Raw genomic sequence first — 57,671 nt, forward strand, 5'->3', positions numbered from 1 at the left:
CCCAATGACCTCCGGAATCCAAACGGTTTTATTGGCCCATTGATTCCCGGAATCCATGGCCCAATATCACCGGAATCCCTGGCCCGTTGACCTCCGTTTTAGACACTGTAAACTTTTTAAAAGGTATGATTTGATGACTTACGAAGATAGATTCAATAAATACATGGAAGTCTCAAAAACCAAAAATCCAAGATTTAATAGGAAACAGCATCGGGATTTTGCAAAAGAGTGGGCCAAAAATGGACCTCTAACGAAAAAAGGGTATATAGAAAAGACCCAAAAAGAACATTATGAAGAATTTGACAAAAGGTTTGGAGTCTTGAGCTTAACAGCCAACCATTCAAATCTATCAATGTGGAATAAATACAGTGGTTCAGGCAAAGATTTTTGCGTTGGTTTCGACTCTGAGGTCTTTTTTAGCAAAGTAGGAGGAGGAGGGCCTGTATTTTATGTGGATGAATTACCAGTTATCTATCATAGTGATGACAGGAATACAGAACATATTAAGCAAGTCTTCCACAAAGAAAAAAAATGGGCATTTGAAGAAGAATATAGAACCCATAAGTTTTATCCTAACCCAGCTTCAATTAAGGATCGTCAAATAATACTGCCTCAAATTTGCTTCAAGGAAGTTGTTTTTGGCTGGGATATAGCCCAAAAATCGAAAGATGAAATAATGGAAGTATGTATCAAAAACAATTTGAATGTGGATTTTAAACATGCCACTTTAAATGGAAATGGAATAGTTATACAACAATTAAACATTTGATGAATTCAAATATTCCCCGACCATTCCTGTCACAACCCATACCCTTTTTCACTTATTTTAGTATCTTGCTTCTTGAACAGTTTTTTAGCTAACTGTTTAGTATATGTTTTACCATAGACTTAAAGAAGGTTTTTTCTTGTAAGCTATTTTCCAGCTATTTGTAGGTGATTTACACTTGTAATGGCTGGTTTTAAATTAAGAGATAAGTTATCAATGAAGGATAATAAAAAGAAGACTGTCCACGTCCATCGGACCATCATGTTTCAGGAATTGGAGAAGGTGATGGATTTTGGGATTGATTTAGATACGTACACCACCGCTATGGAGGCCAATGTTTTCGGCAAGAAGTCAGCAGATGGGATCAAACAAACGTCTAACTTTTTATCCAGGATCTATCTCTTTGACCCAAAGGTGGACAGTTTTAAAGTATTCAAATACTTTTGGAAAATAACTTCAGAAGATGAAAGACCTCTTATGGTTTTTCTATTTGCCTTTACACAAGACCACTTGCTGTTTGAAAGTGCTGAGGTAGTTGCACAAACTCCCCTTAAAGAGAAGGTAACTGTAGAGGCTTTTAAAGAGAATTTGGAGCGCTATTACCCAAATAAGTATTCTGCTGTAACTTCACATTCCATTGGTAAAAATCTCGCTAGTTCTTGGAAGCAAGCAGGCTTTATCGAAGGTAAAACCAAGAATATCCGAGTACAACCTGAGATATCTTATAAAGTAGCTGCCTTTGCCTTTTTCTTGGCTTTCTTAGAAGGGGATAGGGGAGAGTTTATTTTAAAAAATCCTACTGTCAAATCTCTTTGCCTAAGCGAAACCAAACTCAGAGATCTTGCCATTGAAGCAGCAAAACAAGAACTATTGCAGTACCAATACAGTGGAAGTGTTACATCGTTTGCTTTTCCACAATTGATATCCAAACTACAAATCTTCGACTAACCTATGATTGCAAAAGTAGATCAACTGATTCTGGAGTTTGACAAAGTAGTCAATGAACCCTGGAACTCCACCTTATCCGGACAGGAGAGAGTATGGTTTCTGGTATATGACCCTGCCGAACAGCGAAAAGTCAGCTTGAGGATAGGGGAGTTTGAAACAGCAACGCTCCGAGCTGGAAAAAAATGGCAGGCCATCTCTATGAAAAACTGTTTCCCTGAATGGATGAGCAAGCACGATTACCGGGATGAATACTTTGCCAATCCTGAATACATTGTAGATCAGCTGGAAGCGGAGTTTATACCATTCGCTATAAAATTCCTTAAAGAGAAATTAGTAGCGTTATCACAAGACAGTGATACCTTGGTGGCACTGTTGGATGTTTCTTCATTGTTTGGGTTTGCAAGGCTATCAGAAATCATCAAGCATTGTGATAGAGACTTTCAGGGAAGGTTGCTGATTTTCTTTCCAGGTGAATTTGAACAAAACCAGTACAGATTATTGGATGCCAGAGATGGATGGGATTACATGGCTAGACCCATTACGATATAAAATTAGTAGAGATGAAGAATAAAGACCTTTTTAAGTTAAACCCAACTGATACCAACATCAAAAACGATGGGGTTGCCAAGATCAAGACACTTTTAGAAACGGATGATCTGGCTATTGCAGAATACGAATTGAAGACCTTCGTCTGTGAAGGTGAGTATCACGATGGTTTAAAAAAGATTCTGGAAACCTATTTGTCAAATTTTGAAAAGAAGGATTCCAATATTCCTGCTTTTTGGGTGTCAGGCTTCTTTGGTTCGGGTAAGTCCCACTTGGTGAAGATGGCAGGCTACCTATGGGATGATTTTGAATTCCCAAATGGGGCTACAGCAAGGACTATTAAACCATTGCCTACCGAAATCAAAGATTTATTAACAGAGATCGACCGGAAACAGAAAATCTACGGTAGACTTTCGATTTCAGGAACATTGAGAGACTTTCCTTCCAGAGATATCAGTTACTCTTTTTTGCAGATCATGCTGAGTGCATTAGATCTTCCCCCTCAATACCATCACTTCAAATTTATTCATTGGACTATAGAGGAGGGTATTCATGATGAATTAAAGCAAAAAATAGAGTCACAAGGGAAAGTATTCAGAAAAGAAGTAGAAAATCTTTTTGTCTCCTCAGCATTGGCTAAAGCAATTTTGGAAATCAAACCTGATTTTGCAACCAATGAAGCACAGGTACGTGAAATTTTCAGAGCTCAATATCCACGGGTAGAATCCATTTCCCGAGAGAATTTTATCAGAACCATCAAAGAAGAAATCCTTCCGCTAAAATTCGGTGAAAAAATACCTTGTACCCTGATCGTGTTGGATGAGGTACAGCAATTTATTGGTACCGATGGAGATTTGGCCAATGCTGTTCAGTTTTTGGCGGAAGACTTATGTTCCAGGTTTGACAACAAATTTCTCTTTGTAGCTACCGGACAAAATGCCCTTCAGGATACACCTACCCTCCAAAAGTTGATGGCCAGATTTAGAGTGCCTATTCAGCTTTCAGATACCGATATCCAAAAAGTAATCCGTAAAACCATCCTGGAGAAAAAGCCGTCTGCTGTCACTGCTATCCAAAATAAACTGGAAGAAGCAATGGGGGAAGTGTCGAGAAATCTTTCAGGAACTGATTTTGCCTTTATCAATGAAGATAAAAATATGTTGGTGGCTGATTATCCTATTTTGCCATCTACTAGAAAATTTTGGAACAGGCTTCTTAAAGTAATTGATACTGCTGGCACACAGGGGATGCTTAGAAATCAGCTTCGGATCATCGATGAAAGTTTGAAGCATGTGGCAGATGATGCTGTTGGAAGAGTCGTTCCTTCGGATTTTATATTCAACCAAAACCAAACCCAGCTGATACAGTCAGGATTGCTGCTCTCAGACACCAACACGCTTATTCAGAGCAAGAAAGCAGAAGCGGGTGATGGTTTGTTGGAAAGTAGAATTCTGACAGGTGTATTCCTGATTGAGAAACTTACCAACGAAGCAAAGAATACCGGTCTCAAAGCAAACGACGCGCATATTGCAGAGCTTTTGCTAGATGATCTCAATACCAATTCAGAAAGCTTCCGGAATAAAATCAAGGAGTTGATTCAAAAGCTGGTTGAAGAAAAGGTCTTAATGCCTATCGATGATGAGTATAGACTTCAGACCAAAGTGGGTGCTAACTGGGATCAGGAGTTCCGTAAACATCATGTTAAAATCTCCAATTCTGGAGAAGATCAGATCCATAATCTCCGTAAAGAAAAAATACTAGCTTACTTCAAGGATAAAACCAAATCCATAGCTATTCTGCATGGGACTTCAAGAGTAGCTAGAGTTTTTGAACTTTGGGACAAGGATACGGCACCCAACAGGGATGAAAAACTCCACCTTTGGATCAAAGATGGTTGGTACACCAACGAAACCATGCTCATGGCAGAAATCCGGGCCTTGGGTAATGACACCCCACTAGCCTTTGCTTATGTAGCCAAACAAAGAGATCCAGAACTCCGAACCGCTATCATCAACTACATTGCAGCCAAAAATACCTTGGATTCTATGGGAATTACAAATTCTATCGAAGAACAACAGGTGATGCGCAGCATGGAAACTAGGAAACAAACCTACTTGAACAATATTCAAGAGCTTACTGAGAAAATATGTAAAGAAGTGGTGATACTCCTAGCGGGAGGCAATAAGGTGGACGGTGCGTTTGTGAGGGACAACATAGAAAGCGCCCTTCATGCAATTGCTGATAGACAGTTTCCTGAATTCAAAAATAAGGCAGACTTCGCTAACTGGCCTAAGGCATTGACCAAAGCCATTAATGGCAGTCCAGATGCATTGGATGCTATAGGTTATAGAGGTGAGGCGGTGAACCATCCTGTGGCATTGGGTATCCTTAACTTTATTGGTAATCAGAGCAAAACAGGTCGTGAAATCAGAAATCACTTTAGCATTGCTCCTTATGGCTGGACACAGGATGCGATTGATACCATGCTGATCTGTCTCAAGCGGAGTGAACATCTTTCCTCTACCGAGAGCGACCTGAAAACAGGTACCATCAATCAAGCAACCTTCAAAAAGGAGATCCACACCCTTTCTGCAGTTCAAAAAATCAGCATCAGAAAAATGCTGCAAGAAGCAGGGATCAATTGCCCTCCAAACCAGGATATTTTCCCATACTCCAATGATTTTTTGGATAGGTTGAAGAATCTGGCTCAGAATATCTCCGGGGAAGCTCCAAAACCAGAGCGAATCAATACAACTTTTCTTAAAGAGATCTCCAACAAAGAAGGCAATGAACGCCTTTTGGATATGCTCAATCATAAGGATGAACTGAGCGAAAAATACAAGGACTGGACTAAGAAAGAAGAGCTGCTTAGAGAAAGAGAACCTGATTGGGATGTGCTTTGTGAGCTGAAGAAATACTGTCCTAACAGTCCGGATTTTGGGATGATTGTATCGGAGATTGATGCCATTAGAGATAACCGCCTGATCTATCAGGAGCCTGATCCTATTCAACCATTACTGAACCAACTGAAGGAGAAGCTGGGCAACCTCCTCAATGAGGTGATAGAAAAATACCTCCATCAGCGAAATGAAAGAATGGAGTTGCTACAGGCCAATGAATACTTCAGTAAACTCAGTCCTGAACAGAAGCATGCCATTCTTGCAAGGAATCAGTTATTGACCTCCTACGAGACAAAAATCTATGATGCTTATAACCTGTCGCATCAGCTGCAAAAGATTTCTCTGGACAACTGGAAGACCAAAATCTCTGCCCTTCAGGGACAGTTTGATGCAGCGCTGAACGAGGCCATAGAACTGGCAGCACCGAAGGCAGCAAGTTTCTACCTACCCAAACGTACCATCAACAATCAGGCAGAGCTGGAACAATATATTTCAGACCTCAAGGCAAAACTTGAGACTCTTTTAGAAAATTCATCATCCATTATTTTGAAGTAATGTCCGTATTATCCTCTTCCCAACGAAGCACTTTAGAGAAAGCAGTCAGTCAGGCCAGGAAAAGTGCTGAAAAAGGTGCCAAAAATGCCCTGATGAGTTTGGCTGTGGATCAGGCAGAACCTTTTAGCCACATGAGTCCCGATCAGCGCAGTCTGAGAAACCGTCTCCGTCAGAAGGGACGGCTTTTGGGGGATGTTCTGGAACAGAATGGAGAGCAACGTATTCAGAAGCTTTCTTACGAACTCGCCTACGAGACCTGGCACAAGATGCTCTTTGCGAAGTTTTTAGAAGTCAACAACCTGCTGATGCACCCTGATGGTGTGGCCGTTACCCTGATGGACTGTGAGGAACTGGCAGCTGAAGAAGGTCATGCCAACAAATGGGAAACAGCCATGCACTATGCTTCACTGATGCTGCCGGCGATTTTTAGACCCTCCGACCCTGTGATCCAGGTGCAGTATGCCAGCAATGACCGCATAGAACTGGAAGAGATCATATCAGCTTTAGAAGACAACACCTTCCAAACAGACGATGCCTTGGGTTGGGTCTATCAGTATTGGCAAAGTGAGGAAAAAGATAGAATCAATAAATCCGGAGATAAAATCGATGGAGAAAAGCTCCCTGCGGTCACCCAACTCTTTACGGAACAGTATATGGTGGACTTTCTGATCGACAATACCTTGGGTGCTTGGTGGGTCAGCAGAAACCCTGGGGTAGAACCACCTGTCAAGTTCGAATACCTGAGGTATTTGGAAGATAGTACTCCCGCAGCAGGGAAGTTCGAAGGCTGGCCGGATAAGACAGCTGCAGTCACTTCTCTAGATCCCTGCATGGGTTCAGGGCATTTTGTGGTTTCTCTATTTCCGGTCTTCGCCAAGCTAAGGATGCATGAAGAAGGACTCGGTAAAGAAGAGGCTACAGATAGAGTAATTCGTGAAAACCTCCATGGCTTGGAGATTGACCCGCGCTGTACACAGATCGCAGCCTTTAACCTGGCCCTGACGGCCTGGAAATTCTGTGGTCACTACAAAGAGCTTCCCGAAATGAACTTGGCTTGTAGTGGTATCGCTCCTAAAGGGAAAGAAGAAGATTGGGTAAAACTGGTAGGAAAGGTAGATCGCTTTGAAGACAAATCCAGGATGGAAAATGGAATGCGTCAGCTTTACAAACATTTCCAATTGGCACCTGAATTAGGTTCCCTTTTGGACCCTACCACTATTCAAGCAGATGTGTATACTGCCAGTTTTGAGCAACTCCAACCTGTTTTAGATAAAGCTTTGTCAACCGAACTGGAAGGGGAACAATTTGAGAGAGGGGTATTGGCAGCTGGGATAGCAAAAGCGGGGCTATTACTTTCTAAAAAGTACTTTTTGCAAATTACAAATGTACCGTATTTGGGTCGAGGACGACAAAAAGAAAAGGGTGAACTGGCTAACTTTTGTTCTATAAACTTTCCATTATCTAAAGGAGAGCTTGCAAATGTATTTTTTGAAAGAATGTTGAAATCAAGCCGAGGAACAGCATGCACAGTAATGCCACAAAATTGGTTATTTCAAGCAACTTATAAAAAACATAGGGAAGATTTATTAAAAAAATGGAAATGGGACTTTATTGTTAAGTTTGGATCAGGTGCATTCAGTCAAATTTCAGGTGAAGTAGTAAAAGCTATTTTGGCATCAGTTTCGAAAATAAAACCATTAGAGGACGATACTTTTTTTGGTATAGATGCCTCAAAAATAACAGGTGTTGCCTTGAAAGATGATGCAATAAAAATAAACAGTTTAATAACATTAATCCAAAAGAACCAACTAAGAAATCCAGATTCAAAAATAATTCTTGAAAACTATTCTAATAACAAATCAGTTGGTTTACTTCAATTACATATCGATTCTTATCAAGGGATAAAAACAGGTGATGATAGTAAATTCAAATTTCTTTTTTGGGAAAACAGATCATTAGAAAATTGGATGTTATCATATGGCGGTCCATTTTCTTCAAGTAAAGATGGGTGCCATTATATGTTAAATTGGAATAATGAAGGTAAAGATTTTGCTAGATTTCAGGGTCAAAAAGCGTTTGATAAAATTGGTTTTTATTTAACTAATGTTGGGCGTTTACAAGGCTGTGAATTTTATTCCAAACCTTTTACAAGTGAAATAACGGTAATTATTCCCAAGGGGGATATCAAGTCCGAGGTTGTCTATTCTTATATTCTTTCTAAGGAGTATCGAAATGAATTAAGAAAAATTGATCAAAACTTGGCAATTTCAACAGCCTCTGTTGGAAAAGTTCCATTCGATCTTGAACATTGGCAAAATGTTTCTAAAGAACAATACCCGAGTGGCATTCCTCTTCCCTACTCAAATGATCCAACTCAATGGATTTTCCATGGACATCCTCAAAATTCTGAAAACCCTCTTCAAGCGGCTGTTTCAAGAACTATAGGTTACCGCTGGCCCGCAGAGTCGGATCCGGAAATGGAACTGGATCCTAAAGCAAGAGAACTGATTCATGAGATTCAGGCATTTGATCACTTCAGTGATGAGGATGGCATATTCTGTATTCCTTCTGTAAATGGAGAAGCTGCGGGGGCCGATCGGCTTCGCGAATATATCCAAGCAGTTTGGGGTGCACAGTATGATATTTCTACCATCACCCAGCTCTTGGAAAAAGAAGGAGCTTCTTCTGCAAATCTGGAAGCCTGGCTGCGTGATGAGTTTTTTACACAACACTGCAAGGTATTCAATAACAGACCTTTTATCTGGCATATCTGGGACGGAAGAAAGGATGGATTCTCAGCTTTGGTAAACTACCACAAGCTGACTAAAAACAACCTGTCCAAGTTGATCTATACCTATCTCGGTGATTGGATCCGCATGTGTGAAGCCAAAAAGAAAGCAGGTGAAAGTGGTGCCGATGGGTTATTGAGCGCTGCCCTGAAGCTGAAGGAATCCTTGGAATTGATCCTAGAAGGAGAAAAGCCCTATGACATCTTTGTACGCTGGAAGCCGCTCTCGGAACAGCCCATTGGTTGGGATCCGGACCTGAATGATGGGGTACGCCTGAATATCCGTCCCTTTATGGAGGCCAATATCCTCCGTAAGAAACCAAATATCAAATGGGGCAAAGACCGTGGCAAAAACCCTCCTGGAGCACCCTGGGGCGAGGAAAGAAACAATGATCTGCATTTGAGTTTGGAGGAAAAGAGGAGAGCGAGAGGCATCTAATGAAAAAATGATACAACATGAAGAATTCAGCACACTTTTTACAGGTATTCGAAGAATACAAGAGCTCGGAACTCTATCAAGATAGAGAAGCTCAAAAGGCTATTATTCCAGTTTTTAGGCAGATTCTGGCTGAAGCATTGACCATAGAGCCGTTTACCAATCAGGTTCTGACAGACCTGATTCAGATTTTCAAATACAACTGCTCTAACGATACTTTTGATAAAAAATTGGAAGCTTTAGTATTGGATGAAGCTAAACGAAAGTCTATCTGGGATGCAGCGATGGAACATTATGTTCCTGGGTATACGAATGCTGGTAAAACAGGAATTGTAGGATTGACTGATGAAGAGCTTCAAACAGTAAGAAATTTTCTGCTTGATGCTTTTAAGTTGAATACCGTTCAAGAAGCCAAAAAGCTAGTTTCCGAATATGAGGAAAAGAAAGTTCCAGAAGTAAAAAGAGGTGTTTACTCTCCTTGGTTATTTTATATCAACCCAACACTTTTTCCCATTTTCAACAACTCCTACTTAAACTTTATCAACTGGTATAATATACCAAATGAATATGAAGAAGTTATTGAACCATTGCATGAATTAAAATCATTGGTAAAGGAAGATGATTTCAGTCATATCGATCAAGTTGGCCACATATTCACGAAAGACGGTAGATTGTTTATGGCAAAAACGCTTGAGCTTGGTGGTCAAAGCATTTACAAGATTTCACATGGGGCTTTAATTTTCAATAAAGATTTTGAAAACGAAGCCATTATTGACATTGTAGATCAAAATAATTGGATCACCCTAAATAGGTATACTAAGAGGGGGCAAGGTGAAAAGTTTGTAAATGAGATTAAGGAGGGTGATTATGTTTATCTCTGCTATGGAGGTGACAAAATAAAGTGGATAGGTCAAGTTACATCAGGGATAAAAGATTTTAGCCCTGATGTAGCATCACTTTTTGGACCTGAAAAAGAAGATTGGATCTACAGAGAAGTCAAGCCTATCTATTTTCCCAAAGGTGAAACACTTTTGGGACTAAAGGATCAGAGAACCATGATCATGCCAAGTGGTAATTCTACTTTTTGGAAAATAAAGCCCTCTGAACTTGAATCAATCAATAAACTCTTGTTCCTACCCTATTTTAACCTTGAAGTGATTGACAATGATCCTAATGAGGAATTTGGAGATCAAGAGGAAGATGAAACAGTAGCTATGGAAAATAAATCAAATCACCCGCTTAATTTTATCTTGTATGGACCTCCGGGAACGGGAAAAACGTACAAGACCATTGATCGATCATTAGAAATTATTGATGGAGAAGTGCCATCCACTAGATTAGATGCCAAAGTGAGGTTTGCTTCCTTACAGAAACAAAAGAGAGTATTTTTTAATACTTTCCACCAAAATATGGCCTACGAAGACTTCATTGAAGGCATCAAACCCGTTCAAGCAGAAGATGAAGATTCCTTTTTGAAATATGAAATTCAAGACGGCTTGTTTATGCAGGCCTGCATTGAAGCGACATACAATTACCATGTGAAAAATAATAAATCAGACCATTTGGTTGAGCAATTATTGGATTTCAATGGATTGTATGACCTCTTGTTTGAAGAAGTTTCCAAGGGAACTGTTAAAGAAATCAAAACAGTCTCGAATAATGACCTTGAAATCAATATTACTTCACAGGGGAATTTTGTTTTAATCCATAAAGGAAGGGAAAGAGCCTACACTGTATCAAAAGACAGATTGTCAAGAATTTATGATGTATACCCAAATCCTTCTACTATGAACAATATTCACGAAAATATTCGTGATATTATAGGGGGGAGCAATTCAACTGCTTATTGGGCTGTATTGAATAAAATTGCAAGCTACAGGAATACCAACAAAAAGACTGAGATTCCGGTAATAGCTAAGGAACTTAGCTATGAAGATAAGAAGAAGGTTGTTCAAAGTATATGGTCGAAAAGAACCGTTCAAGTTGTGGCCAATGATAAGGCTGATCCTTTTGTATTCATTATAGATGAGATTAATCGAGGTAATGTTTCACAGATTTTTGGTGAATTGATCACCTTGATAGAACCTGACAAACGGATGGGTAAAGATGAAGTTCTCTATATTGATCTTCCTTACTCTAAGAATGCATTTGCTGTCCCACCCAATCTGTATATCATTGGCACCATGAATACCGCGGATAGAAGTGTGGAAGCATTGGATACAGCATTGAGAAGAAGATTTAGCTTTAATTCTATGCCTCCTTTACCGGAAGATCTAAAACCAACCTCGGATGGGATAGATTTACCAAAAATGTTGGAAAGGCTGAATGAAAGGTTAGCGGTATTGAAGGATAGTGACCACACCATAGGTCATGCCTGGTTTTGGAATGTTACAGATTTAGAAGGTCTAAAAACAGTCTATGCCAATAAGATTCTTCCGCTACTTCAGGAGTTCTTTTACAACGATTATGAAAAGTTAGGATTAGTCTTAGGGGATGCCTTTTTTGAGGGGAACACGCAAGTGGATTCCAGTATTTTCGCCAAATTTTTGGCTGGGAATGGAATTGCTGGGCAATATGAACAGGTTTGGCAATATCGATTGAAAGACCCAATGAAGCTAGAAGCCAAGGATTTCCAATCCATCTATTCTTAAAGCTGGCCAAGTATGAACTCCTGCAATAAACCCATACAGGTTTTTGAATATACTACCCTTCAGGTACAGGAGGATTCTTGTTTCCAAAGGAGACATTGGCAGCTATTGGGTTGGTACAACGAAACGCATGGAGGGAAGTATTTTGATCTGACTCCAAACGGTGTCAGATTCAAACAATTCGTCGGGGTGATTCAAGCGGGAGATTTGGTAATTGAGGTTCTCCCAAAGGTGGGAAAGCAAGCAGCACAGGGGCAGGAAGCGGTTTGGAGCAAAGTATTGTTGGATATGTTAGCAGAATGCCACTGGATGCAGGTAGAAGCAAATGAAAAGGCATTTCTAAAACATCGCTATAACAGCATCCTGGAAGCTTATCTGGAGGTTTATGTAATGGCCTGTGAGCAATTGCTCAGACAAGGTTTGATCAAACGATATAGATTGCAGGATGTGAACTGTAAAGCCTTGAAGGGCAAATTGCTCTTTGGCAAAAATATTCAATACAATCTCGTTCATCAGGAAAATTTCTATACCAGGCATCAGGTCTATGATCAAAACCACCTCCTCAATCAGATCCTGCTCAAGGCACTAAGGTTGGTTTCCACTCTTAGCAAAAGCCCTTTGCTAAGAGACAGGGTACAATCGCTGCTGTTAAACTTTCCTGAGTTAAACGACATTCATGTAAATGCTCAAACTTTTGAAAAACTACACTACAATAGAAAAACTGCTTCTTATCGTGATGCAATTGAAATAGCTGCCATGCTATTGCTGAACTACAGACCTGATATCAGCGGTGGAAGTAATCATGTACTGGCCATTCTTTTTGACATGAATCAGCTATGGGAAGAATACATTTTCAGAGCCCTCTTTAAGAAGAAAAAACAAGGTTGGTTTATACAGCCTCAAAATCAAAAACGATTTTGGTTTGCCGACAATAGCAGATCCTTTAAATTGGTTAGACCTGATATCTCAGTGACCATAGATAAGAAGGTTTACATGATTATAGATACGAAATGGAAATTGCCAGATTATAACAACCCTGCTGATAACGACCTGAAGCAGATGTTTGTGTATAATGAGTTTTGGGATAGTAAATCTGCAATTTTGCTGTATCCCTCGGCAGAGTTTTCCGAGAACATTTCATTCGATTCAGGCTATTTCAAAAATGGAGACAAAGAGCTACATCGTTGTGGGATGTTGAGGGTTTCGGTTCTGGCAGAAAATCAGAAGCTGGATCGTCAACTTGGGGAAAGATTAGTTACATTTATTGAAGACGAAATTGAAAGATGCGCGAAAGTATATTCGATAAAATCATAAAAGCACTCAGGCAAAGCACCTTGCATAACAGCAGCTTGATGGAAAGCCCAGAAGTTATTTTGTGGCCGGATCCGGAAAGCCAATGGAAGGAGGTTATTCCACTGCTACAGCATGAGTTACCGGAGTTATTGACTTATGGTCAATTTGATCCGGTACAGAAGTCAGGGCCTGCTATATGGATCAAATGCATGGTGGCTAGGCTTCTTCCGGAAGCGGATTGGGAACCACATGCGGTACCTATTATCTATTTGCCAGGTATTTCCAAAGCGGATTTAAGAAAAGTCGAAACAGCAGTTTTTGACCTACAGCCTTTGCTTGAATACCAGTATACCGGCAATCTTTTTCTACAGGAAAATGGAAAAGAGTGGACCGTATTGGCTTTTGTGGAAAATGTACAGCATGGACTGGGAATTAAAGTGCAGAAGGATAACAGTACTAAACAGGCGCTAAAAAAGGCACTTCCATCCATTTTTATGGAAAAGGAAATGTTTTTGAATAAAAGTCAAATTGATGCAGGTTTCTTGAATATCATGGTTTTTCCGGAAATCAATGAAAGCATTCTCCAATGGATGATCCATGGTGATAGGTTTTTGGAATCCATGGATAGCTCCAAAAGGAATGTGTTTATAGAGTTATGCAAGGGTCAGTTTGATTTTACGCTGGATATCAAAAACATCAAAGACATTGCATTAAAGTTGGGTAGCCAATCCGGAAATTGGAAAAATGTGTGGCAGCTATTTGCCAATAACCCAAAGAAATACGCTCCAATAGAGGAATATTTGAAACTGTCCATGCCGGTAGATTTGGGTGTAGGTATGTATGCACTACCAAGAGAAACCTGGCCTCAGTTAAATGAAGCCGAAGAAAATAAACTTGCAGATGCTTTGAATGCCCTCACAAAGCTGGATATTCCTAAAGCAATCAAGAAACTTCTTGAGTTAGAAAATCAGCACAAGGAAAGAAGATCATGGGTTTGGGCAGAATTGGATAAAGCACCTTTAGCTAAATCCCTCAGTTATCTGATGAAATTGGCTGAAAATAGTCAGTTTACATTTGGTAACTATTCTCTGGAAGATTTGAAGGATTACTATGCAAATGAAGGCTATGAGGTAGATCACTTCATGCGTAAATCACTACAGACTGTCAAGTCTACACGGGACAAAGAAATCATTTCAAAAGTGATCAGGATGTTTTACATGCCTTGGCTGGAATCTCTTACTGATCGTTTTCAAAAATTAACTGAACAAGATTCAAGTGTTTTTTCACATCAAACAACAGTTGAAGAAACGATGGATTTTATCCTTTTTGTAGATGCTTTCAGATACGAATTGGCTAAAGATTATATCCAACATCTTTCGAAGGAATCCCCATCCATCAAATTTTACATGAGCACTTCTTGGTCTGCTATCCCTTCTTTAACTCCAACGGCAAAAGTCCAGGTTTCTCCGATTGCTTCTATGGTAAGCGTAAACAGTGATTGCAGGGAGTTTAGACCTCAGTTAAAAAACACCAAAGATCTTACTACGGCGGCCTTTCGAGATGCATTGAAAGATAAGGGCTACGAATACGTTTCTAAACTCTCAGAGATAGAATCTGGAAAAAAATACTGGATGGAAATAGGGGATATAGACACCAAAGGGCACCAAGAACAATCGGGCTTAGTCAGAAGGGTAGAGGAACTCTTTGACCAAATCACCGAAACAGTTGAAGAGATTTTCTCCAAAGGTTATACCAAACTTAAGATCGTCACTGATCATGGATGGTTACTTTTACCAGGAGGTCTACCAAAAACCCAACTATATGCAGAGTTGACTGAGACAAGGTGGGGGAGGTGTGCTCTAATGAAAGAAGGAGCTGTGACACCGCTTTTACAGCTACCTTGGAGATGGAACCCCTCAGTTTTCATTGCCTACGCACCAGGAATAAGTTTCTTCAAAGCCAATGAAGAATATGCACATGGGGGTATATCCATTCATGAGTGTTTGGTACCTGAAATTGTTCTGGAAAGCCAATTCAAACCCAAACACAATGCTCAAATAAAACACATAAAATGGGTAAATTTGAAATGTAACGTAGAAACAGCGCATGCACCAGATGGCTATAAGCTTGATGTTCGCACGAAAGCTTCTGATGAAAACACATCCATTGTTGTTTCTCAGAATAATCTTGTGAGAGAAAATAAGGGAAGGGTTATGGTGAACGATGATTCGGAGGGAAAAGCAGCAACCATTGTCTTACTGGATAGCAACGGTGTCATCATGGACAAAAAACTCACTTCTGTTGGAGGATAACAACTTTTATTATGGTATTAGATAATATTGATCGGATAGCAGCATCAGCTTTTGAAGGATACATCGTCCGCAAGGACTTGTTGGAACAGTTTAGAAAAACCTATCCTGTGCCTACTTATGTCATTGAATTTTTATTGGGAAGATACTGTGCTACTACGGATGAGGAAGAAATTCAAGAAGGGTTAGAGATAGTTAAAAGGCAACTCTCAGACCGTACCGTCAGGCCAGGGGAAGAAGAATACTTCAAATCTAAAGCAAGGGAAAATGGTTCAATTAAACTAATCGACATCATTACAGCTAGGCTGGATACGGCTTCTGATAGTTATGTTGCCAATCTGCCTAGTTTGCAGCTGAATCGGGTGAGGATTTCTGAGGAACTGGTCAATGAAAACGACCGGATATTGACAGGAGGTTTTTACGCAGAAGTTGAGTTGGAATATGATGCTGCTATCGCTCAGGAAAATAGTGGTAGACCTTTTGGAATTAGGTCTTTGAGACCGATTCAATTATCTCAAAGGAACGTTTTGGATGTTCTTTATCAGGGTCGTGAACAGTTTACTTTAGCCGAGTGGAAAGACTTCCTTATCCGCAGTGTAGGAATGGAGCCATCCACTCTCAGCGAAAAAGCCAAAAATGTACTTTTTGTGCGAATGATTCCATATGTAGAGAGAAACTACAATATGGTTGAGTTGGGGCCAAGAGGTACAGGAAAGTCACATTTGTACCAACAGATTTCCCCTTACGCTCATTTAGTTTCCGGTGGTAAAGCTACTGTGGCCAAGATGTTTGTTAATATGGGAAGTGGTGAAAGAGGCTTGGTCTGCAAATATGATGTCGTATGTTTTGATGAGGTTTCGGGTATCTCCTTCGACCAGAAAGATGGCATCAACATTATGAAGGGCTATATGGAAAGCGGCGAGTTTAGCCGTGGCAAAGAACCTATCAGAGCAGACGGTGGTGTGGTGATGGTAGGAAACTTTGATGTGGATGTAGAGCATCAGCAGCGGGTTTCCCATCTATTTGGTCCCATGCCAAAAGAAATGCGGGATGATACCGCCTTTATGGACCGAATCCATGCTTTCGTTCCGGGTTGGGATTTCCCTAAATTGAATAAAACCTACTTTACTGAGCATTTTGGTTTGGTCAGCGATTTTCTATCTGAATGCTGGACCCGTATGAGAAATACCAGCCGATTAACGCAGATTCTTCCCAGAATTGACTACGGAGGGGCTTTGAGTGGAAGGGACACCACAGCGGTAAATAAGACGTTGAATGGTTTGCTGAAATTGATGCAGCCAAATCCTGATGCGCCAATTTCTGATGAATTGCTTGAGTGGGCTATTAAAATTGCTTTGGAATACAGAAGAAGGGTAAAAGAGCAACAGAAAAGAGTTGGTTCTGCAGAATTTAGGAATACGCATTTCAGTTACCGTATTGGAGATGAAGGAGTGGAAACCTTTGTCACTACTCCAGAAATCCATAGTGAAAACACCATCAGTGAAGACCCACTTCCTCCTGGACAAATATGGGCAATCAATGCCGGAGGTCAAGAAGAATCCATAGGTCTTTATAAGGTAGAAATCAACATGGGACCAGGATCAGGAGTTAAAATCCTCAATAGACCGGTGCCGCCACCATTTCAGGAAAGTGTGCGCTATGCTGAGCAAAACCTTTACAGCAAAAGTAAGACTTTGGTAGGGGATAGAGATCCAAGATCACACGACTTTTCCATTCAATTGAGAGCATTTGATTCATCCAAAAGTGGTAATGGTATGGGTATGGCTGTATTGATGGCCATGTGCAGTGCCATGTTGGAAAAGAATACCAAAGGAGGTCTGGTAGTCGTAGGTTCGCTGAATCTCGGAGGTTCTTTGGATATGATCTACAACGCCGTCAATATTGCAGAATTGGCCGTCGAAAAAGGAGCATCCACCTTACTCGTCCCTCTCAATGCCCGCAAGCAACTGAATGATTTATCCGACGACATGATTACCAAGATCAATATTCAGTATTATACAGATTTAAGGGATTGTTTGGTGAAGACTTTGATGGAGGGGTATTGATGCTTCAATACCCCTTTACTTTAAAAAGGCTCATTTTTTGGTTTAGGTACAGGTACTAAGAATGGGTATCTCTTATAAACAAAGTTAGCTAGTTCATAGTGTCTTCCGGCCTCAATTAAAGTCTCAACAGGGACTTTTTTAATATCGCTAAAATAGGTGTGATATTTCAATAAAAAATAGTCTTGATGTGGGCTATTATATAAACTTTTGTACTGGGGGTAACAGAAGAAATGAGGTTTAACTCCTTTACTTAAATCATAAAGCATGACAAAAGCCCGATCAACTTCTTTTTCAGTAAATGGTAATTTTCGTCTTTCTTCTATGATTCTGTTTATAAAAGAAATGATTTTTTTAATTAGCCTGTATATTAAATACAATAAGATAAAAATTCCCACACTTTGATAAATGTAATAATCAATCAAAAAAGGATATTCATATGACAATATCAATAAAATTGAAGGTGTACATACTACAGTTAAATAAATGATCCAGGTAGGGGGAGATTTTTGCATTTTGAATATAATTTATGTCAATTAAACACTGCTAATACTCTCACAATTCACCAATCAATTCATATCCGGTAAATGCATCTAAAAAGAAAACATCATACTCTTTCCTTTGTGGCTTCGAGAAAGACATTTTATCTAGATTTGGGTTAATTGGTTGAATGGTCCTTGTAATCGTAGTTTTTCCTTTATTTAAAATCCCTCCAGATTCAACAAAAATTTCCACACCAGCTAATGATTTCCATTTGGTTACTTTTCCATTTTGAATGTAGAAGTTTCGTAAATCACAAATGATCTCTCTATCAGAAAGATAGCCTAACTGCCAGCCATCATTAACTTTGAATGCAGGAGGATTTGAATTGTATTCTTTAATAATGTTGGATAATTTTTTCTGCGTAGCGTCATAAGCTTTAACAAAGTCATTAAAATAAACTATCAGTTCTTTATGTGGGGTGTTTGGAAAAAAAATTGAGTTACCAATTCTAACCTTTGATTTTCCATTTTCGATAGAATAAACAGGTTCAATGACTCCATTTCCTTCATCATCAAAAAGATTATTTGGAAAATGTGCTTTTGAGAAAAAAATATCAAGTTCATTGAAAATTGGATTCATATAAGTAACCCCTACGATTCGATTATTTTGTGTGACAACCGTTGCATCGTGAACAAAACCTAAACTGTTATTATCAAATACTAAAGAAACCTTGTAGAACCCATCAGGTATATACTTTGGGTAATAATTAATTTGATTTTTATAATTAGCTTCAATTTGCTCAAATGCTCTTCGTCTTGAATTAATATTTTGCGGAGTCCGATATTCCCGTAATTTTAAAAGTCTATCTTCTAAATATTTAGTATAGATATCAACCTCTGAAAAAGCCCTTTGTTGAATTATGTTTTTTTGTGCTTCTGCATAAACTCGTTCTAAAAAGCCCCAGTCCGGCGTATGTAAAATAAGAGGACCAAACTCCAATGGTATTCCAAAGGATTTATCTAATTTGTTTTTTTGAATATTGTCCTCTTTGTATTTAGCCAATCCTTCAAAAACTCCTCTATTAAAACCATCAAGATAATTGTCTCTTGATTCATTGATTCTAGGAAAAGGTATCAGTATTGGTTCTGGGGCAAAACATGCTATACTAGATAGTTTTTCATAGCAATAACCTTCCTTGAAACCAGCCCTGTAGCCACGTTCAAAAAGACTTTGGGACAATAAATAATTACTCCAAACGAGTATGAATAAAGTAAGCGTAAATTTCATTCGAACTCTACAAATAAAATGATAATTATGTGATTTATCATGTTGGAATTCCTATTTCTCCAGCATTTACTGTGAAATTAGTTTTTTTGAATTAAAAAATAAAAGACGCAAAAGCACATTTTTTTTGGCTATAATGTAAGAGCTTGATTCTTAAAATTTTTAAATTTTTGTTTAGGTTATCTAATTTATTAGTACATACTTTAATGTGTTTGTGAAATGAATAAACCTTATTGTAATCTAAATTAATCGTAAGAACTTGCCATTTTTATTATCTCACTACTCGATTTTAAATAAGTTCCTATGTCGAATGAATAAATGGGAGAAATGACATGTTTTGGTATTTTTCTTCTTTTTAGAAAATCCTCCAAAAATGATTTTTCAAGCCAAAAATATTTGTTGTAGGTAAATATTTGGACTCCTTTATTGTAAAGTGAAATGTCTTCCGATTTCAAGAGATAAGTCAAGTCTCTAGGTAAAATAAGTTTATTCAAGGTTTCATAGCGAAGTATGTTATCAAATGAAAATTTTTCGAAGTTGTTTCGGGCGTATAAGAGAATTGCATATTTATTTTTATCACTTTTTAGTAAATCTTTACCAGATAAGATATTCCATGCATTGATGTAATCAATTAAGTCGCCAAATTTTATCGATTTGTATATCGTTTTTGGTATAAACAGATCTTCAAGCTCACTTTTTTTGATTTTGGGAAATAGCTTTGTTTCGAATAAGCCAAAATTATAAAACCCAACCTTTTCATCTCGAAAATTTAAATCAATTGGAATCACATAATCTTTTTCATAGGAATTCATAAGTTTATTTATTGACTTTTTGGAAATCAACTCCAGGTGATAAAGATTAAGTTTATTTCTTACTAAAGAATAAGACCTGAAAAAGGAATACAAATAGTTCTTTTCCCCTACGGAGGATAAAAATGGTAGTTCTTTTTCAATATCGTTGATCAAGAAGTTTTTTGAAATATTAGTTAAGTTATTAGCTTCTATTAATTCAAAATAGCCTTTAAAACTTTTGAGAATATGCTCTAATGCAAACGTCAAAAAGTTAAATTGGTCCTTAACAACATGTTCATCTTCTCCCTTAAGCATTCCAAGAAACATAGATGCGACTATATATTCTTTGAATGTTTTGGGCTCTTTAAGTGTATTGTAGATATTATAAGGGATTACAAACTGCTCATTTAATTCCTCAACATCTTTTCTGCTTACCAAAAATCGAACAAAATGTTTGTATTCATCAGGTTTTAAACGTGTTATCTCAAAGTAAAAATTTGTATTTAAGAAAAATCCATAAAGGTTTAAAAATTTAACTTTTGCATTTTTAATTAACCCGTGCTTCTCATACATAAGTTTAATTTTAGATAAATAAGCTACAGCCTCTAGGACCTTTTCTTCATTCTCAGACTGGGCATCATTTAATATTTGTTGAGGAAGCATATAAAATTTGGCATCTTCCATCCAATGATCTTTCTCTACTAAAAATTCGACCTTTTTGAAACTAACTGTATTAAGCTTTAGAAACTGTGTACTGTCAACCAACCACTTTAAAAATTTGATTGTGTTCAATAAAAGCTCTAAATGCGGGACATTTTTTTCTTTTTCGATTAATTCTAAAAATTTGTGAAGCCTATCTTCTTTAACATTTTTGGCTACAATATATCCTTTGTAGATCTTTAATATCTTACCAGAAATCAATAGCCTTAAAAGCTCAAAGCTCTTTTTATCTTTTTTTTGTAGATGAATTAAAAAGTCCTGAAAACTATTTAAAGATAACCCGTTAAATTTGAATGAGCCCGGAATGATGGAGAAAGCAATGATGGATAAGAATACGTCAGCATCATTTTGAAGATGTTTATTGGAATCGATTGTTACAAGTGCATGGTATTCTGATTTTTTTTTGAGCCAGTCAAAAAGATAATCTTTTTGTGCATGTGATTTTGCTTGATCCCAATAGCTTTCATCTGAGATCACCTTTTCAAATAGTGCTTCTGCTGAATGAAATTCTTCATAAGAAAATTTATAAGGGTTAATTTCTAATTCAGATTCTTGAAGTCTATTTTCTGCAATAACTTTTCTCAGAACATCAATTGCTTGCTTCAAAGAAATTCTGAAAAACTCTCTATTTTTATTTTCGCGATAGACATTTAAGAATTTGTGAGTTTCTGTCTCAGCTAAGTGACAATCACTAACAAGAGTCTGATAAACAACCTGAAAGCTATGAGGAACACCTGTATTGCGAGATAGTTCTTCCGCTCGAATTTCTGGAGGTCTTGTGGATTTTCCAATTTTAACTAATCCAGGCATGGAATTATTGATTAGGATATAAACATATCCTTTTAAAATTTTATTTTCCGAGATCATTCTCTTGTGTTAAAAGTCTTCTTTAGGTGGATGGGATTTTTGGTGATTCTGATGTATTCTTCTGGGATGAATGCCTATTTCAAAGCGATACATAAAAGAATTTCGATGTTATCCTTATAAAAGTGATTTAGCCAATTCAAACTCTTTATCAAAAGGCATTTCCAGGTCTTTTAACATTTCAGGTATGGTAATTGCCCAACTGACGTAGTAGTAGGCGAGGAGCTTATAACCTGAAAAAGACGAGTTGGGAATCAGGTTAAGCTTGTATCCTTTTTTCTGTGGATTGATACCATTTCTTCCCAGCATAGCGATCTCAAAAGCAATTTCTTTGACTTTTTCCGTTGGTTTATTCTTGAAGTAATTCAAAGCACCTACCATGTACATAGCCACGGCCATATTGATATCCTTGCCGGCGTGTTGTTCCTGGAATTTTCTCAGTTCTTCTTCATCATCTTCATCCAAACTGCTTTGCTGGAATGGATCATTTTCGATTTGCTCAAGTAAATCCTCAGGAGTTTTGGAAGAGATATTATCTGTTGACTTAGTGGATTTTTCCAGTTCTAATTTAAAGTAAGCATTCAATTCTAAATCTTCTCCCCAATGCTGAATCAGTTCGTATTCTTCACCTGGTTTCTTGTCATTCCTGTATTCGTTGAACTCCTCCCAAAACGCATTGCTCTGTTCCAATTCAAAGGGTTTGACAGCGTAGGTTTTTTGCATCTTTACTCCAAACAAAGACTCAAAATGTCGCGCTGATACCACGTTGAAGATCCTACTTTTGGTCATGATATCAGAAGGGGAGAGCTCAATGATTTTAGGGTCATTCACCGCTTTATGTGCCTCAAGGTTTAGCTGATACAATGAAACAAATTGAACATACCTGAGCTCTGGTAACTGATTGAAAAGGTAATCTTCGATAAAAAGGTCAATTGGGGTATTGAAGACCTGTCCCAGTATTCCGTGGAACAAGCCATATACATACTTGTCAATGGAGCTTTGTGGAATTCCTCTTTTCTCCAGTTTTTTTAACGAACCTTGAATGGACTTTCTGAAGTCTTCCAACTTGCTATCCTTGCCAATGAATAACATGTTTACATTCTCTTTGCGTGCTTCTTCAGCCAGTTTTAGATGGGTAAGTTCATGTGCTATCAGATGGTCTGTATTGGGATATTTTGGATTGGTTTTAACCAGGTGAAATTCCCTCCCATAATTCTCAGCAAATTCAACCTTGGCAGCTGTGGAGATACTTGAATCTTCTTCAATTTTCACCTCTTTACCGGTCAACGTTTCTATTTCCTGTATGTAGTCAACCAAAGCTTCCTTACCAACTTGCTGTTTGACTAGTGTATTAGCAGATTCAATTGCCAGTTGCATTGCTTTTTGATAAACCGCGCTATCTATCTTTTCTTCATTTTTGAAGGTATCGATGGCCAGTTCAAAGGCAGTTCTGAGATCTCCTTTTTCAAAATTCAATAGACCCAAGCCTAGGGTGATATGGGAGAATTTTGGATTTATTTTGTATGCCTTCGTGAGAAATCTCTCTGCCAGGCTTAATTTTCCCAACTGGAGAAAAGTGCCTCCGATATTGTTGAGAGCGACGTAATTATTCGGATCTGCTTCCATTACCTGTTCATAATAGGTCATGGCTGACTGCACGTCTTCAAAATAGCGGGCATGGATATTTCCCATAAGTATCAGTGCCCAATGATTTTTAGGATCCCACTTTAAGGCATCGATGAGAATGTCAATCGCTTTTTCATGCTGCCCATCTTCTTCGTAGGTCTGGGCCAGGTTACGGTAGTATTCACTGACAGTAGGATACCTGTTGATCAAGTCCTCCAATATAGGTCGCGCCTCTGAGAATCTTCCTTGCGCACATAAACCAGTTGCTTTAGAAAAAACACTGGGATCATCCTTCAATTGTTCCTTAGGTAATGATATTTCTATGCTTTCTTCCGTCAATTTGATTTCAGGAGTCAGATTGCTAAGACTGTAATATTTTTTGAGCGCAATAATTACCTGTTCGTCATTTGTAATATCGATGGAAGGGAAAAGCTTTTTTAGAAATTCTGAGCGGTGATAAAATATCTTCATTGAGATCGGTTACTGATAAAAGGATGCGATAGTAAAGATAGTCCAAAGAGCTTGTTTGGACAAAAAATAAGAGATTTAGAGTTCATCATTTCAGATTTTGGTATATTCAGGTCTAATACATCCAATCTCGAATTAACAAAACCAAATGCAAGACAGGAACGAACAAATCAATAAAGTAAATGCGTATTTTTACGCTTTTATTCTTAGTAAGGGTAAGGGAGATAGACTCATTTTTGAAGGACTTCAAGAGCCCATATCTTTCAATGTTGTTCCTGATTTTTTTGAGAATTGGGATAACATGATGACTTTGGTTGAATGTATTGAGGATTCTTTTAGTGTCACTGCCATTGTCACTCGCCTTAATTACGTCAAATTTGAGTTTGAAAATGGCGATCTTATTCAAGATAAAGGAAGCGATAAACTTGAGGCTTTTTTTGGTTGCTGCTATCAGGTGTTGACTAAGAACTGGAGTAAGGGAGGAACGTATTTTGATAGAGGAGGTGAGCCTTTCAATTTAGATGAAATCTGAGTCAATTTCTGATAAACAAAGCAATAGGCAGTGTAGATCCATACGGTCCTTTCATAAATACCCAAGGTTTATTTTTGTGGTCAATAAGTATTGACGAATCATATCACAGATACTAGTACACCAAATCTGCACTTGAACACGGTTTAATAGCTGTCCTTCCTCCAAAAACTATATTTTTTGAGATTTAATTTTCCTTTCAATTGATATTCATTCAGGTTCTTCAAATCATTGTAGTCGATTTCGCCTTCTTCCCATGCTTGGGCTTTTCGGAAATACCAGTAGGGATTAAATAATCCTTGTTTCAAAATAATGGAAACAACTTGCCTATCTTCCTCCATATCATGCTTAACATACTCTACATAAAAGTCATAAGAGTCAAGGTAAGCACTAAAAAAGGGAATAGATATTTGTTCACCAACTCTAGGTACCACGGGAAGAGACTTAAGCCTGAATGAGAGACTGTTCTTATCAGTATCGACATAGAAAACATATTCCACTTCCGCAATTGTAAAGAAAAAGTGTTCTTCTTCTGTCATATCCACGAGTTTCCTGTACATCTGCTGTAGTTGGTTTCTGACCCTATCATAGCTTAGTCCTGATAAGGCTACTAACTCTTTTAAAGAAGGGGAGTTTTTATCGTTTGTTGGTTCCCATGTACAGATTGCTTCTATCAGGGCTTTGTAAGTTTCTTCATGACCTAAGTTTTGTATAAGTGTTTTCTTAAGCCTTATGAGATTGTAGATGATTTGCTTTGAAGATATACTTGAATTGTCCATATATGTGATAGTAAGATTTGGTTTTTGGATAGTTATAAATTTACTCAGTTTCATCAGCTATTTAAAGAGTGCCAGATAGATTGAAACCTTTACTTTTACCATTAGATTGAGTATCTTTGAAAGAATCAGAAAGCATGTTTCTTTTTTAATCTAGTGTGATTAATTTGATTGTAGTTGATTTAGGTTTTGTAAATCCTGTAGCCTATTTGTTGCCAAACACTTTATAATATACTGATAGCAAACACTATGGGATTTTCTGTATCGGCAAATGAGTGTTGTCCACTAATGGCACGAATTACACGAAAAATAGGATTCTCGCTGAATCCACTAAAGGTGTTGAAATTTATTGGCGAAATGTAGTCGCATGGCTCTTTAGAGCTTGTCCACAGATTTTACAGATTGGCACAGAAGGGGGAGTTCTCGCAGAAAGCGCTGAATTCGCAGAAAGGAAAGGAAATTGAATTGTTGAGGTCTTTCAGACTTTGAAGGTTTTTTCAAAGGAAATGAGGGTTGTCCACTAATTGCAATAATTACACGAAAAAGATTCCTGATGAAAAAAATTCATTAATTAAATAGTTGAGACTCGGGATCATTTCGCTCACTACAATCTTTTTTCCATTGAAAATGATTCAAACATTATTCGTTAAAATTTATTAGGTGGTTATTGAAAAAGAATCAGAATAATAAATGATTTTGTTTTATTAGATAACCTTGGAATACCATCAAATATTATAACAGAAAGGTTTCATGGTCATGTTCATTGGAGTATTTTAAAGTTAAAAATTATTTACTCGAATGAATTTATAATAAATAAACCAATCCAGTTGTTTTCAAATTGAAAACTTTTTTCTAACTTCCACAGTTTATAAATATAAACCATTGAAAAACATCATTGCCTTAAGGAATCTGGTAAACTTCTATGAAAAGCACCCCGATGCAAAAGCTAGTATTGAAACATGGATATCCATAACAAAGGAGGCAGTTTGGAAGATGCCATTGGATGTAGTCAAAGACTTTCCCGATGCTGACCCAGTAAAAAATAATAGGGTGGTCTTTAATATTGCAAGAAATAAATACCGGCTTATTATTCAGATAAGTTATCCAAGGCAGTGGGTATTTATCAAATTCATCGGGACACATGCCGAATATGATAAAGCTGATGCCAATACAGTGGACCAGTTTTAAATCGTAAAATCAAATCGAAGTTATGAAATGGGATAAAATCATCACCACGGAGCAGGAATATGAAAAAGCTTTAAAGAGGCTTTCTTCAATAGTTGATGCCAATCCAGATAGCCCAGAAGGCATGGAGGCAGAACTTTTGGTCACACTAATTGAAAAGTATGAAAAAGAGCATTACCCTATCGCATTGCCTGAACCTATCACGGCCATCAAAGAAGCCATGGAAATGAAAGGGCTAAAGGATAAAGACTTGATGCCAGCTATTGGCAGTAAGACCATTGTTAGCCTTGTACTCAACCGTAAGCGAGCGTTGACTATAGATATGATCAGAAACCTTCACGAACTCCTAGGGTTGCCTGTAGATGTTTTGATACAACCTTATAAGCTCAATAGCAGTCAGGAAAAGGTGAAATAAATTTATGGGAATTCGAGTTACACATATCGTCAAGAAGACATATAAGAACAAGGCTGGAAATGAAATCTATCTCCGTCTCAAGGAAGAATTGAAAAACAGTGAATCTCTTAAAATATATTTCAAGGACGGATCCGTGCCTTCATCATCATTCCTTAACTCTTCTTTTGGTGCTCTAATTGAAGAAATTGGCTTACCAGAATTCCTTTGTTTGGTCAACCCTATTGAGCTGACACCAACACAAGCATATATGCTAAAGCATTATATACAATGGTTTAAGCCAGATTATACTAAACATTAAACTTAAGAGGCTTCCGCTTCTTTTTTAATTGACATTCTATTTTTTACACCTAATAATGTTGTTTTAATTCTATAAACTTCAAAATTTTCTTAATTTGAGTATTATAAATTCAACGCATACCTCACAGATCTACCTGCTCCTGATTGGATCAAAAGTCCATTTTCGTGAAGGAATTGCAGGTCTCTAGTTGCTGTGGCTTTGGAAACCTGAGTGATGGACATGTACTTCTTAGCGCTCATGCCTCCTTGGAAGCCTTCTGGTCCTGCTTCAAACATTTTTTCAATGACTTTGGTCTGTCTTTCATCCATGAAGTTTTTAAACTTATCAAAGTACTTCACCTTCCCCAGAAGAAATGCTACCAAAGCTTTAGAGTCTCGTTGGGCAGTGATGACCACTTTGATGAAATAGGCTATCCAATCAGTAATGTCCAAGCTCTTTTGCGCATCTTTCAATGCCAGGTAATAGGAATTTTTATCTGCTTCAATGATTTTAGAAATACTCAACAGGACTGGTTTTCCCAGATATTGTGATAATGCTTTTTCTGCAAGTGCTCTGCCGATTCTTCCGTTACCATCTTCAAACGGATGTATGGATTCAAAATATAAATGCACAATGGCTGACTTCAACAAAGCTGAACCGATGACATTGATTTGGGGGAAGTTAGCTTGGTTGTACCAGTTAACCATCAATTCCATTTCTTTGGCCACCTGATCTGATGGTGGAGCCTCAAAATGCACTATTTCTCTTCCTATGGATCCAGAAACCACCTGCATGGGTTCCTGCCCCGCTCTCCAATCGCCTACAAGTAGATTCTTAGCATGAGAAAAGAGGATTTTGTGCCAATTTTTTAGCATTTCTGTACTCAAAGGCTCTAGAAAACTAGACCTTACCTCTACTATCAACTCGGCAATCCCAGCCGAATAGCGATCTTTTATTGTAACAGGTGGTTGGTTTAGTCCAAGTTGGTTCTTGATTGAAGACATGACATCCTCTCTGCTGTAAAACTCACCTTCAATAGCGGAGGATTTTATGGCCTCAGAAACCATGATGTTTATGACCGTTTCTTCCTCCAAATCTGTGGATAGCCCTTTTTCCATACCGCTCAACTCAGCCCATTCCAAGGAGAATTCAAGAAATAATGGCTGTAATGTATCCAAATCATACTGGAAATTCGGCCAATTATGATGTTGCCAGTTATAGGTCATGAGCCAATTATTTTATCTAATCGGCTCAAATATAGCAAAAATTTGAGCCGATTAAAAGGATTAATCGGCTCAAAATGGTTTTATTTCATATTGGAATATGGAATAAGTGCTTCTCTCTTTTCATAAAATGAAGCATAGATTTTATTTATACTTTCAATTGAATTCTATCAAATTTCTTCCATTCGTCGCAAACATCCTCTTGTTTATGCCTGGCTTGATTATAGACTTCGCTTCTGGTGCGATCTACAAGCCAGAAGGAAAATAAAAAAAGCGGCTCTCAAGCCTCTTTTTTATTTGATAGTCTATTTTTTACACCTAATGATGCTGTTTTAGTTCTATAAACTTCAAAATTTTCTTAATTTGTATTTTTTAAATCAGTTTAAAAAAATATGACACGCATGTTAGCCATAGTATTAATTATTTTTGGAGTTGTTGCCATAGGGTCAGGTATTTGGATGCTTGGATCTGAGAGCTCACCTTCGTTGGATCAAAAAAGTCTTGAGAATGCCAAAGCTTCTGCATTAATAGATGCAAATTTCACTGCTAAAGAAGAAACCTTCATTAGAGATACAGTAATTCAAAGCGGAAATGATCCTGAAAAAATTATTTCTAAAATCAAGGAAGACCTGAAAGCATCAGAAGATGAACCAAAGGACGAGTTAATCGATGTAAATGCTAAGGCAGGATTGGATTTTGAGAAGTTCATCGTCATGAAATTCAATAAGGACTATTTCGTCATCAAACAATGGGCAGGAGATAAATTTGTAGAGGGTAGGTATGCAGAAAGTACTTTAGATCCCGATTTACAATTGGAGTTGAAGTTAGGAAATAAACGCTATCCTGTTGCGGTAGAATGTAAGTGGAGAAGTAATATAAAAGGAGATTTTATACGCTTTGCTAGTGATGGACAATTAGAACGATACCAGGCATTTGAAACTCGCACTAAAATCCCAACCTTTATCGCCTTAGGTGTTGGTGGAAGTCCTTCTTCCCCCGATGCTCTTTATATTATCCCCGTTTCAGCTTTTAAAAAACCTATCCAACATATGGACAACATCAATAAATATTGGAAGCCAATAGATAAAGATTTTTTCTTTGACCAAGAGAAGGGTGAGTTGAGGTGATAAATCGCAAATACTATGATAACAACCGCGCACAAATATATTGACTAAAACTAAGTTAAGGAGTCAGATACTGCTTTGATTCTTGGAGCTTTCCACCCCCATAGGACTGACAATTTTATATTCATCTTCTGGGCAAGCAAATGTCGATATCAAAAAGAAGGGTGAGTTCTTGCAGGAAACGCTGGACTCATTCGATGCAAAAAAGCAAAGAACCAGGTAAGTAGGGGCGTAGCCCTGTGATCTTCGTAGAAAAAATGGTTGAAATGTGGTCAGAGGCGCGTAGCGCTGAGATCTTGTCAGGATCGAAGGTTGAATTTAGACACAGATTGAATATATGATTATCGCAGATTTACACAGATTTTTTGCTGGCGCAAATAGAGGAGTTCTCGCAGAAAGCGCGGAATCCGTAGAAAGAAAAGGAAATTGAATTGTTGAGGTCTTCCAGACCTCGAAAGTTTTCCACTGAAATGAGGTTTGTCCACTAATTGCACGAATTACACGAAAAATAGGCTTCTCGCCGAATCCACTAAAGGCGCTGAAAGTTATTTTGGAAATGTAGTCGCATGTCTCCTTAGAGCTTGTCCACAGATTTTACAGATTGGCACAGAAGAGGGAGTTTTTGCAGAAAGTGCGGAATGCGCAAAAAGAAAAGGAATTTGAACCATTGAGGTCTTCCAGACCTCGATGGTTTTTATGGTTTTAACACATCGAATTTTCTGGCAAACTGCATAATCAAATCTAAAATCTACCTTCAAAAATCTAAAATTCATTAAAGCCGCAGGAGTAAAAAAAGGAATCCACACCCTTATATCCAAGGATATTTGGTGGTTACAAGGTGTTTAATGACCCGTGAGGGTTATCATAATAGTAACCATGGGTCCTCGGACCCGTGGGCAAAGCGCCCTTACCTCTGCCCTGAAGGGGCAGTACAATTATTCGTGATATAATAATTCCTTAAATCCACCGGGCAGATTTTAGGTTTAGATTTTTAAAAATCGAATTTTTCTAGCTTAATTATGCATTAAATCAAAAACTAGCCATTATTAGAAAGGTCTATGTATTGTTCTGAAATCGAAATTCTACCTTCTAAAATCTAAAATTCAAATCATGGGCCTACTAATCCTCTCATTCTTTCCTTTGATGGCAATTTTTCTTGGGCTATGGTTGATTTATATTAGTCTCAGAAAACCAAAGTGAGATAGATTACTATCCCTTGACTTTTTCATGTTGAAATTTTATTGGGGTAAAACCAGTGGCTGGCAACATATAATTATAACGCTCGTTTGAGTTGAAAAAGTAAGCGAAAATAATCCGATGATTGCCAATTTTCTTGCTAAGAAATATGGGAATCAATGGAAAGATGAATTACAATCAAAGCCTCTGGGAATTAAATGAGCAGCACAATAGGTTCAATTAAATTTCGTTTAACTAATTCCTAGTATGTTTTGTGTAAAACTTCAAAAAAATCATCTTTAAATTTCTCTATCAACTTTATACATAATAACTAAAGGGCCCTTTGCATATAGCATTGGGCCCTTTTTGATTAGGTTTATCGGGATGATCCCTTTAAGTATTTATTGCAAAGAAAGTGGTGACCTTGCAAAAATTAAATTCCTGCTGAATCTTTCAAATCTGTTTTATCCGCAATAGACTTATTCATTGTCTTTTGCTGGTCTGAAATAACGAATAGGGGCTTTGGGCTCAGGTTTTAGTTCCACACCCTGCGTTTCCATCAGTTTCAGTGCCTCTTCTACCGCACGCTCCAGTTGTGGGTCACGTCCCTTGATTACATCCAAAGGAGTCTGCTCAACAGGAATATCCGGTTTCACGCCTACACCTTCTACTGCCCACTCTCCATCGATATCAAAGAATCCTCCCCTCGGTGCTACCATTCTTCCCCCATCGATAAAGGACGGCGTATCCCAAGTTCCGACCAATCCTCCCCAAGTTTGGGTACCGATCAATGGACCAATCTTCATTTTGCTAAACAAATAGGGCAGCAAGTCACCACCTGAACCAGCACGCTCATTGATCAACATGACTTTTGGTCCCCAGATGCCTGACATAGGTGTAGTAAATGGCCTTCGGTCATTGGCCCTACTATTGAAATAGCCATGCAGCTCTCGTGCCATGATGTCCACCATGTAATCAGCCGCAGACCCACCGCCATTATTCCGCTCATCTATCACGGCACCCTTTTTATCCTGCTGCGCAAAATAGTAGCGGTTGAAATAGGTGTAGCCACCTTGTCCGGTATTTGGAACATATACATAGGCCAATTGACCATTTGAAAGCTCGTCTACCTTTCTGCGGTTTCCTTCTACCCAATCCATCATACGAAGTTGGCTTTCATTGGCCACAGGCACTACGGTTATTGTTCGGGAATTTGTTCCGTTGGCATTAGAAGCTAACGTTAGTTTCACTTGCTTGCCAGCTGTATTTTCGAAGTAGCTAAAGAAATTTACCTGTGGGTCAAGGCTAACTCCATTGACAGCCAAAATGAAATCACCTTCTTTGACATCGATTCCAGGTACAGCCAGAGGAGCTTGAAGGGTTGGGTTCCAGTTTTCACCGTTGTAGATTTTTTGGATTTGGTATTTTCCATTGGAGACGTTGATATCTGCACCAAGTAAACCAATGTTTACAGATTTTACTTGTGGAAAATCACCTCCCGAGGTGTAACTATGACCCACAGCTACCTCACCACCCAGGATATCGATCACATAATTCATATCAGAGCGATGCTTGACATGGGCTACCCATGGTTTGTACCACTCATAAATTTCGTCCCATGGAGCTCCATGAACATTATCCACATACAGGAAGTCACGCTGATAGCGCCATCCTTCCCGATAGATTTGTTCCCATTCTTCCCGTGGATTTACTTTGATTTTGAAACCATTTAATGCTTTCAAGCTTCCATCACCCGGTTTTTTACCTCCTCCGGTGGTTTCCACAATTCCCCAGTTCCCATTTGCTTGGTACAATAGGGATTTTCTGTCATGGGACACCGTAGCAGTAGATACACCGCTCATGTGAACTTCTGATTTCCGCTCTTTGAAGTTGTAGCGATGCAAGGTGACACCGGATTGGTTGGGAACTGATTCCATGTAGAATACATAATTTTCAGGTCCTGCTACCAAAGCTGTATAATCTCTTGCAGGAACATCTACTGCAATAATTCGCTGCCAGATGCCTTCCGCATCAATGCTTACGGTATTGGAAGCTTCTTTCTTTTCCTCTTTCTTGGCTTCTTCTTCATTACTTTCCGGTAGGAAAGGAGATTTTCCATTTTTGGAAAGTACTGCTGCATACAAACTCCTAGTCACTGGTCTATCATAACTCGACATATCCAACCAACCGGTGTTTAACCCGAAATTGGTGGAGGCCAAGAAGTACAAGTATTGTCCATTAGCGTCCCATACAGGAGAAATAGCATCGGCCATACTATCAGTAATCTGGATATTTTTACCGGTACTCACTTCATATGCGAATATAGCTTTGAACTGATTATCCAATAATCGGGCATAAGCGATCCACTTTCCATCAGGCGACCAAACCGGATTCATGCTTCGGTTAGGATGCGCAAAGCGGTCGGTATCGGCTATTTTAGCGGTTCCGTTCTCTATATTGACAACCCAGATATTGTAATCAGTATCTGTAAAGGCAATGTGTTTGTTATCAGAAGACCAGTCGGGTCTGAAGAAGAAGGTACTTTGAGGCAGTTTGATAGTTCTGCTCTGAATTCCTTCCTGATCACTGATGATCAATTGATATTCTCCACTAGCATCTGAAAACCATGCGATTTTTTGACCATCGGGAGACCAAACAGGTGCTCTCTCCGCAGATTTGGAAGAATTGGTGAGGTTACGAGCATCTCCTTTTTCTTTGGGAACAGTGATGATTTCTCCCCGATACTCAAAAACTGCCCGCTGTCCGGTAGGAGAGAGGGAAGCATTCATCAAGCCTCTGCTTGTGACATCGGTCCATCGTTCCCGTGCCCAATGAAAATCGCCTTTGATGGAAATAGTTAACTGTCTTGTAGCTCCTGTGGAAGGATTGAGTATATGTAGATAGCCTCCTTGTTCGTAGACAATTTCTTCTCCGTTGGAGTCAAGATTTTTCACATCAAAATCTTTGTGGAAGGTCTCTTGTTTGAGAGTTTTTGAATTGGGTTCGAATGACCAGATGTTATTGGCAAAATCCCGCTCGGAAAGGAAAAACACTTTATTTCCATGCCAAATGGGTTGGGTATGACGCTCATTGTCTGTTTGGGGAGTCATTTGTAGCTCATAGCTTTCCATGTCTACGATCCAAATAGGTTTTGCCTGACCACCGCGGTAATTTCTCCATTCGGGATCCCAGAAAGCGATTTGCTGATATGCGATGTGTTTGCCATCAGGAGAAATCCGGCCATTGACTGCTCTAGGAATGATCAAAGACTCTTCCATACCTCCATCCTTGGAGATTTTGAAGAATTTAGATTCTTTTGTTGGAACATTTTCTCTTGCGGATGTAAACAAAACATGCTGACCATCTGGAGTCCATCCCGTCACATAATCAGGGCCTGGATGCCAGGTGAGACGTTTGGGTTCTCCACCTTCTACGGGAATCACATAGACATCTGTATTGCCATCATATTGGGCAGTAAAGGCGATGTGTTTTCCATCAGGAGAGAAATGAGGGAGATTTTCAGCCCCTTCATTGCTAGTCAGTCGAATGGCCTCTCCACCATTTTTGGAAACTCTCCAAAGGTCGTTGGCATGTACAAAAACGATGTAATCTTGGCTGATCGTTGGCTCTCGAAGCAACATGCTTCCTTGTGCAATGCTTTCCCAGGTGATGGAGAGAAGAAGCAAAGCACTTAGCACTAGTTTTTTCATACTGTTAAGTGGGTTTATACAACATACAAGTTAATCGAAACCTATGGAATCCCTTGACCGCTGGTCAAATTCTTAGGATTCCTTTTTAAAATCCATGCTTACGGAATTGATACAATAGCGGATGCCCCCTCGGTCTTTTGGGCCATCGGGGAAGCGATGCCCAAGATGTCCCCCACATCTCCCGCAAAGAATCTCTTCCCGAATCATAAAATGGGAATAATCCATTTGAACATCAATGGCATCCGGTCTGACAGGGTCGGTGAAGGATGGCCAGCCGCAGCCACTATCATATTTGGCATTTGAATGAAAAATCTCATTTCCACAGCCCTTACATTCATAGATTCCTGTATCCTTGTTTAGATTGTAGGCTCCTGTAAATGGGCGTTCGGTTCCCTTTTCCCGGAGGATATGGTAACTATGCGGATCGAGTATTTCCTGCCATTCTTCTTCAGTTTTTTGGATTTCGTAGGATTTGGGTGCTTTCTTTTTCATTGTTTAAGTATTTGTATCAAGACTGATAATTCACTCATTTTGTTGGTTGAATTTACGGCTTAATATCTTTTAACGCAGCATAATTTTTAAATTGAGGGATGCATCGTAATTTTCGACTATGAAACGGTTGGTTTATATAGCGGTCTTTTTTGGAATACAACTGTTTGCTTTTCAGCTTGCTGCTCAAAGTATTACGGGAAATGTCATCGACGGGACAGACCGTGGATTTTTAGAAAAAGTATGGGTGATCAATCTCAGTAATCAAGATAGTAGTTTGACCAATGAGCGGGGTTACTTCAAAGTAAGGGGTTCCAAGGGAGATAGTCTTTTGTTTTTCAGGCAACATTTTATTCCCAAAAAACTTATGGTGGGGAATGATACGCATATTTTAACAGACATTTATTTGGACGCCCGCATGCTTCCTAGATTTGATGTATATGGGGAGGCAATTGTGATTCCTTTTCGGGCAGGGAATCAAAGCAGCATGCGTGGTTTGAGTGATAGACCGGCAGGGCCTGGGAAAATTTATCGGGGAGTTTCAGGAAATGACGGGCTATCTCCGGGCTTTACTATCGATGGTCCTATTTCTTATTTTATGAAGTCAGAGCGCCAAAAGCGGGAATATGCCAGAAAGCTTGCTTTTATGGCGAGGCAAGAAGATTATTTGCGATTGATCCAATCCGACTCGGTTATGCAAGCCTTGAAATCCGAATTTAGACTATCAGACAAGGATATGGATGATTTGATTATAGAGTTCAACTTGGCCAACATAAGTCATCAGTTTTTGGATATGGATTATGATAGGGTGGAGCGCTTGCTTTTGAATTTCTTGGAAAGTAGAACACGTTATCGCCTAGAACCCAAACCGGATAAAAAATAAAATCCGACCCAAAGAGTCGGATTTTATCTGTTTTGTTAGTCCCAAACAAATAGAATGTGGTGCCTGACTACCCAAAAGTACCACCAACGAAGCTAAACCAATAATATTTCGAGGTAGTCAGGTCTTTTCCAGCATTAACCTATTGATGCTTACTGAGGATATTTACAGGAATTTGAAATCCAATGTTTCACTTGGATGCATAAATTTATATTTAACTTTTCTATGAATTACATTAATTTTTTTTATGATATTGATTAGCCAAAAAGCTGACATTATTTTGGCCTTAAAAAAATTAGGTTGATTTTTTGCTGTAAATCTCTCGACGTTAACAATAATCGGCCCGATATCAAGCATTGTTTGAAGGAATTTTGTCAGAATAAATAATTGCTATTGTGTTGGATACACCAAATAAGATTATCTTTAGATTCAATATTATACCTCATTTACACTATGAAAAAGATTCTCTTAGCAGTTTTTGTTATGGCCTTTGCCGCCTGTTCTCCGTCCACTAAGATAACCAGATCTTGGACCAGTCCCGATAAAAGCTATGCGGGTTATGACAACATCTTTATAGCGGTAGTCATTGGTGATATTACCAAAAGGCAAGTATTGGAAGATGATATCCATGATAAATTGCTTAAACTCGGTATAGAGTCCACGCCAAGTAATCGGGTAATTCCTCCTAACTTTTGGAACAGCACGGATTTGACTAAAAATGAAATGATTCAGGCCATCCGAAAAGACAATAAGGATGCGGTGATGACTGTGTCATTGGTAGATGTTCAAAATGAACAGCGCTACATCCCCGGCAATATGATGATGGGCGGTCCGATGATGATGGGTCCAGGTGCTTGGGGAATGGGAGCAAACTTTGGTGGGTTTTGGGGATGGAATCATCCGATGATGATGACTCCAGGGCATATCGTCAATGACAGAAAATATTTTATCGAAATCAATGTTTATGACACTGCATCTGAATTACTAATTTGGTCTGCACAATCGCGGACATTGAATCCTCGCTCTATGGAGAAGTTCTCTTCTGAGTTTTCAGAAATTGTTTTATTAAGAATGTTAGAAGAAGGGGTGTTGAAAACCTCTTAATGGCTATGGTCACTCGGGAATTCCTCAAATGTTTGAATTTTCCGGTTCTTCATAGCATTTAAGTTAATGGATAACCAAAAAACAGGGCCATGATTGATACGGATGGTTTCTGCATTCAGAGGAATGTACCGCATGACATAGCCTAATGAGTAGGTAAAATTTGCTTTAGTTAATTGACCTAACAAGTGGGTTCGATGTTCGTATCGAAATCCACTTGTGCCAGGTCCAGTACGAAAAAGCGATTCATTCAGAAACGCCGTAGCAAATCTTGTATTAGGACTGATCAGCTCTCCAAAATTATATCTGAGCGCATTATTGAATCGCCAGCGATTGTTGAAAGAAAATTCGTCTACCAACGATTCTGAGCCTAAGTCCTGAATAAACCGGGCATCGTATCGAAATCGAAAGCTTGTGCTTAACGGTTGGCTAGATGGAACTCTGTATACCGTCTGCATCCAAGGTCTATGTTCGGAGCGCCTTAGACGTCCTTCAGAAAAAGGGTCTCCCAATCTCAAATATCCATAACCCACGGTAGTTACCAAGTTGTCCGATAAATTATGGAATGTCAGACCAGTACGATAAATAAAGAATAAATCGTTGACAAAGTGGGCATCATTCCAAATGGCAAGTCTATTAGAAATTTGTGTTGATGTCATTACTCCCCACCAAGTTTCATAAGCAAAAGAAACATCCCGCTGTGCATAACTGGCTGTCTGGAAACAGAGGAATACTAGTAAAATTCGAATTGTCTTCATTAATAATGGCCCAACGATTAAAATCTTTAATGGTTGGGCCTTTTTATGGATAAATTATTTTACTGCTATTTTAAGAGTCTTCCGTGTTTTCCTCGGATTCTACATACACTACCTCGTACATGTTTCTACCATTGACCTGCACTGGGAGATAATAGGTTTCTCCAAATCTGATAAAGGTTTTATCTCCAATTTTCACCTCTTCGCCACCTTCGGAAAGGTTTTCTACTAATGTTCCTGCGGTAGGAGGGACGACTCGGAAACCATTGGGAGTTTCTTCAAAGTAAGCACCACCCCAATAGAGATTATACTCGTTGTCTGCAACTGCAACTTTTTCGAAATTATCTGGGATTGACCTCACTTCAGCTCCAATAGGTGCTGGAACTACTACATATCCTTCGTCATCTCTTTGGTAAAATACTCCATCAACATAATGGTATTCATTGATGACATTTGTCACATTCGTAATGTTCGTAATATTGGTTTCATTAATAATGTTTGTTTCATTGACCACATTGACCACTTGCGCTTGCGGTGGAAGCATGGGTGTATGAAAGCCCCATGGATGCCACATAGGTCCCCAAAACATTGGTCTAAAAGGAAACCAGAAAAATGCATGCATGGAATAAATGCGGAAGCCACCCCACATGAAGGGAGGACGCATCATCATGGGATGCATTACATTCACCCGGACAAATGTATTTCGCTGGGCATTAATATTGATTTGATTATTATTACCAATATTAATATTGTTACCACCTCCCGGCCTGCTAGGACGATTATTGATGTTATTGTTGGGATTTCTATCTCTATTTCCAGTCGTATTTCTATCTCCTCTGTTACCGACTGTTTCATTTCTATTTCCACTCGTATTTCGGTCTCCACGATTACCTGTGTTTCCTCTGTCCACAGTATTTCGGTCATTTCGAGTAGCATTCCCTCTATCCAAATTCCCTCGATCAATGGCTGCACGATCCCTTTGCTGTCTGTTGTCACTGATAGAGCGGTCTTGTCTACCCGGTTGAGCGCTAGGTCTTCTGTCCTGTTGGCGTTGGGCACCTCCTGTGATAGACCCTTGCGATGGTCTGGAGGGAGACATGCCAGGATTGGAAGGTCTATTAGCGCCTTGAGTACTTGGATTTCGACCGGGTTGCATGGCTCCTCTATTGGTAGGTGGAGCACTTGGTCTGGATGGTGCCGCCGCTGGTCTTGTTGGTGCCCCACCTCTGTTCATGTTAGTTGGTGCTCCTCGGGAAGCTGCTGCACCTGATGCCCTGCCCGTGGATGGATGATTCATTCGTTGGGCAAAGTTCTGAGTAGGTTCCAAAAACAGGATGGTAATAATGCAACCTATAAAATAAAACTTGAAGTATTTATTGGAAAAGTTCATATCAGTTTTCATTGGAATAGGTGGATGATTTGGAAAGTATCTGCATACGGGTAGCCGTTTCAGGAACGGTAAAGTCAAAAATGGCATCCGGTAAATCAGGATTCAATACCCAATTCGAGAAAACACCTTCAAATTGCAAAGTATGAGAAGATTGTAAATCGTGAATCACATAGCGCAGGGGTAGGGTAAAGGTATCATTGCTAAACCATATTTGTACATTGGTTTCTTCTCCGTAAGCAACGATATGATGCGCCTGCTTCCCCTCGAGTTTTACCAGCCCCATGTAGCTGATGGTATGATGTGTTTCGATCAAATCATCAGTAAAGGCCGGATAAAAGAAGTCTGCAGCAGGAAACTCTATATCATATTCCTGATTAACGAAATCGATAGCATCTGGTATGTTTTCTGGTGTTTCAATAAACCCATATTGATTGGTGGTAAGATTGTAGAATAACAAGAGATCACCATGATGCCAGATTCCCAACTGCCCTTCCTTAGACTCAGTGCGAATATGCATTTTATCTGGGCCAACCATGTAAACTTCATGCGAACGAAACGCTTTTGTCAATCCTTTATCTTCTACCCATTCATCCTGAGAGGTGAAAACATGAAATTGACAGGATTTAAGTTCTCCCAATAAATCACTCATACGATCCAAGAGTAAAACGGCTTGATGGTCCACTTGCTGGGCTTGAAGGTAGGAAAATAGCCAACCTAAATAACAAAGGTTTGTAAGTATGATTTTTTTCATAAGCTTTTTTGTAAAAATCTTGAAATTATGCGGTAAAAGGATTTTCAAACTTGTGGAAGTAAAAATAAATTAAATTTTAAAGAATCGGGGTAGGCTTTGCCAATATTTCTGGAATTTGTGCAAGCCTTAAAATAAAATTCTCTTAATTTGTACAAATTTTAAAACAGAATTATGAAGATTTATTTTTGGACCATGGCTGTTTTCATCGGCTTGCTTTTTGTTTCCTGCCTACCCAGCAATCGGCCGGATGATATCAGTGACCTCGCTGTAGTCTACACCAACTTCAATCCGGAGTTTCAATTCAATCAAGGGACCACCTATGCGTTACCGCCAAATGTCATCATTTTGACTTCTGAGGGGGTGACTCCCGGAGAGCGTCCACCTACCTTGGATTTTGTAGCCAATCAGCAGTTATTGAATGTGATGCGAAACAATATGAATGCTAGAGGATTTACTCTGGTCAATATCCAAAATCAACCTGATTTTATTCTTTTTCCAACGGTCACAACCGAGGGTAGAGAAATTTTATTTGATTATGACTCCCAGTTTTGGACATGGTGGTTTCCCGAATTAGGACCTGGCATAAGATTCCAGTATCCCAATTTTAGCCCTTTGATTAATAATTCATTCAATACGGGAACTTTGTTGATGCAATTGGTCGACAATAGAAACCGCACCTCTAATGCACCGCTTCCGGTTCATTGGGTGGGAGTAGTTAACATGGGATTAAGCCAATCCCTTTCTGACAACACCACACGTGCCATCCAGGGTATCAATCAAGCTTTTAATCAAACACCAGCTATCTCCAGGTAATCATGAGGAATATATTGATCATTTTCGTTTTTTTAGTAGTTGTCGCTGTACCTTTTAGTGTGCAAGCACAAAATGGATCTATCATTGCCATCAATTATGCTCCCGCTTTGCCTTTGGGGAATACCGCTAACTTCGCATCCAATTTTACAGGTAGGGGAGTGAGTTTTGAAACGTATTTTATGAAAACCAAAAACTCCGGTTTTGGGATTGAACTTGTTACCAATGGGTTTGCAGATAAGCGGAGTAATGAAAGCGTCCATGCAGGCACTGTAACTGTGACAGGGAATCAGTTCAGAGCTGGTTCAGCTACCTCCATTATGCCAACCTACATATTTGTGATAGGTGACAATAGTACCTTTAAACCCTTTCTTTCCTTGGGTACAGGTTTGAGCTTTTTGACGCATCAACGGGACATGGGCATTTTCGTCCAACGGGAAACGGCCACACATGTAGCTGTAAGACCTGAAGTGGGAGCAATGTTTAAAATCAGTGATTATGTAGGGATCAAGGTTTCTTCAAAATATTATCAAACCTTCGGAAGTGAGGCCATAGATGCGCAGTCGTTTATAGGCTTCAATCTTGGTTTTGTAATGCTCAATTTCTAACCTATAATCATATTTCTATGAAAAAGCAGGTTCTTATTCTTGTAATTTTAGTGATTTCCCCCTTTGTTAGCTGGGCACAAGGTTCTGTTTCAGATGAAATCGTCTTAATCCAAAGTGCTTTTGGTATGGAAAAAAGAGCCTTGGTAGAAGACTATATGGGTTTTGCTAAAACCTCCCAATTTTGGATGGTCTACGAAAGTTATGAAGCAGAACGCAGAGCTTTGATCAAGCAGCGGATTTTGACGATCAACGATTATTTGGAAAGTTTTGAAAGGTTGACCGATGCGGATGCCAACCGTATCGCCCGTGCAATTATTGCGAATAATATATCTATTGCCAATTTGCAAAAGCGTTATCACAAGCGCTTTAATAAAGTTGTTTCTCCTACAGAAACTGCGAAGTTTATGCAGCTGGATTCGTTTATTCAGAATACGATTCTTTTAGCTATGGCGGAGAGTTTGCCGTTTACTGGGGAAAAGAAGTGATTTAGTATAGCAACAATAAAAGAATATTCAGAACTTTAGTTCATAGGAACTTTATAAATAAAGGCATTAACATTCATACCTGCACCGACTGATGCAAATACTAACGTATCTCCAGGTTTTATTTCCTGTCCTTCCATTTCTCCTCTGATAATGATATCATATAATACAGGAACTGTTGCAACTGAATTGTTTCCTATTTTTGAAATAATCATAGGCATCACCTCTCTCGGCCATTCTTTATGACCAAAAAGCTTGAATGTCCGTTCCAAAATCGCAGCATCCATTTTGGCATTGGCCTGATGAATCAATACTTTGTTGATATCTGAAATATCCAATCCAGCTTTCTCAATGGTTTCTTTTACCAAAATCGGCACCGTGCTGATGGCATACTCATACAGCTTTCGACCATTCATTTTGATAAACAAGGTGTCATCTTGATAATCAGAGGAATAAGAAACACCCATATTCAACAAATGTGCATGGTTAAGCGTGTCAGTTCTCGTCTTATGGGTTAGGATCCCAATGGCCTTATCCGTTTCAATCCCTTCTACGACCACAGCACCTGCACCATCCGAATAAATCATGGCATCAATGTCATGCGGATCTGCAATTCTGGACAAATTCTCTGTGCCGATCACTAAGGCACGTCTGGCATCACCGGACTTGATAAAATAATCCGCTTGGATCATTCCTTGAACCCATCCTGGACAACCAAAAGGTAGATCATAGGCCACACAGTCCGGATTGGCGATCTGCAACAAATGCTTGATCCGGGAAGCAAGGGTAGGGACCATGTCCACCTTACGATTATGATCCTGTAAGTCCCCGAAATTGTGAGCTACAATGATATAGTCTAATGATTCTTTATCAATACCTGCGTTTGCAATCGCTTCCTGAGCTGCAAAAAAGCCCATATCGGAAGTATTCAAATGGGAGGGAAGATACCTGCGCTCTTCTATTTCGGTGATTTCCTGAAGTTTCTTGACAATATCCTCGTTCGCTTTGGGAAATTTCTCCCCCTTCTCATTTAAAAACTCATTGGATAAAAAATCTTCATTCTTAACAATCAGTTCCGGCAAATACTTGCCAGAACCGATGATAACAGTTTTAATCGGCATAAATTATAATTCCTTTGGTGATTTTTATAGCTTTGTAAGTTACGCAATAAAACTAAATTGCATTACAGGTTTTCGAATAAATTCTTTAAATCTTTAGCAAGTTTCTAAATTAAGAGTCAAATTATGCCAAATAAATTATTTCTAATATTCATTTTTACCAAATTACTTTCCTTTGAGACATTTGCCCAATCGAAGCAACAATACGATATTTCAATTGCTGGCATTTCCATAGGAGAGATGACTGCTGAAAAAAAACCGCAGGGAGAAGAGGTCATGTACCAGTTGAAAAGCAATGTGAGTTTTTGGTTTTTTGGAAAAATCAATTTGGAGTACCAGACCCTATCGGTGTATAAAAACAATAAACTTATTCGCTCCGATGTAAACTCAAGTACCAATAAAGGAGATTTCAAGAGTAAAATTCGATATAATACGGATCAATACGATGTAAAAGCTACGAATTACAAATTTGAATTGGATACGGCCTATACCCGCCCCTTATTCTTTAGTTCAGTCTCCTTTTTTTTTGACGAGCCTGTGAATGTAAATGAATTTATTGCGGAATCTTATGGTATTATTAGCCCTATTAAAAAGGTAAAAGACTACTACGAAGTTCAAGTAAATGGTAATACCAATCGCTATTATTACATCGATGGCAAACTTGATCGTGCCGTGATGGAGTTTCCCATAAAAAATTATGTAGTTAAACGAAAGAAATAATATTATTTGTTTGAGCTTTTTATCAAAATCGGCCAGGCTGTCCTAGATTTATAATTCTTAAAGTTCAACTGTCCACGAATGGCACTATTTACACGAAAAATAAATGCAAAAGGTAATAAGAAGGAAGTAAAAAGGGAGGTCTCCGCCACTTAAGCTTCCACTCTCCCTTAAAATTATTTCTACCTTAGATCTACTTTATTTCTACCTTATTTCAATAGTACTCAAATACGTATTTCTAAGACAAATCAAGTCCAATGTCTAGCGTCTTATGTCTAATATCTAAAAATCAGCTCGCTAGCTCGCAATTGCACGAAGTTCTCCAACATCAGTAGATAATAAGGATTTGCAATCCTCTAAAGGGATTAGTTTTTATAGGAATTTATTAGCTGCAATTTGGACTTAATTTATTGATGCTCTTTGCTTTCATTGTCGTTACTTTTGTCATTGCCACAAAAGTAACCAAAAAGGCTAGTCAGAAAAATCCTTCCGCCCGCAGGGCCCACGCCGGCGCAGTTTTCTGACGTCCCACCCGCAGCAGTACTACCTGCGATTGTTGGAAAAAGAAGCGTAAAGAACCTTATATCTATACAATAATCAATCTGTATCAAATCTGTTTAATCTCTTTTATCTGTGAGAGGTTTGCGAGAGTTTTCCGGTTTTCTGACGTCCCACCCGCAACAGTACTACCAGCAATTGGAGTTATAAGCTGTCCACAAATGGTACTAATTACACGAAAAATAAAGGCATAAGGTAATAAGGAGAAAGGAAAAATGGAGGTCTCCGCTACTAAAACTCTAACTCTCCCTTAAAATTATTTCAACCTTATATCTACTTTATTTCTACCTTATTTCAATAGTACTCAAATACGTATTTCTAAGACAAATCAAGTCTAATGTCTGGCGTCTAATGTCTAATGTCTATTTCAATTTATTTCTACTTTATTTCAATAGTACTCAAATACGTTTTTCTAAGGCAAATCAAGTCTAGCGTTCCACGAAAATCTGTCTTGCTTCTTGATTATTGACTCTAATCTCTCGCTTCTCATCTCTCGTCTCTAGCATCTCGCATCTCGTCTCTCGCTTCTATAACTTCTACCTTAACGAGCGAATCAACCGTTCATTCAGACCAACATAGTCTGCATTTTTCGCTTCTCTGGCCATTTCGATAGAGCGGGTGGCGCTTTGGATAGCCTCTTGCTTCATACCCAATTCGGCTTCGATTTTTGCTTTCAAATGCATGGTCCAGAATTTAGGATCGTCAGCAACTGACTTGCTGATCCAATCATGGGCAACACGCATATCTTTTTTGTTGGTGAAGTAATAATTGGCTGCCTGATAGAACAAGCCTGGATTTGTTACTTCCTGATCGATCACCAATTCTTTAATCTGTGCCATAACGATATCATCCACTTCCGTCTCAATTCTGAATGCTACACGGGTATTTTCCCACTTGATAGCAACCGAGGCTGCATTATCAGTCATATCCACAAAGTTAAACTCCATGGTCTCATAGCGCTGACCTGTTTTTCCAGACTTTACAGTGGCACGCAAAACATCTTCGTCAGCATTGTAACCCACAGCACCCCATAGACTTGTATTGGAAGAAAGAATGATGGTCCAATCTTCCCGTCCTGGAATCGAGTATAGTGCATAGGTACCCGCAGGCACAAGTTGGCCTTCAATTTTGACTTCCGTAGAGAAAGTAAGTAAAGTAGCTGCATTGGCACCTGTCCTCCAAACATCCCCAAAAGGCACTAATTCCCCGAATATTTTTCTTCCTTTCATACTTGGGCGTGCATATTCGATGGTAACATCGGTAAGTCCAATTTTTTGACTGATGGTAGCAGAGGGACTAGCTTGAGGCATGTTGATTTGTTGGGCCGATACGCCTAGACTTAAGCAAGTCATGAAAAGTGCTACAAAGTAAGCAAATGTGGTTTTCATATATTTTTTGGTTTAGATTTACATTGGTAACGCAATATAAATTAAAATTTTTATGGGTTCGATAAGATTTAATGATGAAGTGGGAGGGAGTCTTGGATGAATGGTTTTTTTTTATCTAAATCTTATCGTAGTATTGAAATGTTAAGTATCAAAAGATACCACCCACACCCAAATATGCTAGTAAATGGGCTTAGCCATTATCAGTCCAGGTAAAAATATAGATGCCTGGATACAAAATTTTAAGAGTTTAGATCCCACGGTTCAGATTCAGGTGTATCCTGAAATCACCGATTATGCCGCTGTAGACGCTGTACTACTTTGGAACCATCCTCCGGGATTGTTAAATGAGTTTCCCAATCTCAAGCTCATCTGTTCTATGGGTGCAGGCGTAGATCATATTTTAAAGGATCCTGCATTACCTAAGGATGTCCCCATCACGCGTATCGTGGATGAAAAATTGACTTGGACCATGACCAATTATGTGATCATGGGAGTATTAAACCATCATAGACAATACGAACGCTATCAACAACAGCAGCAGCAGAAAGTATGGAATATGACCAATCCTGAACTTGAGGTTAGGATAGGGATTCTCGGAGTAGGAGCATTAGGACATGACATTGCGGATAAGTTGCAATACATGGGTTTCCCGGTTGTAGGGTTTGGAAATAGTCCAAAAACGCTTGCTTATCCCTATTACTTTGGAGATCAGCTCCAAGATTTTCTCTCACAAATAAATGTGTTGGTGTGTATGTTGCCATTGACGCCAAAGACAGAAGGCTTCTTAAACCTTCAACTATTTGAAAAATGTACCCCAGGAACATTTTTAATCAATGTTGCCAGAGGAAAACATTTAATTGAACGAGATTTATTACTAGCTTTGGACAAAAGTTATCTTTCTGGTGCTTTGTTGGATGTATTCCATGAAGAGCCTCTTCTCTCCAATCACCCCTTTTGGGAAGATTCTCGAATCCGGATTACGCCGCATATTGCTAGTGTAACCAATCCAAGTGCTGCGGCACCACAGGTTTTAGATAACTATCATCGAATGAAAAAGTCCCAACCCTTAATAAACCAAATAAATAGAATTAAAGGCTATTAATCACACCATGGAATCAGTTTTTAAAATCATTTGTCCTACTGACTTCTCCGAATGTTCGTTAAATGCAATTGAATATGCTGCCAAATTAGGTGAAAAATACCAGGCAGAACTCATTCTCTTTCATGTGCCGGACAAGGAAGATTATCAAAAATTAGCTGCCCAGGAAATCAGTAATGGACAGAGTTATGAGTTTGTTGAAAAAAAATTAGAAAATTTAGTCCAGACGGTTTCTGAAGAAAGTATCCCAAATGGTCTTAAGTCTTGTAAATCGGTAATTCAGGAAGGTAAGGTTGTAACTTCCATTCTTGAACTAGCTGCACAAGAAAAAGCAGACTTAATTGTCATTGGAACAGAAGGAATCAATGATTTTAAGAAAAACTATGTAGGTACTCGGACTGCCAAAATAGTGGATAAATCAGATGTCGATGTATTAGTTATCCCAAAAAGGGTGTTTTTTAAACCTCCAAGAAAATTGGTATACGCTACAGATTATTTAGAAGAAGATAAAATTGCCATCCAAAAAATTGCTGGACTAGCTAAGTTTTTCGATTCTGAAATTGATTTAGTACATGTCAGTACCAAAGCAAAGGCCATAGATAAGAGTTTGCATCAGACAATGGTTCAAGAATTGAAACCATTTATCAAATATGAGAAAATCAACTTTGTGTTGAAGGCCTACCGTGATGATGCAGGTTTAGGTTTGGAAAATTACCTTATCACTGCCAAAGGCGACATGCTGGTGACGCTTAGCAAAAAGAAAAGCTGGTTTGAGCAGATTTTTGATAAGAACATTTCCAGAAAAATGTCCTATTTCATCAATAAACCTTTATTAGTGGTCAAGAAAGTTTAAGACTTTCTTGACCTTATTTTTGACTTTAGAAAATTCCAAAAATCTTTTCTGGTCTTTTCATCTGTAAAGACATCTTTTAATGTTTTAATATACGATTGGAGTGTAACTTTTTTAGGAGATTCCTCCATAGGTTCCATTTCAATCTCGGGCAATTCCTGTCGGGCTTTAGGCTCAGTTTCTGGGGAGGCTTTTGGCGTTTCAGGTCTCTTGTAACCGATTAATTCCTCTGATTTTTCAAAGCTTTTCTTAGAGCGCTTGATGTAACCCATCTTTTCTTCCACAAGCCCCTTATTGTTGTAGGCCACGGCATCATCCGGGTCCAATTCAATGGCTTTTTCATAATCTTCCAAGGCACCCTTATGGTCACCGATTCTATCTTTGAAATAGGCACGACTGGAGTATCTATATGGATTTTTTGGCTCTAAATTCAGTGCTCTATCAAACTCAGCCAACGCCTCTTCATTGCGTTTCAATAAATGAAGGACAACAGCACGATCAGAAATATAGGTAGGATTGTACGGATCTTGTTCACTCAAGCGGTCAAAATCCTCGAGGGAATCTGCAAATCTCCCCATTCTTGAAAAAACCCTTGCTCGAAAAAAGTAAAACTCCAGGTTATTTCCATCTGTTTGAATGGCCTCATTGATTTCCACTAAGGCTTGGGCAAATTTTCCTTCCTTAAAAAGGGCAATACTAGTTTCGAAATTGTTCACGGTTTTGACACTTGATTTATTTATCATACAAAATTACGGCAAAGAAAGTTTAAAAAAATGTACATTGACAAGTACTAGCACCCCTTTGACTAGGGATTAATTTCTATATTTGAGCGAGAATTCTTGATTATGGCATACAAAGCAGAAGACGTTTTAAAGGAGTTAAAAAGCGGGAAATTTGCACCCATCTATTTTTTGCAGGGAGAAGAACCTTTTTTCATTGATCAAATCTCCGACTTTATCGAAAAAAATGCGATTCAAGAACATGAGAAGGGTTTTAATCAGATGGTGATGTATGGAAAAGATGTTACAATGCCGGTGATTTTATCCAATGCCAAGCGCTTTCCCATGATGGCCGAACGCCAGGTAGTTATCGTCAAAGAAGCTCAGAATATCCCAAATTTGGGAAAGGAAGATGTCGATAATTTGTTGATCAGCTATCTTCAAAATCCCTTGCCAAGCACCATTCTGGTGTTTGCACATAAGTATAAATCACTTGATGGCAGAAAACCCTTGTCCAAAGAATTGGATAAGAAGGCCATATTTGTCAAAACAGAAAAAGTAAAAGACTATAACCTCCCCGCCTGGATAGAAGGATACATCAAAACACAGGGTCATCAGATGGATGGGCCAACTGCCAGTTTCTTGGCAGAAAGCATCGGGAACAACCTGGAAGTGATTGCCAATGAAGTCGGTAAAATGCTTATTAATTTTACCGGACCAACTCAAATCACCAAAGAGCATATTCAAAAGTACATTGGTATCAATAAGGAGTACAATACTTTTGAATTGACCAAAGCCATGGGCTTTAAGGATGTGGAAAAGGCGAATAAAATCATTCATTATTTTGCTCAAAACCCTAAAAGCCATCCCATTATACCCATGCTGACGGTGATATTCAACTATTTTTCCAAGATATCACTCGTTCATTACAATAAGACAGCAGGGGATAATGAATTGGCCAAAATGATAGGTGCGCACCCGTATTTCGTGAAAGAGTATAGAATCGCCTCCAAAAACTATCAATTAGGCAAGGTTATTGATTGCTTATCTTATATCCGGGAGGCAGATTTGCGTTCCAAAGGAGTAAATGCCGGAAGTATTACTGAGGCAGAGATTCTCCGGGAGTTAGTTTTCAAAATCATGCATTAACAGCCTAGCAAAGCTATTTATGAAAAAAAGCCTTTTGTTGCTTTTAAGTTTTACCCTTGCCGTAGAAGGGTTTACACAATCAGGGCTTTACCAACAAAGCTCAACCAAATGGTTTGATGATTCATTTGAATTGATAGACAAGCAGCTATTCAGCGCTGCCAAATATGCTTTTCAAAGCCTTCCTGCCAACAATACCCCAGAGGAGATTCAAATTCATGGAGCGTTCAACCAAGCGATTGCGACCTTAAAAATCGAAAATCCCAATGCATCCGATGAGGTGTACGTGTTTATCAGAAAGCACCCGAATCATCCTTTGGCCAATGATGCGGCCCATATCCTGGGTGATTTCTTTTTTGACAAGCGTAACTACCGAGAAGCCATTCCTGCATACAATAAAGTGGATGTAAGCAAAGTCAATTTTGAACAAGGTTCTGAAGTTATATTCAAAAAAGCCTACGCTTACTTTCAATTGCGGGATTACACCAATGCTTTGATTAATTTCAATGCCGTGAAAACGCATAATTCTGCATACAGTCCGGATGCGTTTTATTATGCTGGTTATATTGCCCTCGAGCAAAAAAACTATGATCAAGCCATCAGAGACCTAAAAGAGGCGGATAAATCTAATTTTTACGCTAGCAAAGTTCCCGCCTTGTTGGCAGCTATTTATTACAGACAGGGATATTATGATGAGTTAGTCAATTATGCAGAACCTGTGCTGCAAAATAGATCAAATTTAGAAAGCAGAGAATTGATTCATCTGTACTTGGCAGAGGCCTATTTTGAAAAAGGTAACTATGAAAAGGCAGCGGCCAATTATGATGCCTTTGTCAATGCGAAAAAATCAGACTTGAACCGAACGCAGGTATATCGGGCCGGAATTTCACAGTATCAAATCAGAAATTATCAACGTGCCACAGATTACCTGAAAGTTTCTGCGGTAGGAGATGACAAACTCGCACAGGTTTCTTCTTACTACTTGGGCCATGCTTACATCAAGTTAAACAACCCACAGTTTGCCTCTAACAGTTTCAGCGCAGCATACAAAAGCGATGCAGACCGTGAAGTCAAGGAGGATGCCTTGGTCAATTTTGCCAAAGTCAATTTGGAGCGAGGCAACTTTCAAGAAGCGGTCAATGCACTCGACACCTATTTGGACAATTTCCCAAACGGAACCTATCGCGCAGAGGCAGAAGGATTACTCACAGATGCCCTTATCAATACAAGCAATTACTTGCGGGCAATCGACCAATTAGAAAAGATGCCACGAAAGTCCGAGCGTCTCCGTGCAGCCTATCAGAAAATAACCTATTATCAGGGGATCGTCTATTATCGGGACAAAAGACATGACATGGCCAATACCTTGTTTGATAAGTCTTTAAGAGAGCCTATTGACAGGGGTTTGGTGATGGAAACCTATTTTTGGAAAGGAGAAAATTTTGCTGCTCAGGATAAATTAGCCGATGCTATCAAAGCTTATGAGCAAGTGCTCAACCAAAAACCGGATCTACGCAATCCGATTACTGCCAAAACGCATTATGGATTAGGATATTCTTTGTTCAATACCCAACAATATGCCAAAGCTGAGAATCATTTCAGAAGCTATGTGAACTTATTGCAGGGCAGTATCGATCCTCAAAATTACGATGAGGCATTGGTGCGCTTAGGGGATGTATATTACGTACAGAAAAAGTTTGTCGACGCACAAACCATATTTCAACGCGCAATCCGCGAACGAAATGACTTTATCGATTATGCATATTTCCGAAGTGGGGTAGTATTTAATTTCCAAAACAGAAACGATGAAGCGGTCCGTGAATTGACAACCTTGATCGATAGCTATCCCAACAGTCTCTATCTGGAAGATGCCATTTTTCAAAAATCCCAGATTTTGATGGAAATGACCAAGTATTCCGAAGCGAGTGATGGATTTACCAGACTGATTGGGTCCAGACCGAGTAGTCCATTTATCCCTTTTGCTTTGGAAGGAAGAGCCATTGCCAATTTCTCCATGCAAAACTACAATGCAACCATTGAAGACTACAAGCGTATCTTGGACAACCATCCAAATGCCTCCAATGCCGAAGCTGCTTTGGTCGGTTTGCAGGAAACCTTGGCTTTGCAGAACCGCTCAGGAGAATTTAGCCAGTATTTAAGCAAGTTTAGAAATGCCAACCCAGATAGTAAAAGCGTGCAAAGTTTGGAGTATGAAGCAGCCAAAAATCTTTATTTCTCCAACGCTTCCGAGCAGGCTATTACCGCTTTCAATACCTACTTGAGAAATTACCCTCAATCATCCAATAAACCAGAAGCGCTCTTCTTTATTGGGGATGCGCAAATGCGATTGGGTAGGAAAAACGATGCACTGGAGACATTCTATCGCTTAGAGAAAGAGCAGGCTTCTTCTCAAAGAATCCGTGCTGTGCAACGTATTGCGAATTTAGAAATGGAAAATGGAAACTATGAAAAGGCCCTTCCATTCTTCCGAGAATCCCTTTCCAATGCCCGTAACCAAGTAGAAGAATATGAAGCACTCAAAGGATTAATGGAAGCCAACTATCAGCTCAACCGCATGGATACAGCTATTGAAATGGCAGACCGCATTGTCAACTTGGGTTCTGTTGTGACAGATGCCATTCCTCATGCCTTGTTGCTAAAAGCTAAGGCACTCCTCAAAACCAACCGTAAACCAGCAGCTGAAACTGTGTTGGAAGATTTGGTCAAAGAGTATAAGACCATTCATGGTGCTGAGGGATTATTCCTTTGGGCAGAGGGAAAAGCCAAAGATGACAAGCATGATACCTCCAATGAATTGATTTTCGAATATTCCAGTGCCTTCTCCTCTTATGATTATTGGTTTGGAAGATGTTTTATACTCATTGCAGAAAATTACCAAAAGTTAGGAGAAGCTTTCCAAGCAAAAGCCACCTTACAATCGGTAGTTGAAAACTCAGTAAATGAGGAAATCAAACGAATGGCACGTGAACGATTAAACAGACTAAATTAAGCATCAGCCCATGAAGACCGCATCTATTATACGCTTAGCCGCATTTGCTTTCTTGGGAGGCTTGATGCTTTCCCAATCCGCTACTGCCCAACAAACCGGGGAGGTGAAAGATCAGGAGTTTATCATCCGTAAAGATAGGGTGTTGACCCTTCCTCCAAAAAGTAGAAGATTTGAAAAGTTACCTACTTTACCTACGCCGAGTAGTAGCAATAGCTTTACTTATGAACCAAAATCATATGCCATCCAAACGCAGGCATCAGAGATAACGGCTACAGCTGCACAGAAACAATTCCCTAAGAAAAGAGAGGAGTTGTTTCCCGGTTTTGCCCGTGTAGGTTTAGGTAATTACAGTTCCCCAATACTCGAAGGTCGCTACAATTTATGGGAAGATGGAGATTATAATGCTGGTGCACATTTTAAGCACGAAGGTTTCTATACTGGTCCCGTAGCTGGAAGAAATTCGGCAGAACACTTTACCAATTTTAAAGCTGATGGAAACCTCTACAAGGATTTCTTTCAGCTGTATGGTGGGTTAAAATATGACCGTCATCAGTTCAATTTCTTTGGATATGATCCGGAAAACCCATTATTGGCTGACTATATTCCTAACCAAAATACGCTTCAGACTTTCCAAATACACGCTGGCATTGCTGATTTAGAGAAACTGGAGGGGGTGAATTACGATGCTAGAATTGGAATCCGAGGCTTCAATGATCAGTTTCGGGCTTCTGAAAATGAAGTGCTCATGGCAATTCATACCGATTATTGGCTCAATGAAAAGATGTTTTCATCTATTGACTTGGATCTGAGTTTGACCACTCCAAGAGATGAATTTTACCAGGATATCAACCGAAATTACTTCGGAATTCGTCCGAGTTTTGAGTACAGAGATGCTCAATTGGAAGTTAAAGTGGGGGCCAATATCATTGTAGAAAATGATATCACGCTAAACAAGCGATCAGATTTCCATGTATATCCGGATGTCTTTGCAGCCTATCAGATTCAGGATGAAATCGGAGCTTTTGTGAACTTTGCAGGTGATGTGCATAGAAAGACCTATTTGGATTTTGTAAACGAGAATCCGTTTTTAGGACCATCCAATGCCTTATTGAACACTATTCAACGATATAAAGTATCCGCTGGTGCTAAAGGTACCCTACTTGATAATTTGACGTATGAGGCAGGGTTTTCCTTTGGAAGATTTAGAAACATGCATTTCTTTAATCCTTCCGCATCCGATAGTTTGAGATTTGAAATTTTGTTTGATGGAGAAACACAGGTCTTGAATTACTTTGCTAGGGCAGGATTTAAGTATGAAAACTGGTACTTCGGAAGTTTTGGCGTGGATTATTTCCAATACACCACTTCCGAACTCCAAGGGGCATTCCACAGACCTAGCGTGGAAGTCAAATGGAATAATAATTTCCGTCCTACGGAAGATTGGTTGATTCAGATGAATGTGATGGCGATGGGAGGGATTCAGGTTTTTGAAGTTGGTACCGACAATATCACGACCCTTCCTACGATACTTGATTTGCAATTGAAGGCGGATTATAAAATCAATGATCGAATTTCCGTATTTGCTGTGGGGAATAACTTATTGAATCGAAGAAATCAGCGGTTTATCAATTACCCTGTAAGAGGTATCCAAGGAATTTTGGGTGCAACCATCAAGTTCTAGAACAGCTCATCTCATGATTATTTGTCATTTAGCCGAATAGTGTTAGCTTCGTAAGTTCAAAAATTTTTGACACCCTGCTATGGACTCAAACGATAAAGATTACGGATTTCCCTTTGTAGAACCAGTCAAATTAGATGTAAAAGATACGTCTAGCAAAAAGTCTGTTGCGGTAAGTCAGGTGGTAGAAAAACCTAAAAAATCCGAAAACAAGGCAGTTGTGCAAGCTCAAGGGAAGTCGGTTCAACCTGCTGAAAATAAGGTAGCCACTGCTTCTAAAAAATCTAAAGGTGTAACCGTATTTTTAATTGCATCACTGCTCCTAATTTTAGCGGTAATGGCATATTTCTTGTACTATGAACCACAAGTTACGGAAGAAAAATCAGTGGCTTCCACAGACCAAATCATGGAAGAAATCACCCTTGAAGAAGAGGAGCTAATCGAAGAAATTACAGGAGAGGCTATTGTTGAGGAAGAAGTTGAGGAAATAGAGGAATCCGCTCCAACAGCGGTTGCACCTGCACCAACACCACCTGCTTCACAGTCTGCACCAGTAACAACTCGTCCTTCCGGGCAGCGGGGAAATTTAGAATCCGTTAATAACAAAGGTGCAAGGCCAACCTATTACATAGTGGTTGGTTCAGTACCCAACGAATCTTTGGCTAAAGAAGAATCTGAAAAATATCTTATTAAGGGCATAGATTTGTGGATGATTCTTCCGAATGAAGAAAGTAGAAATTACCGATTGGCAGCAGGAAGATACGCTTCCTTTGCAGAAGCATCCAATGCTTTGGAGCCGGCCAAGGCTCAATTCAGTGAATCTGTATGGATTTTGAAATATTAATATGATGCTAGCACAAGCAATGACAGAGGGCACTATGGCCTTGGACAGTCTCTCTACTATGGGAGCGGGTAAACCGAGTATTGGTTTATTGGATTTGATTTTAAAAGGGGGATATATGATGATTCCTCTGTATGTTTTATTCGTTTTGGCAATTTTCATTTTTGTGGAGCGCTTGATAACGCTGCGCAAGGCTGCAAAATCCCCAAAGCATTTAATGGATCAAGTAAAGGTTTTGGTACAGTCCGGTAAAGTGGAGCAAGCCAAGGCTTTATGTGTAGGTGAAAATACACCTGTAGCCAATATGATATCCAAAGGATTGGAAAGAATTGGCAGTCCATTGAAAAATATTGAAGTGTCTATTGAGAATGTAGGGAAAATCGAAATTTACAAGCTGGAGAAAAATTTGGGTGTCTTGGCTACCGTAGCAGGTGCTGCGCCTATGATTGGTTTCTTGGGAACAGTAGCAGGGATGATTCGTGCATTCATTGGTGTTGCACAGGAAGAAGGAATGGTTTCTCCGAAACTCCTTTCTACAGGTATTTATGAAGCAATGATTACTACAGCTGCTGGATTAGTAGTGGGTATCGTGGCTTACTTAGGTTACAATTACTTGGTTTCCCAAGTATCCAAATTGGTCCACAGTATGGAGTATACCTCTGTGGAATTTATTGATATGTTACAGGAAAAATAACATGGGTTTACAATCCAAACATAAAGTAGATGCTGCCTTCAGCATGTCATCCATGACAGATATCATTTTCTTGTTGCTGATATTCTTCATGCTGACATCCTCTTTCATTACTCCCTCCGGATTACCGGTCAATTTGCCCTCTAGTGAGGCATCTGATATCGTAATGCAAGAAGTTACTGTGACCGTGACCAAGGATTTGAGATTTTCGGTCAATGACCGTATTGTCAATCGGGAAGATGTTAAATCAGAACTGACGGCTTTGTTAACAGAAAAAAAAGGTCAGGTAGTTTTGCATATTGACAAGGAAGTTCCCGTTGAATATTTAGTAGAGATTGGTGGAATTGCAGCTGGCTTGGAAGCCAATGTCTCCATCGCTACGAAACCATATAAGTAAGAACATGCAGGTTTGGGAAACAGATAGCCAAGAAGCCGAAAACAAACGAAAGGCACTCATCATTACCATCATCGTCAATGTGTTGGTATTGTTGGCTATATATTTTATCGTGGTTTGGAAGGAGCAAATTCCTCCCTTACAGAAGTATGGGATGGAATTGAATTTAGGTTTCTCAGATTTGGGTTCGGGTAATAATCAAACCACTGCACCTCCTTCTGAGGTCCAAACAAGCAATACAGAAGCTCCGGCACCAGGACAGCAAAGTCCGCGACCAACGGAAGCTGCTGTACCCGTTACCCAACCTAAAACTGAGGTAGCTAAGCCTGCGGCTAAACCTACCCAGCAAACCTTCGAAGCAGTATCCAAAACCCCCAGTGCCGTAAAAGGAAGTGATAAGCCCAGTACTACAACTACTAAGGAGACAACTCCTGTAAGAAGAGAGTCAACTCCTGCTACCAAACCTGCCAATGCAGATGCGCAGCAGACCACTACCAAGGCAGAGGAAACACCTAAAATCAATCAGCGAGCTCTGATGGGTGCGGGTGGTTCCTCTGGTACTTCCAATCAAGCCGTTACAGGCTCCTCACAAGGTTCATCTACCACCCGTGGGGATGAAGGCCGACCACAAGGAACCGTAGATGGACGGGCTATCATGGGGTCAGGTTCCGGAACAGGTAGTCCAGGACCTTCTTCAGGGATTGGGTTGGATTTGGCTGGATGGGAATTTGCTTCACAACCGACAATTCGGGATAATGTATCTACGAGAAGTGGAAGAATTGAATTTCAAATCACGGTGGACGATAATGGGAAGATTGTTCAGGCTGTACCAAGAGAATACAATGTTTCCAATGAAGTGTTGGCATATTATCGAACAGTCCTGAATCAAATTAACTTCAAAAGACAGGGCGGCACAGTTCCTGCTGCTTTCTCCCAAGGCAGAATTACTTTTATCATCAAAGTAGATTAATCATGACCTACGCCGAAACGTTGGACTACATGTTCAATGCTTTGCCTATGTTCCAACGTATTGGAGCAGCTGCTTTTAAAAAAGATTTGAGCAATACCCTTGCCCTGTGCAAGCACCTGGGAAATCCGGAACAAAAAATCAAAACCATTCATGTAGCTGGCACCAATGGAAAAGGGAGTACTTCTCATATGTTGGCAGCTATCTTGATGAAGGCAGGCTATAAAGTTGGTCTTTATACTTCCCCACATCTCAAATCCTTTACGGAGCGGATTAAAGTAGATGGTACCTGTATTAGTGAAGAGGCTGTTGTCGCGTTTATTGCTGACAATCAATCATACCTAGATGAGTTGAAACCCAGTTTTTTTGAGATGACTGTGGGCATGGCCTTTTGGTACTTTGCCAAAGAGCAGGTGGATATTGCGGTAATTGAAGTTGGTATGGGGGGAAGATTGGATAGTACGAATGTTATTGTTCCCGAAGTATCCATCATCACCAATATTGGCTATGACCATATGCAGTTTTTGGGGGATACGCTTTCGCTGATCGCTGCAGAAAAAGCAGGGATCATCAAACACAACGTTCCCGTCGTCATCAGCCACACGCAAGAAGAAATCATATCTGTTTTCCAGCAACAAGCAGATGCCCAAAATTCCATGCTATACTTTGCACAGGAAAGCTATCATGTAGAGCGATTGGCCGATAGGCAAGGGTTTGCTTCCTATCGCGTGGAAGGTGATGCCAAGTTGGTTTTGCATGTTCAGCTATTAGGAAATTATCAAGCCAAAAACTTACCCGGAGTACTCAAGACCATTGATGTGCTGCAGGCAAAAGGTTGGACTATTACTATGGATGCCATGCAGCAAGGGCTTCAATCGGTCATTGATCTGACTGGTCTTAAAGGGCGCTGGCAGATTTTGGCAGAAAAACCCCTCCTAATTTGTGATACGGGGCATAATGAAGATGGTATTCGAATGATTTTGGACCAATTGGAGCAGTATGAGTACCACCAATTATGGATGGTATTGGGAATGGTCAATGATAAAGATGTTTCCAAAATCCTTTCACTATTGCCCAAAGCTGCCCAATATATTTTCTGTCAGGCTTCCATCCCTCGGGCAATGCCAGCTGAAGACTTAGCGAAACAAGCTGCTTCTGTAGATTTACAAGGGGTAGTGATCCCAAATGTCAACGAAGCCATAGAATTTGCCAAGAAAAAGGCTGCTCCAGAGGATTTAATATTCATTGGAGGCAGTACCTTTGTGGTCGCTGAAATTAACGATATCTAACATGAGCAGAAAAAAGCTGCAACGCTTCAAAGAAAAC

At 39.3% G+C, this 57,671-nt stretch carries 45 protein-coding genes and 1 pseudogene (1 of these 46 running past the window's edge); 32 read left to right on the forward strand and 14 right to left on the reverse strand.

Going from position 1 to position 57,671, the window contains the following annotated elements:
* The first annotated feature begins 163 nt into the window (after positions 1 to 163).
* The 9 genes from IE080_RS15835 to brxL all read left to right on the forward strand — a co-directional run bounded on the left by IE080_RS15835 (position 164) and on the right by brxL (position 17,255).
* A complete protein-coding gene (locus IE080_RS15835) occupies positions 164 to 769 on the forward strand; it encodes a DUF2971 domain-containing protein (protein ID WP_189584866.1) in 606 nt (201 codons plus the stop codon).
* A gap of 213 nt (positions 770 to 982) precedes the next feature.
* Entirely contained in the window at positions 983 to 1,714 is a 732-nt protein-coding gene (locus IE080_RS15840; protein WP_189584869.1) for a hypothetical protein, read from the forward strand.
* 3 nt (positions 1,715 to 1,717) lie between these two features.
* Positions 1,718 to 2,263, forward strand: coding sequence for a DUF1788 domain-containing protein (locus IE080_RS15845; protein WP_189584872.1), 546 nt, complete (start codon positions 1,718 to 1,720; stop codon positions 2,261 to 2,263).
* Positions 2,264 to 2,274: 11 nt separating this feature from the next.
* Positions 2,275 to 5,715, forward strand: coding sequence for a BREX system P-loop protein BrxC (gene brxC / locus IE080_RS15850; protein WP_189584875.1), 3,441 nt, complete (start codon positions 2,275 to 2,277; stop codon positions 5,713 to 5,715).
* On the forward strand, positions 5,715 to 8,942 hold the full coding sequence (locus IE080_RS15855; RefSeq protein ID WP_189584878.1) for an Eco57I restriction-modification methylase domain-containing protein: 3,228 nt from the start codon (positions 5,715 to 5,717) through the stop codon (positions 8,940 to 8,942). The genes brxC and IE080_RS15855 overlap by 1 nt, the downstream gene beginning before the upstream one ends.
* A gap of 17 nt (positions 8,943 to 8,959) precedes the next feature.
* Positions 8,960 to 11,590, forward strand: coding sequence for an McrB family protein (locus tag IE080_RS19695; RefSeq protein WP_308428179.1), 2,631 nt, complete (start codon positions 8,960 to 8,962; stop codon positions 11,588 to 11,590).
* A gap of 12 nt (positions 11,591 to 11,602) precedes the next feature.
* Entirely contained in the window at positions 11,603 to 12,901 is a 1,299-nt protein-coding gene (locus tag IE080_RS15865; protein ID WP_189584881.1) for an McrC family protein, read from the forward strand.
* Entirely contained in the window at positions 12,871 to 15,192 is a 2,322-nt protein-coding gene (pglZ, locus tag IE080_RS15870; RefSeq protein ID WP_189584883.1) for a BREX-1 system phosphatase PglZ type B, read from the forward strand. The genes IE080_RS15865 and pglZ overlap by 31 nt, the downstream gene beginning before the upstream one ends.
* An 11-nt stretch (positions 15,193 to 15,203) precedes the next feature.
* Positions 15,204 to 17,255, forward strand: coding sequence for a protease Lon-related BREX system protein BrxL (gene brxL / locus IE080_RS15875; RefSeq protein WP_189584884.1), 2,052 nt, complete (start codon positions 15,204 to 15,206; stop codon positions 17,253 to 17,255).
* A gap of 20 nt (positions 17,256 to 17,275) precedes the next feature.
* Here the strand turns inward: brxL and IE080_RS15880 are convergent, their stop codons facing one another.
* The 4 genes from IE080_RS15880 to IE080_RS15895 all read right to left on the reverse strand — a co-directional run bounded on the left by IE080_RS15880 (position 17,276) and on the right by IE080_RS15895 (position 23,491).
* The gene (locus tag IE080_RS15880; protein ID WP_189584885.1) at positions 17,276 to 17,767 is read right to left on the reverse strand and encodes a hypothetical protein; all 492 of its coding nucleotides are present in this window, start codon (positions 17,765 to 17,767) and stop codon (positions 17,276 to 17,278) included.
* A 40-nt stretch (positions 17,768 to 17,807) separates the two neighbouring features.
* Entirely contained in the window at positions 17,808 to 19,022 is a 1,215-nt protein-coding gene (locus IE080_RS15885) for a hypothetical protein (RefSeq protein WP_189584886.1), read from the reverse strand.
* Between the two features lie 242 nt (positions 19,023 to 19,264).
* Positions 19,265 to 21,397, reverse strand: coding sequence for a GIY-YIG nuclease family protein (locus IE080_RS15890; RefSeq protein ID WP_262893063.1), 2,133 nt, complete (start codon positions 21,395 to 21,397; stop codon positions 19,265 to 19,267).
* Between the two features lie 114 nt (positions 21,398 to 21,511).
* The gene (locus tag IE080_RS15895) at positions 21,512 to 23,491 is read right to left on the reverse strand and encodes a tetratricopeptide repeat protein (protein ID WP_189584888.1); all 1,980 of its coding nucleotides are present in this window, start codon (positions 23,489 to 23,491) and stop codon (positions 21,512 to 21,514) included.
* 145 nt (positions 23,492 to 23,636) lie between these two features.
* Between IE080_RS15895 and IE080_RS15900 the strand changes: the two genes are divergently transcribed.
* On the forward strand, positions 23,637 to 24,020 hold the full coding sequence (locus tag IE080_RS15900) for a hypothetical protein (protein WP_189584890.1): 384 nt from the start codon (positions 23,637 to 23,639) through the stop codon (positions 24,018 to 24,020).
* A 143-nt stretch (positions 24,021 to 24,163) separates the two neighbouring features.
* Here IE080_RS15900 and IE080_RS15905 read toward each other — a convergent pair whose 3' ends face one another.
* Positions 24,164 to 24,796, reverse strand: a complete 633-nt coding sequence (locus tag IE080_RS15905; RefSeq protein ID WP_189584892.1) for a hypothetical protein — start codon at positions 24,794 to 24,796, stop codon at positions 24,164 to 24,166.
* An 879-nt stretch (positions 24,797 to 25,675) separates the two neighbouring features.
* Here IE080_RS15905 and IE080_RS15910 point away from each other — a divergent pair.
* From IE080_RS15910 to IE080_RS15920, 3 genes are read left to right on the forward strand one after another with little or no spacing between them, the layout of a single operon-like run.
* On the forward strand, positions 25,676 to 25,981 hold the full coding sequence (locus IE080_RS15910; RefSeq protein ID WP_189584894.1) for a type II toxin-antitoxin system HigB family toxin: 306 nt from the start codon (positions 25,676 to 25,678) through the stop codon (positions 25,979 to 25,981).
* A 22-nt stretch (positions 25,982 to 26,003) separates the two neighbouring features.
* Positions 26,004 to 26,393, forward strand: a complete 390-nt coding sequence (locus IE080_RS15915) for a helix-turn-helix domain-containing protein (protein WP_189584896.1) — start codon at positions 26,004 to 26,006, stop codon at positions 26,391 to 26,393.
* A 4-nt stretch (positions 26,394 to 26,397) separates the two neighbouring features.
* A complete protein-coding gene (locus IE080_RS15920) occupies positions 26,398 to 26,691 on the forward strand; it encodes an STAS-like domain-containing protein (protein WP_189584899.1) in 294 nt (97 codons plus the stop codon).
* Positions 26,692 to 26,792: 101 nt separating this feature from the next.
* On the opposite strand, the gene IE080_RS15925 is transcribed toward IE080_RS15920, so the two are convergent.
* Positions 26,793 to 27,896 carry a Fic family protein gene (locus IE080_RS15925; RefSeq protein ID WP_189584902.1) on the reverse strand — a complete coding sequence of 368 codons (1,104 nt, stop codon included), beginning with the start codon at positions 27,894 to 27,896 and terminating at the stop codon, positions 26,793 to 26,795.
* A gap of 398 nt (positions 27,897 to 28,294) precedes the next feature.
* Here IE080_RS15925 and IE080_RS15930 point away from each other — a divergent pair, with 398 nt between their 5' ends.
* Both IE080_RS15930 and IE080_RS19780 read left to right on the forward strand, forming a co-directional pair.
* Positions 28,295 to 29,020 carry a hypothetical protein gene (locus tag IE080_RS15930; RefSeq protein WP_189584905.1) on the forward strand — a complete coding sequence of 242 codons (726 nt, stop codon included), beginning with the start codon at positions 28,295 to 28,297 and terminating at the stop codon, positions 29,018 to 29,020.
* 1,302 nt (positions 29,021 to 30,322) lie between these two features.
* Positions 30,323 to 30,415: pseudogene (locus tag IE080_RS19780) on the forward strand (FEKKY domain-containing protein); the annotation flags it as partial.
* Positions 30,416 to 30,672: 257 nt separating this feature from the next.
* On the opposite strand, the gene IE080_RS15935 reads toward IE080_RS19780, so the two are convergent.
* Both IE080_RS15935 and msrB read right to left on the reverse strand, forming a co-directional pair.
* Positions 30,673 to 33,903, reverse strand: a complete 3,231-nt coding sequence (locus IE080_RS15935) for a S41 family peptidase (protein WP_189584908.1) — start codon at positions 33,901 to 33,903, stop codon at positions 30,673 to 30,675.
* 72 nt (positions 33,904 to 33,975) lie between these two features.
* Complete coding sequence (msrB, locus tag IE080_RS15940; RefSeq protein ID WP_189584911.1) at positions 33,976 to 34,395, reverse strand: peptide-methionine (R)-S-oxide reductase MsrB; 420 nt, start codon at positions 34,393 to 34,395, stop codon at positions 33,976 to 33,978.
* 118 nt (positions 34,396 to 34,513) lie between these two features.
* Here msrB and IE080_RS15945 point away from each other — a divergent pair, with 118 nt between their 5' ends.
* Together IE080_RS15945 and IE080_RS15950 are read left to right on the forward strand one after the other, a co-directional pair.
* Positions 34,514 to 35,275, forward strand: coding sequence for a hypothetical protein (locus IE080_RS15945; RefSeq protein WP_229800685.1), 762 nt, complete (start codon positions 34,514 to 34,516; stop codon positions 35,273 to 35,275).
* A 450-nt stretch (positions 35,276 to 35,725) separates the two neighbouring features.
* Complete coding sequence (locus IE080_RS15950) at positions 35,726 to 36,376, forward strand: hypothetical protein (protein ID WP_189584914.1); 651 nt, start codon at positions 35,726 to 35,728, stop codon at positions 36,374 to 36,376.
* On the opposite strand, the gene IE080_RS15955 is transcribed toward IE080_RS15950, so the two are convergent.
* The 3 genes from IE080_RS15955 to IE080_RS15965 form a co-directional block, all read right to left on the reverse strand.
* On the reverse strand, positions 36,373 to 37,131 hold the full coding sequence (locus tag IE080_RS15955; protein WP_189584917.1) for a DUF2490 domain-containing protein: 759 nt from the start codon (positions 37,129 to 37,131) through the stop codon (positions 36,373 to 36,375). The genes IE080_RS15950 and IE080_RS15955 overlap by 4 nt on opposite strands.
* 70 nt (positions 37,132 to 37,201) lie before the next feature.
* Entirely contained in the window at positions 37,202 to 38,530 is a 1,329-nt protein-coding gene (locus tag IE080_RS15960; RefSeq protein WP_189584920.1) for a DUF6515 family protein, read from the reverse strand.
* Complete coding sequence (locus IE080_RS15965; protein ID WP_189584922.1) at positions 38,520 to 39,269, reverse strand: DUF2092 domain-containing protein; 750 nt, start codon at positions 39,267 to 39,269, stop codon at positions 38,520 to 38,522. Before IE080_RS15965 ends, IE080_RS15960 begins: the two co-directional genes overlap by 11 nt.
* A gap of 171 nt (positions 39,270 to 39,440) precedes the next feature.
* Between IE080_RS15965 and IE080_RS15970 the strand changes: the two genes are divergently transcribed.
* The 3 genes from IE080_RS15970 to IE080_RS15980 are packed head-to-tail and all read left to right on the forward strand — an operon-like array spanning position 39,441 to position 41,172.
* Entirely contained in the window at positions 39,441 to 40,082 is a 642-nt protein-coding gene (locus tag IE080_RS15970; RefSeq protein WP_189584925.1) for a DUF4136 domain-containing protein, read from the forward strand.
* Between the two features lie 2 nt (positions 40,083 to 40,084).
* A complete protein-coding gene (locus tag IE080_RS15975; RefSeq protein WP_189584928.1) occupies positions 40,085 to 40,687 on the forward strand; it encodes a hypothetical protein in 603 nt (200 codons plus the stop codon).
* A gap of 17 nt (positions 40,688 to 40,704) precedes the next feature.
* The gene (locus IE080_RS15980; RefSeq protein WP_189584931.1) at positions 40,705 to 41,172 is read left to right on the forward strand and encodes a hypothetical protein; all 468 of its coding nucleotides are present in this window, start codon (positions 40,705 to 40,707) and stop codon (positions 41,170 to 41,172) included.
* Positions 41,173 to 41,207: 35 nt separating this feature from the next.
* On the opposite strand, the gene IE080_RS15985 is transcribed toward IE080_RS15980, so the two are convergent.
* On the reverse strand, positions 41,208 to 42,290 hold the full coding sequence (locus IE080_RS15985) for a 3-oxoacyl-ACP synthase III family protein (protein WP_189584934.1): 1,083 nt from the start codon (positions 42,288 to 42,290) through the stop codon (positions 41,208 to 41,210).
* A 123-nt stretch (positions 42,291 to 42,413) separates the two neighbouring features.
* Here IE080_RS15985 and IE080_RS15990 point away from each other — a divergent pair, with 123 nt between their 5' ends.
* The gene (locus IE080_RS15990) at positions 42,414 to 43,007 is read left to right on the forward strand and encodes a DUF6134 family protein (protein WP_189584937.1); all 594 of its coding nucleotides are present in this window, start codon (positions 42,414 to 42,416) and stop codon (positions 43,005 to 43,007) included.
* Positions 43,008 to 44,098: 1,091 nt separating this feature from the next.
* Here IE080_RS15990 and IE080_RS15995 read toward each other — a convergent pair.
* Entirely contained in the window at positions 44,099 to 44,950 is an 852-nt protein-coding gene (locus IE080_RS15995; RefSeq protein ID WP_189584940.1) for a DUF2911 domain-containing protein, read from the reverse strand.
* A 184-nt stretch (positions 44,951 to 45,134) separates the two neighbouring features.
* Here IE080_RS15995 and IE080_RS16000 point away from each other — a divergent pair, with 184 nt between their 5' ends.
* Together IE080_RS16000 and IE080_RS16005 are read left to right on the forward strand one after the other, a co-directional pair.
* Positions 45,135 to 46,052 carry a 2-hydroxyacid dehydrogenase gene (locus tag IE080_RS16000; protein WP_189584943.1) on the forward strand — a complete coding sequence of 306 codons (918 nt, stop codon included), beginning with the start codon at positions 45,135 to 45,137 and terminating at the stop codon, positions 46,050 to 46,052.
* Positions 46,053 to 46,059: 7 nt separating this feature from the next.
* Complete coding sequence (locus tag IE080_RS16005; protein ID WP_189584946.1) at positions 46,060 to 46,902, forward strand: universal stress protein; 843 nt, start codon at positions 46,060 to 46,062, stop codon at positions 46,900 to 46,902.
* Here the strand turns inward: IE080_RS16005 and IE080_RS16010 are convergent.
* Positions 46,899 to 47,615 carry a tetratricopeptide repeat protein gene (locus tag IE080_RS16010; protein WP_189584948.1) on the reverse strand — a complete coding sequence of 239 codons (717 nt, stop codon included), beginning with the start codon at positions 47,613 to 47,615 and terminating at the stop codon, positions 46,899 to 46,901. The two genes, IE080_RS16005 and IE080_RS16010, sit on opposite strands and share 4 nt — an antisense overlap.
* Before the next feature lie 129 nt (positions 47,616 to 47,744).
* On the opposite strand from IE080_RS16010, the gene holA reads away from it, so the two are divergent.
* The 9 genes from holA to trmB form a co-directional block, all read left to right on the forward strand.
* The gene (gene holA / locus IE080_RS16015) at positions 47,745 to 48,767 is read left to right on the forward strand and encodes a DNA polymerase III subunit delta (protein ID WP_189584950.1); all 1,023 of its coding nucleotides are present in this window, start codon (positions 47,745 to 47,747) and stop codon (positions 48,765 to 48,767) included.
* Between the two features lie 19 nt (positions 48,768 to 48,786).
* Entirely contained in the window at positions 48,787 to 51,774 is a 2,988-nt protein-coding gene (locus tag IE080_RS16020) for a tetratricopeptide repeat protein (protein ID WP_189584953.1), read from the forward strand.
* Positions 51,775 to 51,784: 10 nt separating this feature from the next.
* On the forward strand, positions 51,785 to 53,455 hold the full coding sequence (locus IE080_RS16025; protein ID WP_189584956.1) for a TonB-dependent receptor: 1,671 nt from the start codon (positions 51,785 to 51,787) through the stop codon (positions 53,453 to 53,455).
* 79 nt (positions 53,456 to 53,534) lie between these two features.
* Entirely contained in the window at positions 53,535 to 54,296 is a 762-nt protein-coding gene (locus IE080_RS16030) for an SPOR domain-containing protein (RefSeq protein ID WP_189584959.1), read from the forward strand.
* Position 54,297: 1 nt separating this feature from the next.
* Positions 54,298 to 54,987 (forward strand): MotA/TolQ/ExbB proton channel family protein, encoded by a 690-nt coding sequence (locus IE080_RS16035; RefSeq protein WP_189584962.1) that lies wholly within the window; start codon positions 54,298 to 54,300, stop codon positions 54,985 to 54,987.
* Position 54,988: 1 nt separating this feature from the next.
* A complete protein-coding gene (locus IE080_RS16040; RefSeq protein WP_189584965.1) occupies positions 54,989 to 55,381 on the forward strand; it encodes an ExbD/TolR family protein in 393 nt (130 codons plus the stop codon).
* A gap of 4 nt (positions 55,382 to 55,385) precedes the next feature.
* Positions 55,386 to 56,348 (forward strand): energy transducer TonB, encoded by a 963-nt coding sequence (locus tag IE080_RS16045; RefSeq protein WP_189584968.1) that lies wholly within the window; start codon positions 55,386 to 55,388, stop codon positions 56,346 to 56,348.
* A 2-nt stretch (positions 56,349 to 56,350) separates the two neighbouring features.
* Positions 56,351 to 57,634, forward strand: a complete 1,284-nt coding sequence (locus tag IE080_RS16050) for a bifunctional folylpolyglutamate synthase/dihydrofolate synthase (protein ID WP_189584971.1) — start codon at positions 56,351 to 56,353, stop codon at positions 57,632 to 57,634.
* A gap of 1 nt (position 57,635) precedes the next feature.
* Positions 57,636 to 57,671, forward strand: the start of a protein-coding gene (gene trmB, locus IE080_RS16055; protein WP_189584974.1) for a tRNA (guanosine(46)-N7)-methyltransferase TrmB. 624 nt of this gene lie beyond the right edge of the window; 36 of the gene's 660 nt are visible here — the first part of the coding sequence; its start codon is at positions 57,636 to 57,638; the stop codon falls past the right edge of the window.

The sequence above is a fragment of the Mongoliitalea lutea genome (genome assembly GCF_014652135.1).
GTDB lineage: Bacteria > Bacteroidota > Bacteroidia > Cytophagales > Cyclobacteriaceae > Mongoliitalea > Mongoliitalea lutea.

What these genes read in the sequence shown, in the direction of transcription:
- IE080_RS15835 (WP_189584866.1), top strand. Translation starts at nt 164, where the DNA reads ATGGAAGTCTCAAAAACCAAAAATCCAAGATTTAATAGGAAACAGCAT.
- IE080_RS15840 (WP_189584869.1), top strand. Translation starts at nt 983, where the DNA reads ATGAAGGATAATAAAAAGAAGACTGTCCACGTCCATCGGACCATCATG.
- IE080_RS15845 (WP_189584872.1), top strand. Translation starts at nt 1,718, where the DNA reads ATGATTGCAAAAGTAGATCAACTGATTCTGGAGTTTGACAAAGTAGTC.
- brxC (WP_189584875.1), top strand. Translation starts at nt 2,275, where the DNA reads ATGAAGAATAAAGACCTTTTTAAGTTAAACCCAACTGATACCAACATC.
- IE080_RS15855 (WP_189584878.1), top strand. Translation starts at nt 5,715, where the DNA reads ATGTCCGTATTATCCTCTTCCCAACGAAGCACTTTAGAGAAAGCAGTC.
- IE080_RS19695 (WP_308428179.1), top strand. Translation starts at nt 8,960, where the DNA reads ATGAAGAATTCAGCACACTTTTTACAGGTATTCGAAGAATACAAGAGC.
- IE080_RS15865 (WP_189584881.1), top strand. Translation starts at nt 11,603, where the DNA reads ATGAACTCCTGCAATAAACCCATACAGGTTTTTGAATATACTACCCTT.
- pglZ (WP_189584883.1), top strand. Translation starts at nt 12,871, where the DNA reads ATGCGCGAAAGTATATTCGATAAAATCATAAAAGCACTCAGGCAAAGC.
- brxL (WP_189584884.1), top strand. Translation starts at nt 15,204, where the DNA reads ATGGTATTAGATAATATTGATCGGATAGCAGCATCAGCTTTTGAAGGA.
- IE080_RS15880 (WP_189584885.1), bottom strand. Translation starts at nt 17,767, where the DNA reads ATGCAAAAATCTCCCCCTACCTGGATCATTTATTTAACTGTAGTATGT.
- IE080_RS15885 (WP_189584886.1), bottom strand. Translation starts at nt 19,022, where the DNA reads ATGAAATTTACGCTTACTTTATTCATACTCGTTTGGAGTAATTATTTA.
- IE080_RS15890 (WP_262893063.1), bottom strand. Translation starts at nt 21,397, where the DNA reads ATGATCTCGGAAAATAAAATTTTAAAAGGATATGTTTATATCCTAATC.
- IE080_RS15895 (WP_189584888.1), bottom strand. Translation starts at nt 23,491, where the DNA reads ATGAAGATATTTTATCACCGCTCAGAATTTCTAAAAAAGCTTTTCCCT.
- IE080_RS15900 (WP_189584890.1), top strand. Translation starts at nt 23,637, where the DNA reads ATGCAAGACAGGAACGAACAAATCAATAAAGTAAATGCGTATTTTTAC.
- IE080_RS15905 (WP_189584892.1), bottom strand. Translation starts at nt 24,796, where the DNA reads ATGGACAATTCAAGTATATCTTCAAAGCAAATCATCTACAATCTCATA.
- IE080_RS15915 (WP_189584896.1), top strand. Translation starts at nt 26,004, where the DNA reads ATGAAATGGGATAAAATCATCACCACGGAGCAGGAATATGAAAAAGCT.
- IE080_RS15920 (WP_189584899.1), top strand. Translation starts at nt 26,398, where the DNA reads ATGGGAATTCGAGTTACACATATCGTCAAGAAGACATATAAGAACAAG.
- IE080_RS15925 (WP_189584902.1), bottom strand. Translation starts at nt 27,896, where the DNA reads ATGACCTATAACTGGCAACATCATAATTGGCCGAATTTCCAGTATGAT.
- IE080_RS15930 (WP_189584905.1), top strand. Translation starts at nt 28,295, where the DNA reads ATGTTAGCCATAGTATTAATTATTTTTGGAGTTGTTGCCATAGGGTCA.
- IE080_RS15935 (WP_189584908.1), bottom strand. Translation starts at nt 33,903, where the DNA reads ATGAAAAAACTAGTGCTAAGTGCTTTGCTTCTTCTCTCCATCACCTGG.
- msrB (WP_189584911.1), bottom strand. Translation starts at nt 34,395, where the DNA reads ATGAAAAAGAAAGCACCCAAATCCTACGAAATCCAAAAAACTGAAGAA.
- IE080_RS15945 (WP_229800685.1), top strand. Translation starts at nt 34,514, where the DNA reads ATGAAACGGTTGGTTTATATAGCGGTCTTTTTTGGAATACAACTGTTT.
- IE080_RS15950 (WP_189584914.1), top strand. Translation starts at nt 35,726, where the DNA reads ATGAAAAAGATTCTCTTAGCAGTTTTTGTTATGGCCTTTGCCGCCTGT.
- IE080_RS15955 (WP_189584917.1), bottom strand. Translation starts at nt 37,131, where the DNA reads ATGAAGACAATTCGAATTTTACTAGTATTCCTCTGTTTCCAGACAGCC.
- IE080_RS15960 (WP_189584920.1), bottom strand. Translation starts at nt 38,530, where the DNA reads ATGAAAACTGATATGAACTTTTCCAATAAATACTTCAAGTTTTATTTT.
- IE080_RS15965 (WP_189584922.1), bottom strand. Translation starts at nt 39,269, where the DNA reads ATGAAAAAAATCATACTTACAAACCTTTGTTATTTAGGTTGGCTATTT.
- IE080_RS15970 (WP_189584925.1), top strand. Translation starts at nt 39,441, where the DNA reads ATGAAGATTTATTTTTGGACCATGGCTGTTTTCATCGGCTTGCTTTTT.
- IE080_RS15975 (WP_189584928.1), top strand. Translation starts at nt 40,085, where the DNA reads ATGAGGAATATATTGATCATTTTCGTTTTTTTAGTAGTTGTCGCTGTA.
- IE080_RS15980 (WP_189584931.1), top strand. Translation starts at nt 40,705, where the DNA reads ATGAAAAAGCAGGTTCTTATTCTTGTAATTTTAGTGATTTCCCCCTTT.
- IE080_RS15985 (WP_189584934.1), bottom strand. Translation starts at nt 42,290, where the DNA reads ATGCCGATTAAAACTGTTATCATCGGTTCTGGCAAGTATTTGCCGGAA.
- IE080_RS15990 (WP_189584937.1), top strand. Translation starts at nt 42,414, where the DNA reads ATGCCAAATAAATTATTTCTAATATTCATTTTTACCAAATTACTTTCC.
- IE080_RS15995 (WP_189584940.1), bottom strand. Translation starts at nt 44,950, where the DNA reads ATGAAAACCACATTTGCTTACTTTGTAGCACTTTTCATGACTTGCTTA.
- IE080_RS16000 (WP_189584943.1), top strand. Translation starts at nt 45,135, where the DNA reads ATGGGCTTAGCCATTATCAGTCCAGGTAAAAATATAGATGCCTGGATA.
- IE080_RS16005 (WP_189584946.1), top strand. Translation starts at nt 46,060, where the DNA reads ATGGAATCAGTTTTTAAAATCATTTGTCCTACTGACTTCTCCGAATGT.
- holA (WP_189584950.1), top strand. Translation starts at nt 47,745, where the DNA reads ATGGCATACAAAGCAGAAGACGTTTTAAAGGAGTTAAAAAGCGGGAAA.
- IE080_RS16020 (WP_189584953.1), top strand. Translation starts at nt 48,787, where the DNA reads ATGAAAAAAAGCCTTTTGTTGCTTTTAAGTTTTACCCTTGCCGTAGAA.
- IE080_RS16025 (WP_189584956.1), top strand. Translation starts at nt 51,785, where the DNA reads ATGAAGACCGCATCTATTATACGCTTAGCCGCATTTGCTTTCTTGGGA.
- IE080_RS16030 (WP_189584959.1), top strand. Translation starts at nt 53,535, where the DNA reads ATGGACTCAAACGATAAAGATTACGGATTTCCCTTTGTAGAACCAGTC.
- IE080_RS16035 (WP_189584962.1), top strand. Translation starts at nt 54,298, where the DNA reads ATGATGCTAGCACAAGCAATGACAGAGGGCACTATGGCCTTGGACAGT.
- IE080_RS16040 (WP_189584965.1), top strand. Translation starts at nt 54,989, where the DNA reads ATGGGTTTACAATCCAAACATAAAGTAGATGCTGCCTTCAGCATGTCA.
- IE080_RS16045 (WP_189584968.1), top strand. Translation starts at nt 55,386, where the DNA reads ATGCAGGTTTGGGAAACAGATAGCCAAGAAGCCGAAAACAAACGAAAG.
- IE080_RS16050 (WP_189584971.1), top strand. Translation starts at nt 56,351, where the DNA reads ATGACCTACGCCGAAACGTTGGACTACATGTTCAATGCTTTGCCTATG.